The sequence below is a fragment of the Paenibacillus pinihumi DSM 23905 = JCM 16419 genome (assembly GCF_000422505.1).
Lineage (GTDB): Bacteria > Bacillota > Bacilli > Paenibacillales > Paenibacillaceae > Paenibacillus_D > Paenibacillus_D pinihumi.
Genome location: NZ_AULX01000006.1, coordinates 403,700 through 461,370, shown reverse-complemented (window position 1 = coordinate 461,370; position 57,671 = coordinate 403,700). Strand labels below are relative to the sequence as shown.

At 44.6% G+C, this 57,671-nt stretch carries 45 protein-coding genes and 1 pseudogene (2 of these 46 running past the window's edge); 37 read left to right on the top strand and 9 right to left on the bottom strand.

Annotated features, from left to right (window positions below; translation table 11 throughout):
• From H583_RS0101840 to glmS, 13 genes are all read left to right on the top strand, one after another.
• Positions 1 to 275, top strand: the final stretch of a protein-coding gene (locus tag H583_RS0101840) for a glycerol-3-phosphate responsive antiterminator (RefSeq protein ID WP_028558985.1). It extends 292 nt beyond the left edge of the window; 275 of the gene's 567 nt are visible here — the last part of the coding sequence; the start codon falls outside the window, past its left edge; it ends in the stop codon at positions 273 to 275.
• A 21-nt stretch (positions 276 to 296) separates the two neighbouring features.
• Positions 297 to 1,067, top strand: coding sequence for an MgtC/SapB family protein (locus tag H583_RS31575; protein WP_051235851.1), 771 nt, complete (start codon positions 297 to 299; stop codon positions 1,065 to 1,067).
• 506 nt (positions 1,068 to 1,573) lie between these two features.
• A complete protein-coding gene (locus H583_RS0101830) occupies positions 1,574 to 3,868 on the top strand; it encodes an ABC transporter ATP-binding protein (protein ID WP_028558984.1) in 2,295 nt (764 codons plus the stop codon).
• The gene (locus H583_RS0101825; protein WP_245585817.1) at positions 3,865 to 4,443 is read left to right on the top strand and encodes a DUF1854 domain-containing protein; all 579 of its coding nucleotides are present in this window, start codon (positions 3,865 to 3,867) and stop codon (positions 4,441 to 4,443) included. The genes H583_RS0101830 and H583_RS0101825 overlap by 4 nt, the downstream gene beginning before the upstream one ends.
• Before the next feature lie 187 nt (positions 4,444 to 4,630).
• Positions 4,631 to 6,847 carry an ABC transporter ATP-binding protein gene (locus H583_RS0101820; protein WP_028558982.1) on the top strand — a complete coding sequence of 739 codons (2,217 nt, stop codon included), beginning with the start codon at positions 4,631 to 4,633 and terminating at the stop codon, positions 6,845 to 6,847.
• Between the two features lie 77 nt (positions 6,848 to 6,924).
• Positions 6,925 to 7,125: a hypothetical protein gene (locus H583_RS0101815; RefSeq protein ID WP_028558981.1), complete on the top strand. Its 201-nt coding sequence runs from the start codon at positions 6,925 to 6,927 to the stop codon at positions 7,123 to 7,125.
• Between the two features lie 51 nt (positions 7,126 to 7,176).
• The gene (gene ppc / locus H583_RS0101810; RefSeq protein ID WP_028558980.1) at positions 7,177 to 9,984 is read left to right on the top strand and encodes a phosphoenolpyruvate carboxylase; all 2,808 of its coding nucleotides are present in this window, start codon (positions 7,177 to 7,179) and stop codon (positions 9,982 to 9,984) included.
• A 207-nt stretch (positions 9,985 to 10,191) separates the two neighbouring features.
• Complete coding sequence (sigW, locus tag H583_RS0101805) at positions 10,192 to 10,758, top strand: RNA polymerase sigma factor SigW (RefSeq protein ID WP_028558979.1); 567 nt, start codon at positions 10,192 to 10,194, stop codon at positions 10,756 to 10,758.
• A gap of 219 nt (positions 10,759 to 10,977) precedes the next feature.
• On the top strand, positions 10,978 to 11,634 hold the full coding sequence (locus tag H583_RS0101800) for a zf-HC2 domain-containing protein (RefSeq protein WP_028558978.1): 657 nt from the start codon (positions 10,978 to 10,980) through the stop codon (positions 11,632 to 11,634).
• Between the two features lie 141 nt (positions 11,635 to 11,775).
• On the top strand, positions 11,776 to 12,612 hold the full coding sequence (gene cdaA, locus H583_RS0101795; RefSeq protein ID WP_028558977.1) for a diadenylate cyclase CdaA: 837 nt from the start codon (positions 11,776 to 11,778) through the stop codon (positions 12,610 to 12,612).
• Positions 12,605 to 14,035, top strand: a complete 1,431-nt coding sequence (locus H583_RS0101790) for a CdaR family protein (RefSeq protein ID WP_028558976.1) — start codon at positions 12,605 to 12,607, stop codon at positions 14,033 to 14,035. Before cdaA ends, H583_RS0101790 begins: the two co-directional genes overlap by 8 nt.
• A 227-nt stretch (positions 14,036 to 14,262) precedes the next feature.
• The gene (glmM, locus tag H583_RS0101785; RefSeq protein WP_028558975.1) at positions 14,263 to 15,603 is read left to right on the top strand and encodes a phosphoglucosamine mutase; all 1,341 of its coding nucleotides are present in this window, start codon (positions 14,263 to 14,265) and stop codon (positions 15,601 to 15,603) included.
• 940 nt (positions 15,604 to 16,543) lie between these two features.
• Positions 16,544 to 18,376 (top strand): glutamine--fructose-6-phosphate transaminase (isomerizing), encoded by a 1,833-nt coding sequence (gene glmS, locus H583_RS0101780; protein WP_028558974.1) that lies wholly within the window; start codon positions 16,544 to 16,546, stop codon positions 18,374 to 18,376.
• Between the two features lie 155 nt (positions 18,377 to 18,531).
• Here glmS and H583_RS0101775 read toward each other — a convergent pair whose 3' ends face one another.
• Entirely contained in the window at positions 18,532 to 19,602 is a 1,071-nt protein-coding gene (locus H583_RS0101775) for a serine hydrolase domain-containing protein (RefSeq protein ID WP_028558973.1), read from the bottom strand.
• Positions 19,603 to 19,868: 266 nt separating this feature from the next.
• A complete protein-coding gene (locus H583_RS0101770; protein WP_028558972.1) occupies positions 19,869 to 20,948 on the bottom strand; it encodes a YrpD family protein in 1,080 nt (359 codons plus the stop codon).
• Between the two features lie 719 nt (positions 20,949 to 21,667).
• Between H583_RS0101770 and H583_RS0101760 the strand changes: the two genes are divergently transcribed.
• From H583_RS0101760 to H583_RS0101715, 12 genes and pseudogenes are all read left to right on the top strand, one after another.
• Complete coding sequence (locus tag H583_RS0101760; RefSeq protein ID WP_028558971.1) at positions 21,668 to 22,750, top strand: NAD(P)H-dependent flavin oxidoreductase; 1,083 nt, start codon at positions 21,668 to 21,670, stop codon at positions 22,748 to 22,750.
• Positions 22,751 to 23,479: 729 nt separating this feature from the next.
• A pseudogene (locus H583_RS38045) lies at positions 23,480 to 23,623 on the top strand (DDE-type integrase/transposase/recombinase); the annotation flags it as partial.
• A 23-nt stretch (positions 23,624 to 23,646) separates the two neighbouring features.
• On the top strand, positions 23,647 to 23,829 hold the full coding sequence (locus H583_RS38040) for an IS3 family transposase (RefSeq protein WP_154665771.1): 183 nt from the start codon (positions 23,647 to 23,649) through the stop codon (positions 23,827 to 23,829).
• A 535-nt stretch (positions 23,830 to 24,364) separates the two neighbouring features.
• Positions 24,365 to 25,675: an EF-P 5-aminopentanol modification-associated protein YfmF gene (yfmF, locus tag H583_RS31570; RefSeq protein ID WP_051235849.1), complete on the top strand. Its 1,311-nt coding sequence runs from the start codon at positions 24,365 to 24,367 to the stop codon at positions 25,673 to 25,675.
• Positions 25,644 to 26,927, top strand: a complete 1,284-nt coding sequence (gene yfmH / locus H583_RS0101750) for an EF-P 5-aminopentanol modification-associated protein YfmH (RefSeq protein ID WP_028558970.1) — start codon at positions 25,644 to 25,646, stop codon at positions 26,925 to 26,927. Before yfmF ends, yfmH begins: the two co-directional genes overlap by 32 nt.
• A gap of 831 nt (positions 26,928 to 27,758) precedes the next feature.
• Positions 27,759 to 28,610 carry an ABC transporter ATP-binding protein gene (locus H583_RS0101745; RefSeq protein ID WP_028558969.1) on the top strand — a complete coding sequence of 284 codons (852 nt, stop codon included), beginning with the start codon at positions 27,759 to 27,761 and terminating at the stop codon, positions 28,608 to 28,610.
• The gene (locus H583_RS0101740; RefSeq protein ID WP_028558968.1) at positions 28,611 to 29,264 is read left to right on the top strand and encodes an ABC-2 transporter permease; all 654 of its coding nucleotides are present in this window, start codon (positions 28,611 to 28,613) and stop codon (positions 29,262 to 29,264) included.
• Between the two features lie 94 nt (positions 29,265 to 29,358).
• Positions 29,359 to 31,977, top strand: coding sequence for a class III lanthionine synthetase LanKC (gene lanKC / locus H583_RS0101735; RefSeq protein WP_028558967.1), 2,619 nt, complete (start codon positions 29,359 to 29,361; stop codon positions 31,975 to 31,977).
• Positions 31,978 to 32,059: 82 nt separating this feature from the next.
• Positions 32,060 to 32,188 carry a class III lanthipeptide gene (locus H583_RS37320; RefSeq protein WP_211228304.1) on the top strand — a complete coding sequence of 43 codons (129 nt, stop codon included), beginning with the start codon at positions 32,060 to 32,062 and terminating at the stop codon, positions 32,186 to 32,188.
• A gap of 35 nt (positions 32,189 to 32,223) precedes the next feature.
• A complete protein-coding gene (locus H583_RS37315) occupies positions 32,224 to 32,352 on the top strand; it encodes a class III lanthipeptide (RefSeq protein WP_211228302.1) in 129 nt (42 codons plus the stop codon).
• Between the two features lie 142 nt (positions 32,353 to 32,494).
• Complete coding sequence (locus H583_RS31565) at positions 32,495 to 33,328, top strand: class I SAM-dependent methyltransferase (RefSeq protein WP_051235848.1); 834 nt, start codon at positions 32,495 to 32,497, stop codon at positions 33,326 to 33,328.
• A gap of 967 nt (positions 33,329 to 34,295) precedes the next feature.
• Positions 34,296 to 35,342 carry a hypothetical protein gene (locus tag H583_RS0101715; protein ID WP_028558966.1) on the top strand — a complete coding sequence of 349 codons (1,047 nt, stop codon included), beginning with the start codon at positions 34,296 to 34,298 and terminating at the stop codon, positions 35,340 to 35,342.
• 127 nt (positions 35,343 to 35,469) lie between these two features.
• On the opposite strand, the gene H583_RS0101710 is transcribed toward H583_RS0101715, so the two are convergent.
• The 3 genes from H583_RS0101710 to H583_RS35860 all read right to left on the bottom strand — a co-directional run bounded on the left by H583_RS0101710 (position 35,470) and on the right by H583_RS35860 (position 39,554).
• The gene (locus H583_RS0101710) at positions 35,470 to 36,477 is read right to left on the bottom strand and encodes a FecCD family ABC transporter permease (RefSeq protein WP_028558965.1); all 1,008 of its coding nucleotides are present in this window, start codon (positions 36,475 to 36,477) and stop codon (positions 35,470 to 35,472) included.
• Positions 36,470 to 37,477, bottom strand: a complete 1,008-nt coding sequence (locus H583_RS0101705; RefSeq protein ID WP_154665785.1) for a FecCD family ABC transporter permease — start codon at positions 37,475 to 37,477, stop codon at positions 36,470 to 36,472. Before H583_RS0101705 ends, H583_RS0101710 begins: the two co-directional genes overlap by 8 nt.
• A gap of 91 nt (positions 37,478 to 37,568) precedes the next feature.
• Complete coding sequence (locus H583_RS35860; protein WP_028558963.1) at positions 37,569 to 39,554, bottom strand: AraC family transcriptional regulator; 1,986 nt, start codon at positions 39,552 to 39,554, stop codon at positions 37,569 to 37,571.
• Between the two features lie 505 nt (positions 39,555 to 40,059).
• Here H583_RS35860 and H583_RS0101695 point away from each other — a divergent pair.
• The 5 genes from H583_RS0101695 (at position 40,060) to H583_RS31555 (ending at position 46,958) form a co-directional block, all read left to right on the top strand.
• A complete protein-coding gene (locus H583_RS0101695; RefSeq protein ID WP_028558962.1) occupies positions 40,060 to 40,959 on the top strand; it encodes a 2-hydroxyacid dehydrogenase in 900 nt (299 codons plus the stop codon).
• 66 nt (positions 40,960 to 41,025) lie between these two features.
• Positions 41,026 to 42,024 (top strand): phosphotransferase, encoded by a 999-nt coding sequence (locus H583_RS0101690; RefSeq protein WP_028558961.1) that lies wholly within the window; start codon positions 41,026 to 41,028, stop codon positions 42,022 to 42,024.
• A 161-nt stretch (positions 42,025 to 42,185) separates the two neighbouring features.
• Positions 42,186 to 42,521, top strand: a complete 336-nt coding sequence (locus H583_RS0101685) for an ArsR/SmtB family transcription factor (RefSeq protein ID WP_028558960.1) — start codon at positions 42,186 to 42,188, stop codon at positions 42,519 to 42,521.
• Between the two features lie 239 nt (positions 42,522 to 42,760).
• Positions 42,761 to 43,762 (top strand): NADP-dependent oxidoreductase, encoded by a 1,002-nt coding sequence (locus H583_RS0101680; protein ID WP_028558959.1) that lies wholly within the window; start codon positions 42,761 to 42,763, stop codon positions 43,760 to 43,762.
• 82 nt (positions 43,763 to 43,844) lie between these two features.
• The gene (locus H583_RS31555; RefSeq protein WP_051235847.1) at positions 43,845 to 46,958 is read left to right on the top strand and encodes an MMPL family transporter; all 3,114 of its coding nucleotides are present in this window, start codon (positions 43,845 to 43,847) and stop codon (positions 46,956 to 46,958) included.
• A 181-nt stretch (positions 46,959 to 47,139) separates the two neighbouring features.
• Here the strand turns inward: H583_RS31555 and H583_RS0101670 are convergent, their stop codons facing one another.
• On the bottom strand, positions 47,140 to 47,913 hold the full coding sequence (locus H583_RS0101670) for a pirin family protein (protein ID WP_028558958.1): 774 nt from the start codon (positions 47,911 to 47,913) through the stop codon (positions 47,140 to 47,142).
• 330 nt (positions 47,914 to 48,243) lie between these two features.
• Here H583_RS0101670 and H583_RS0101665 point away from each other — a divergent pair, with 330 nt between their 5' ends.
• The 4 genes from H583_RS0101665 (at position 48,244) to H583_RS0101650 (ending at position 51,746) form a co-directional block, all read left to right on the top strand.
• Complete coding sequence (locus tag H583_RS0101665; protein ID WP_028558957.1) at positions 48,244 to 48,471, top strand: glycine zipper domain-containing protein; 228 nt, start codon at positions 48,244 to 48,246, stop codon at positions 48,469 to 48,471.
• A 285-nt stretch (positions 48,472 to 48,756) separates the two neighbouring features.
• On the top strand, positions 48,757 to 49,524 hold the full coding sequence (locus tag H583_RS0101660; RefSeq protein WP_245585816.1) for an SDR family oxidoreductase: 768 nt from the start codon (positions 48,757 to 48,759) through the stop codon (positions 49,522 to 49,524).
• A 278-nt stretch (positions 49,525 to 49,802) separates the two neighbouring features.
• The gene (locus H583_RS0101655; RefSeq protein ID WP_051235845.1) at positions 49,803 to 50,339 is read left to right on the top strand and encodes a GNAT family N-acetyltransferase; all 537 of its coding nucleotides are present in this window, start codon (positions 49,803 to 49,805) and stop codon (positions 50,337 to 50,339) included.
• Positions 50,340 to 50,459: 120 nt separating this feature from the next.
• Positions 50,460 to 51,746, top strand: coding sequence for an aspartate aminotransferase type Ic (locus H583_RS0101650; RefSeq protein ID WP_028558954.1), 1,287 nt, complete (start codon positions 50,460 to 50,462; stop codon positions 51,744 to 51,746).
• A 132-nt stretch (positions 51,747 to 51,878) separates the two neighbouring features.
• On the opposite strand, the gene H583_RS0101645 is transcribed toward H583_RS0101650, so the two are convergent.
• Both H583_RS0101645 and ytxJ read right to left on the bottom strand, forming a co-directional pair.
• Positions 51,879 to 52,550 (bottom strand): ArsR/SmtB family transcription factor, encoded by a 672-nt coding sequence (locus tag H583_RS0101645; protein ID WP_028558953.1) that lies wholly within the window; start codon positions 52,548 to 52,550, stop codon positions 51,879 to 51,881.
• Positions 52,551 to 52,625: 75 nt separating this feature from the next.
• Complete coding sequence (ytxJ, locus tag H583_RS0101640; protein ID WP_028558952.1) at positions 52,626 to 52,964, bottom strand: bacillithiol system redox-active protein YtxJ; 339 nt, start codon at positions 52,962 to 52,964, stop codon at positions 52,626 to 52,628.
• Positions 52,965 to 53,291: 327 nt separating this feature from the next.
• Here ytxJ and H583_RS0101635 point away from each other — a divergent pair, with 327 nt between their 5' ends.
• Positions 53,292 to 54,572, top strand: coding sequence for an MFS transporter (locus H583_RS0101635; RefSeq protein ID WP_028558951.1), 1,281 nt, complete (start codon positions 53,292 to 53,294; stop codon positions 54,570 to 54,572).
• A gap of 120 nt (positions 54,573 to 54,692) precedes the next feature.
• Complete coding sequence (locus H583_RS0101630; protein ID WP_028558950.1) at positions 54,693 to 55,682, top strand: aldo/keto reductase family protein; 990 nt, start codon at positions 54,693 to 54,695, stop codon at positions 55,680 to 55,682.
• An 8-nt stretch (positions 55,683 to 55,690) separates the two neighbouring features.
• Here H583_RS0101630 and H583_RS0101625 read toward each other — a convergent pair whose 3' ends face one another.
• Entirely contained in the window at positions 55,691 to 56,590 is a 900-nt protein-coding gene (locus H583_RS0101625) for a LysR substrate-binding domain-containing protein (protein ID WP_028558949.1), read from the bottom strand.
• A gap of 145 nt (positions 56,591 to 56,735) precedes the next feature.
• Between H583_RS0101625 and H583_RS0101620 the strand changes: the two genes are divergently transcribed.
• Positions 56,736 to 57,671: the 5' portion of a UTP--glucose-1-phosphate uridylyltransferase gene (locus H583_RS0101620; RefSeq protein WP_051235843.1), read on the top strand. The gene runs 417 nt beyond the window's last position; only the first 936 of its 1,353 coding nucleotides appear in the window; its start codon is at positions 56,736 to 56,738; the stop codon falls past the right edge of the window.

The following is a 57,671-nucleotide window of genomic DNA, read 5'->3' as shown; positions in this document are numbered from 1 at the left end:
AGGAAATGAAGCTGATGACCATTCAGCGAGTTTTCCTGATTGACAGCAGCGCATTGGGTAGAGGCATCAAGTCTGCTGAATCCTGCAAGCCGGATGCTATTGAGGCAATGCCTGGCATTATGCCGCGCGTTATTGCAGAGATGACAACAATGACCGACCTTCCGATCGTAGCCGGAGGGCTCATCAGCAACCAGCAGGAGATTGATGCGACGCTGAGGGCCGGAGCACTGGCGGTATCTGTCGGTACACCAAGACTATGGAACAACTCATACTAGTGAAAAAAGGAGGCTGAACAGGTGGCAAGTGTATGGCATATATCAGAGTGGGATTTGACGCTCCGGATATTGATATCCGCCGCGTTGGGCGGTCTCATCGGATTGGAGCGGGAATGGAGCAATCACGCAGCGGGCTTGAGAACGCACATCCTCGTATGCATCGGGGCTACAGTTATTATGCTGCTGTCTGCTTACGGATTCACGGCATTTGTAGAAGAGGCTAATGTGCGAATGGACCCGGCCCGTCTGGCGGCACAGGTTGTCAGCGGGATCGGATTTTTGGGCGCGGGAGCGATTCTTCGAACGGGCTCTACGATATCCGGACTGACGACAGCGGCCTCGATCTGGGTCGTGGCTGCAATCGGCTTATGTGTAGGAGCCGGATTTTTGTTTACATCCGTTCTGGCAACCGTAATTGTACTCGTGAGCTTATTCTTGCTCAACAAAATTGAGACGCAAATGCTGCGTCATCGCAGACATCACGAGGTGATGGTCAAGATTGTCGATAAGCCGGGTGTGACAAGTGCGATCTTCGCAGAGCTCGAGCAGGAGAAGATTCAGGTCGTGCATGTGAAGTTCAGCTCGGAGAAAGAGCTGAAGCAGGACCAGCCAGCCGTGACAATTACCGAGATGAAGCTCAATGTCAAGACGAGAAATCAAAAAGGGCTTAGCAGAGCGATTGAGCAAATAACCGCTATGGATCAGGTTCTATGCACGAAAACCGGCTTCCTCAAGGTCACCGGAGATTCCAGGGATATGCGTCTGGACAAGGAAAACGCACTGGAGCAATAGTTGTAGAATTGGGAGCGTTCAGCACCGTGAACGATTGCAATTGATTGGGTTGCGCAGTGGATCTCCGGATATCTGTAATCATGAAAATATATCATTGTGGCAGAGAGCAGCTTAAGGCTGCTCTTTGTGTGTTTGAGGACTTTAAGGCAGACTTTTAGACATTCCATTTTGGGAAACAGACTAAGAAATTTCAGGGATGAATATGGATGCTGCTAAATATAAATACCTAAGTGCCGCAATCGGTTATTCAATTAGCCGCCTTGCAAAATCAATTTTTACTGAAAATCATCTATGTATATGAACATGGAAGTAGATGAACATGGAAAATTACCGTCGTTTCTTCCTGCACAGAAGCATGGTTTCGACACGGAGAGGCATAAACAATTTAAAGCATTTTTTACAAAAGGCAAAGGTTGACAAAAAAGGTAAACGGAAATAAGATTCAATTACTGCTAAAAAAGAGTGACCAGTACGTTGTGCATTAATAGTTACAATCTATGGAGTTGATGATTATTCATTCTAAAGAGAAATTAACGGTGCTGCAGCAGCAGGGATGGTCGGAGAAGGATATCCTGTTCGAGATGACATGCGATCGTACGACGGACGGGCATTTTCTCGATACATATCTTGTCTTGACCCGCCACGAGCTGCTTATTGCCACAAGTCTCAAAGAGCCGGATGAGGAAAAGACCTATAAGGGTTATGCGCTTCCTGTCAAAAACAATGGCAGGCAGGATGAGCAAGCGGGAGAATGGTCGGTTCAGACGATGAAAATCGGAGAAATTGAATCCGTTTTCATAGTAAACCTGGTCGCGTCCGGCATGCTGGTGATGAAAGCTCCCGAGGAGAGAATTATTGCGGCGTTTACCAATGGGCTGATGACCAAGGCATCCAGGCTGGCGGCAATCTTTACGAAGCTGAAGCAGCAGGAGGAACTGGACAGCGAGCTGCTGGAGGATGAGGGAGAGGGCGCCTCCTGCCCCAAATGCGGGAGGATTTACCCGGAAGAAGGCCGGGAGATTTGCCCAAAATGTATGAAGAAAAGCGCGTTGTTCGTCAGGCTGCTGTCATTCGCCAAGCCGTATAAAGTCTCCGTGCTTGTCGTGATTGTGCTGATGCTGCTGAACTCTGCGACCGGACTCGTCATTCCTTATTTGACGGGCACAGCTTTATTTGACCAGGCGCTTAAAGGCGAAGGATATTTTGCGGGACAGATTGGGCTGGTCATCTTATTGGTCATTGTTTTTCGGACTTTATCGCTATTATTTGGCGTCTTATTTGGGATCATCAATGCAAAAATGGCCGCCAATATTGTGTTTGATTTGAAATCGGTCATCTTCACTGCGATGCAGCGCCTGTCGCTGAACTTTTTTCAGCGGAAGCAGACCGGGCAACTGATGACAAGAGTCAATAACGACTCGGCAGAGCTGCAGATGTTTTTCATTGACGGGTTGTCCTACTTTATTGTGAATGCGATGAATATTATCGGAATTACCGTCATTTTGCTGGTGCTGGACTGGAAGCTTACGCTGATGTGTCTTTTGCCGCTGCCGATTGTCGTGGTTCTCGTGCGTAAAGTGTTCCCCAAGCTGTGGCGGCTGTCATGGCGCAGGCACCGCCGGGTGTCCGCTATGAACTCCATCATTAGCGATTCCATTAAAGGGGTTCGGGTCGTCAAGGCATTTGGCATGGAGCAGAAGGAGATGGAGCGGTTCCAGCGGGCTAACGTGAACTTCTCCGGCTCGGAGCAAAATTACAACCGCTTGAGCGGAACGATCTTTCCTGTGCTCAATGTGCTGACGCAAATGGGCGGCATGCTCATCTGGGCGTTCGGGGGCTGGATGATTCTCGGGGGTGAAATTTCGTTCGGGCTTGTACTGACCTTTGTCAATTATATGTATATGTTATATGGCCCTGTGGAGTTTATGAACAATATCGTCGGCTGGTGGTCACACTGTATGACGGCTTCGCAGCGGATTTTTGAAATTCAGGATGCCAACCCTGATGTGAAGGAGAAGGAGGACGCAATCCGGATTCCGGTCATGAAGGGTGAGATCCAGGTATCGAATGTCGTATTTGGCTATGAGCCGAACAAATCGATCTTGAAGGACGTTACCTTGCAGGTGAAAGCAGGACAAATGCTGGGCGTCGTCGGACATTCCGGAGCGGGCAAATCTACACTCGTCAACCTGATTTCCCGGCTGTACGATGTGAATGAAGGGGCGATCTCAATCGACGGCATAAATGTAAAGGATCTGGCCGCTGAGTCGTTGCGCTCCAATATTGGAATCGTATCACAGGATGTATACGTCTTCTCGGGCAGTATTGCGGAAAATATCGCGTACGCCAACCCGGATTGCAGAGTCATGGATATCGTTCATGCCGCTAAGATCGCCAATGCCCATGATTTTATCGAGAAGCTGCCGGACGGCTACGATACGCTCGTCGGAACAGCCGGATATAATCTGTCAGGCGGTGAAAAGCAGCGGCTGTCCATTGCACGGGCGATTTTGCATAACCCGAAAATACTGATTCTTGATGAAGCGACAGCATCTCTGGATACGGAGACCGAGCTGCAAATCCAGGAGGCGCTGGATAAGCTCATTAAGGGACGTACAACGATTGCCATCGCGCACCGTCTCTCCACACTTCGCAATGCCGACTATCTGGTCGTGATGGATCAGGGCAAGGTCGTGGAAGAAGGAACGCATGAAACGCTGATGAGTGCCGAGGGCGCTTATTATAAATTAGTGAAAAAGCATGATGAAGCTTTAAAGATGAGCGAGGTGATTTCAGCATGATTTCGTCCACAACTGAAAAGGAAACGGCTGCAGCCAAAGCAATGGAACTGCTGGAGGAGGAGGTCGCTGCGGGTTCGCTGTCCGATGCGGCCGACATCCATTATCTGACCAAGGATAATGCAAGATTTCATAAAACGGAAGGCAAAATGCTGGCCGTAACGGTCGGGGAAGAGACGCATCCGGTCGTCTATGTGCACTGCTCCTTCCCGCATACGAATAAACCCATGTATTTGTCAGTCCGGACGGTTGAAAATAAGGAAATCGGCATGATCCATAGTTTGGAGGATTTTCCGGAAGAAACGGCGCAGTTGCTGGAGGAGCAGCTGCAAATCCGCTATTTTACCCCGGAGATCAGCAAGGTGGTTACCGTGAAGGAGGAGTTCGGCTACTCCTACTGGGAGGCGGAGACGACCGCAGGACTATGCCGGTTCACGGTCAGAAGCGGTGGCGGCAATGCCAAGCTGGTAACTCCGGTCCGGCTGCTCGTGACCGATGTAGACGGCAACCGGTTCGTGATCCCGGATATGAACAAGCTGACGGACAAGGAATACCGGATGGTAGAGTTGTGCATGTAAGGAAGTAAAGCGTTCAGAATGCCTGCTCATTTGAGAGTGTGGAAAGACAGACTGATCGTTGCAGGGGTTGAGGCTGTACGCTTTAACTACGCTGCTTGCCAGTGTGTTGTGCCTGTCAGAAACAAGAGGCAGGCAGGTCGTCTGTGCTGTGCGAACAGAGCGGGCATGAAGGAGATGGTAAAGGCCGATGAATTTGAATTTTTCGCTTGCAGAGCAGGACAGGAGCGCTGCTGTGCAGGCTGTCGGAACAGAAATTGAATATTGTGTCCCGGCTAACCTGTCGCTGCTTGGCTACCGTGCAGCAGGCTATCTGGTTGTCGGGCAACATAAGTGGGCTTACATTGAGAACGGGGAAGCGAAGGAATCCGGGGTCATTGCTGATTCATGGGAATACAAGGTCATTCCGCTCATCGGGAATGTTGTCCTGGAGACCGAGGATGAGCAGGGAAAGCGTGTCCTCGTCCGCTCAACGATGGAGCATGCCGCCCGCTTCGGCTATATTGCGCAGGTGCTGAATGATAAATCAGCAGCCCGCAAAATTAGAATTTTTAATAATGAAGAGGAAGCTGCCTGTGTGAAGTGCGGCGGGCGGCTGGTGGCAGGAACCCGCGTATGCCCAAGGTGCATGAGCAAGGCCGCGGCGTTCAAAAAACTGTTTGGTGTCTCGAAGCTGCATTGGAAGGCGCTTGCTACAGGGCTGATTGTCATGATTGCTGCTTCCGTTATTGCACTTGCAGGGCCGTATTTTCAGGAAATTCTGATTAACGGCGCCTTGCAGCCGCCTGACGGACAGAGTCCAAGCATGAAGCTGTTTTATATCGCGCTTGCGGCTATGATTGGCGGTCTTGTGATCGGTGAACTGCTGTCGATTGTCCGGGCACGCGTCATGGCGAATGTAAGCTCCAATATTGCCGCCGATCTGCGCAGGATGGTGTACGAGAAGGCGCAAAGCCTGTCGCTCGGCTTCATGACCTCGCAACGGGCGGGAGATATTATGAACCGGGTAACGGCGGATACGGACCGGATCCGGCAATTGATTCAGGAGCTGTGCACAACCGCAATCTATCAACTGATCATGCTGATTGCGGCCAGCGCTTTGCTCTTCAGCGCTGACTGGCGCCTTGCGTGCATCGTACTGCTGCCTGCTCCGATCGTCGCTTATATGAACATGTATATCTGGAAGCGTGTATTGTGGAAGCTGTTCCACAAGCAGTGGAGAATCTATGACCGGGCAAACTCTTTTCTGCATGATGTGCTGAGCGGCATCCGGGTCGTCAAGGCGTTCGGAAAGGAAGCGCGCGAGATCAAAAGATTTCGCACCTACAACAGTGAATTTGCTGCCGCTACGATTAAAAGCGAGACCGTGTTCAATGTGCTGGCCCCGATTACGAACTATTTGATCCAGCTTGGCCAATATTTTGTGCTGCTGCTTGGCTGCAACATGATTTTGAACAATCAGATGAATGTCGGTGAGCTGATCAAGTTCACCATGTATGCATCGATGGTGTTTGGTCCGATTGCCTGGATGATGTTCATGCCGAGATGGGTCGCTAATGCGCTGATTTCGATTGACCGCGTATTTTCGGTCATTGATGAGCAGCCGGAGGTGCTCGAGGCCGAGAAGGCAGTGAGACATACGATTCGCGGCGAGGTTTCGTTCCGCGGGGTGTACTTTGGCTATAAGTCCTATGAGCCGGTGCTGAAGGATGTTTCCTTTACGATTCGCGAGGGGGAAATGATTGGTCTGGTTGGTCATTCGGGATCAGGCAAGTCAACCCTGATCAATCTCGTTTCCCGTTTCTATGATGTGAATGAAGGCCAAATTACAATTGATGGTGTAGACATTCGGGATATCCAGCAGGATGACATGCGCTCCCGGATCGGTGTCGTGCTTCAGGAGACCTTCCTGTTCACAGGGACGATTCTCGATAATATCCGTTACTCCAAGCCGGACGCGACACAGGAAGAAGTGATCCGGGCGGCCAGGGTCGCTAATGCGCACTCCTTTATTATTAATCTGCCGGACGGATATGACACGCTGCTTGAGGAGAACGGGAACAATATATCCGGCGGCGAGCGCCAGCGTCTGGCGATTGCAAGAGCGATTCTGAATGATCCGCCGCTGCTTATTCTGGATGAAGCAACCTCTGCGCTCGATATTGAGACGGAAAGTGTAATTCAGGAGGCGCTTCAGCGGGTAATGAAAGGAAGGACGACGATTGCGATTGCCCACAGGCTGTCGACTCTCCGCAATGCCGACCGGCTGGTCGTACTGGAGAAGGGCAAAATTGCTGAAATCGGCTCCCATGCCGAGCTGGTGGAGAAGAAGGGCATTTACTATAAGCTGATTACGGCACAAAGGCAAATGTCGAAGAAAGAGCAAAAGGAAGAGCTTGCCGGTTGATTACTTCAGTTTGTTTTCTGTTGGCTAATGGGTGAAAATTCATTAAGACGGTTAAATATGCACCGGGATTTTCGCGGATGCTGCTGAAGGGAATTTCAAGAAAGCGTTTTTTTGAAAATCATGATTTTCCTTTGTCCTGCCTGGCTATTGGCCCTTATAAGGAGCTGCTTCGTGCTGATTTTGCACGGCAGCTTCTTTTGATGCACACGCCTCATCCAAATTCTTATTCATTTAGTTCTAAAGGAAATACTTCAACAAGATTTCATTTTATAGTATGATAGAAAAAGTGAAAACGCGTCGGTGCAAGTGATGCATACAGGAGGAACGTTATGTCGGAACAAAACACAGTAACGGCAAACCGGCCGCAGCCTAGCAATCTGCTGCGACGGGATGTTCGCTTTTTAGGAAACATTCTGGGTGAAGTGCTAGTCCACCAGGGCGGCAAGGAGCTTCTTGAGATCGTAGAAAAGATCCGGGAAATGAGCAAAACGCTGCGCGCTGAATTTCTCCCTGAGCTTTACGACGAGTTCAAGAAAGTAACTGAAGGCTTGAGTCCTGAGATTCGCCACCAGGTTATACGGGCATTCGCGATTTATTTCCAATTGGTTAATATTGCAGAGCAGAACCACCGGGTTCGCCGCAAGCGTGATTATGAGCGTTCGGCAGGGGAAGCGGTTCAGCCGGGTTCAATTGAGAGCGCAATCCAAAAGCTGAAGGAGCAGGACGTTGCTGTAGAGGCTGTCGAGGAAATGCTGTCCGGCATCTCCCTTGAGCTTGTCATGACAGCACATCCTACAGAAGCTACGCGCCGCGCTGTTATGGACATTCATAAGCGGATGGCAGCGGATGTCATGGAACTGGATAATCCGACTCTGACGTACCGTGAACGTGAGAAGCTTCGCGAGAAGCTGATGAATGAGGTTTTGACGCTCTGGCAGACGGACGAGCTGCGTGACCGCAAGCCTACAGTTCTGGATGAAGTCCGCAACGGCATGTACTACTTTGAAGAAACCTTGTTCGAAGTGCTGCCTAACGTGTATGAAGAGCTGGAGCGCAATCTGGAGAAATACTATCCGGGCCGCGACTGGCATGTACCAACCTATCTCCGTTTCGGATCGTGGATCGGCGGCGACCGTGACGGCAACCCTTCAGTAACTGCCAATGTAACCTGGGAAACGCTGACGATGCAGCGCCAACTGGTGTTAAACAAATATGAGTCCATTCTCAAGGAATTAATGAATGTGCTCAGCTTCAGCACCAATATTGTCAATATTCCGGAAGAGCTGCTGGAGTCCATCCGCAAGGATGAAGAGGCGATCGGCACTGTATCTTGTGTCGAGATCCGCCGCAACGCAAAAGAGCCTTACCGCACTAAAATTTCCTACATGATTGAAAAACTGTTCAATACGCGTGATGAGTCTCTTAAAGGGACGGACAAGCGCTACAACTCTCCGGAGGAATTGAAGCAGGACCTGTACATTATTGACCGCAGCCTGCGTCACCACTTTGCCGATTATGTAGCGGATACCCATATCCGCAAAATAATCCGCCAGGTAGAGCTGTTCGGCTTCCATCTGTCGGCACTGGATATCCGCCAGCACAGCAAGGAACATGAGAACGCGATGACTGAAATCTTGTCCAAAATGCACATCGTAGAGGATTACTCAGCGTTGTCTGAGGAAGATAAAATCGAACTGCTGCATAATTTGTTGAAGGACCCTCGTCCTCTGACTTCCGGCTACCTGACCTACTCCGAGAGCACGCGCGAGTGCCTGGATGTCTATCAGACCGTATTCCGTGCACAGCAGGAATTTGGCGAAAACTGTATTGCCAGCTACCTGATCAGCATGACGCAGGGAGCGAGCGATCTGCTGGAGGTTATGGTATTCGCGAAGGAAGTCGGCCTGTTCCGCCAGGAAGCGGATGGCACTACGATCTGTACGCTGCAATCGGTTCCGTTGTTCGAGACGATTGACGACCTGCATGCGGCGCCTGCAATTATGTCACGTTTGTTCGAGCTGCCTGTATACCGCAGCGCAGTAGCAGCAAGAGGCGATCTGCAGGAAATCATGCTGGGCTATTCCGACAGCAACAAGGACGGCGGAGTGGTTACGGCAAACTGGGAGCTGCGTGTAGCGCTGAAAGAAATTACAGCAGCAGCGAAGGCCTATGATGTCATGCTGAAGTTCTTCCATGGACGCGGTGGTGCGCTTGGACGCGGCGGTATGCCGTTGAACCGCAGCATTTTGGCCCAGCCGCCTCATACGGTTGGCGGCGGAATCAAAATTACGGAGCAGGGCGAGGTTCTCTCTTCCCGCTATTCCATGCAAGGGATTGCTTACCGCAGTCTGGAGCAGGCCACCTGGGCACTGATTACTTCCGCCCGTCTGGCGAAATTCCCGCCGCAAAATCTGGAAGACGGAACGAAGGAGCAGTGGGAGGAAATCGCCAAGACGATCTCCGAGACTGCACAGAATAAGTATCAGGATCTTATTTTCCGTGATCCGGGCTTCCTGGAATTCTTCCGCGAGTCTACGCCGCTGGCCGAGATTGGCGAGCTGAACATCGGTTCCCGCCCTTCGAAGCGCAAGAACAGCGACCGCTTTGAAGATTTGCGTGCAATTCCATGGGTATTCGCATGGACACAAAGCCGCTATCTGCTTCCGGCATGGTATGCCGCGGGTACGGCATTAAACGAATATGTGGACGGCAGCGAGCAAAAACTGGCGACATTGAAGCAGATGTATGAGAACTTCCCGTTCTTCCGTTCTCTGATCGACAACCTGCAAATGGCGCTTGCCAAAGCAGATTTGATTATTGCCAGAGAATATGCTTCAATGATTAAAGATGAGGAAATCCGCACACGGATTTTCGGCCTGATCGAGCAGGAATACAAGCTGACCTCTGAAATGATTCTGAAGATTTCCGGGCAGCAGGAAATTCTGGACAATGTACCGGTTATTCAGGAGTCAATTCGCCTCCGCAATCCGTATGTTGATCCGCTTAGCTACCTTCAGGTACAGCTGGTCCAGGAGCTGCGCGAGCTTCGTTCCAAAGATGAGGATGATACCGAGCTGCTGCGCGAGGTGCTTCTCACGATTAACGGAATTGCAGCCGGCCTCCGGAATACAGGATAGAAGCCGCTACATGCCGGCTGCTCGGGCAACCGGACAACCAGGTGGGCGGGAACGGCTTAGTTTTGGTCATAAAGCAGTAGGATGGAATAACAGGCTGGGCACGAATGACGAACGTCATTTTGCGCCCAGCCTTGTCCTGTAACAAAAAGGTTTCCCAAAAAAACTGAAACACGCTCCGGCCAAACTGGCTCGTTTGGAGGAATATTCGTGATATCTATTGAAGCGCACTTAGCGCGTTTATCTCTGAAAGGCGACCAGCAGGCTTTTGCTGAAATTGTCGGCCTTTATCAGGAGAAGCTTTACCACATGGCTTACCGGATGCTCGGTAACCGCCAGGAAGCGGAAGATGTCGTGCAGGAAGCTTTTTTGCGCGTACATAACAATCTTGACCGATATGACGAGAAACTGAAATTTTCAACCTGGATCTATCGTATTGCGACCAACCTGTGTATCGACCGGCTGCGCAAGCGCAAGCCAAGCTACTCGCTGGATGCCCAGCCGACCGACCACGATGGTCTTGACGGCTACTCGATGATTCCAAGTGATAACCGTACACCGGAGAGCGAGGTGCTGCTCTCGGAGACGCAGCAAATTATCCATCAGGCAATGGCTACGCTGCCTGTTAAATATAAGACGGTCATGGTGCTGCGCTACCTTCAGGAAATGTCGCTGCAGGAGATCGGTGATGTGCTTGGAATGCCCGTCACGACGGTCAAAACCCGCGTTCATAGAGGCCGGGAGTTTTTGAGAAAGAAACTAGAGCGAGTGCTTTAATATATAATTTTTAGCGGGTTAATTTTAAAAAAGTGAAACCTTATTTCTCGCTGACACGTATCCTATAGCATGCATGTTGAGCTAGAAATATAAGATGAGGATCGTTGCAACAGCTTTCCCCAGGCTTATGTTTTTGCGCGGAACGAAGCTGCTTGGTCAAGGACGGCGAAGAAAGATTTACGCTTGCTTTGAGCAATTTTACAGAAAGGATTGGCTGCCATGGAATGCAACGTCGCCATCGTCATGATGCACGATTATTTAGACGACGAACTGCCAAGGGAAGATAAGATTAAGCTGAAAGAGCATATGAAAATCTGCCCAAGCTGCCAACAGCGGTTTGACCAGTTACAGCGGACGGAAGCATTCACGCACAGTGCTATGATTAGTGGTCTCTCAGAGAGCCGCATGGAGAGCAGCTGGCGTTCGGAACAGGCTGTAAGTGCGCTGACAAGTAGTATTATGCAGCAGATGCCGCTGGTTCGAAGAAGAAAGCATGGTTTTGTAGATTGGGTGCGCAGGCATCCCGGACTTACGGCAGCAGCTGTTTTTTTGTTCGTCATGCTGACAAGCTTTTTTGCAATGTGGGATCAAGGAACCGAATTGATTGTCAAGGGCGCGGGGGAAGACCTGCAGCGGATTATTATTGATGGCGATACCGTCATTGTGCCGCGTGGAGTCCAAATTCACGGCGATTTGACGATCGAAAATGGAACGGCAGATATCCAAGGCGAAGTAATGGGCAATCTCACCGTTATTGACGGCTCTCTGAAGATGGCGTCCACGGCGAAGATTGTAGGAGAAAACCGCGAAATTAATCAAGCGTTGGATTGGCTATGGTACAAAGTGTCGAAGACAGTCAGCGGCTTGGCCTACTAATGACAACAGCCTCCCTGGTGACAGGGAGGTTTTTTTCTGAAAATAGAGGGTTTACAGACCTCCATATAGAAGATAATAAGGTTAGGATGAATCTGCGATAAAATTTGGAGCGGCTCTACAGGGTCGATAGGAGTTGGCTTTATGAGCTATTTTACTGAGCTGACCTGGATAGACTGGATCAAAGATCTGATCGATGTGGGTATCGTCAGTTTTATTATATATAAACTATTTCTGCTTGTACGCGGTACCCGTGCCGTCCAGCTGCTAAAAGGTATTTTTGTATTGGCGGCAACCTGGGCTGTCAGCACGTGGTTTAATTTGTATACATTAAAATGGCTCATGAGCCAGATGTTCACCTTCGGTATTATTACGGTCATTCTCATTCTGTTCCAGCCGGAAGTCAGGCGGGCGCTGGAGCAGCTGGGGCGAGGGAAACTGTTCGGACGCTCTAATGGCGCCGATCCCCAAATTCATGAACGCATTAACCAGTTGATTAAATCATTGAATTATTTATCGGAGCGCAAGATTGGCGCTTTAATCGTATTTGAACGGCAAACAGGGCTCAATGAATACATAGAGTCTGGTATACGGATGGAATCCAGCATCAGCTCGGAGCTGCTCATCAATCTGTTTATCCCGAATACACCGCTGCATGACGGGGCGGTCATTATTCGCGGCAGCCAGATTATGGCGGCGGCCTGTTATTTGCCTTTGTCGGAAAATCCGTTCATCAGCAAAGAGCTTGGTACGCGCCACAGGGCGGCAATCGGAATCAGTGAAGTCTGTGATGCGATCTCAGTTGTCGTGTCTGAGGAGACCGGGCAGATTTCACTTGCTGCAGGCGGCATGGTCGTCAGAGACATCAAGCAGGAATCGCTGATTTCCAAGCTGTTCGAGGAGCTGTCTCCGAAATCGAATCCGGACAAGGAAAAGTTGAAGGTTGCCTTCTGGAAGAGAAAGGGGGGGCAAGATGGATAAGTGGCTTAATAATCCCAACATTCTCAAGGTCGTTTCGGTTTTGCTTGCGGTTTTGTTATGGGCAACGGTTCATTTTGACCCTCAGACACCTGGTGCAGTCACGTCCACGATGGATACGAAGGAATACGGGGCGATCAAGGTGCAGGTGGAAGGGCTGGATGCATCGAAGCATGATTTGCGATTACTTGAGCCAAGCGTTGTGCGTATTATGGCAAAAGGATCGTTTTCGGATTTATTAGCGGCCTCGGAGGATGACTACAAGGTCTATGTCGACGTAAGCGGGATCAAGGATGGCCATCATATTTTGCCGCTCCGGGTAAAGGGGCCGAAACGGGTCGAAATTATAGAGCTGTCGCCAGCGAGAGTGTCTGTGCAACTGGAGCCGCTGGAAACCAGAGCATTTGATGTTCAGGTGACGACCACCGGGACACCAGCCAATGACTACAAGGCAGGACCGCCTGTTGTCAGACCGGGCAGCCGGGTTCAGGTTACGCTTCCTACAGACTATATGGAACAGGTTGGATCTGTGAGGGCCGCGGTCTCGATTGATAAAGAGGAGAACACGGTCACGGAGAAGAGAGTGAGGCTTGTCGTCTACGACAAGTCCGGCGCGGAAATCCCAAAAGCGGTTGTAGAGCCGTCAACTGTTGAGATTGAGGTTCCAATCAATAAGCCTGCGAAGCAGCTGCCGCTAAGGATCAGTTATACCGGTTCACTGCCAAGCGGACTCAGTCTGGTATCGGTACAGCCGCAGGTGGATAAGGTGACGGTCTACGGGCCGCAGACAGAATTGAATAAGTATGATTATTTTGATAATGTTGTCGTTAACCTGTCTTCGATTAAGGAGAGCGGCGCCCTGACCCTGGAGCTTAAGCCGATGAACGGGCTGGCTGCCGTCAGTCCGGATAAAATCACGCTGAATATTGAAGTGACACCATATGAGACCCGGACGTTGCCGCAAATTCCGATTGAAGTTACAGGGCTGTCTGAAGGGCTGGAGAGCAAGTTCATCACACCGGAAGGCGGCCGGCTGGACATTCAGGTACGGGGCGCACCGAGCAATCTGGCCGAGATTGGAGCCAAGGATTTCAAGCTTACAGCTGATCTGAGCGGTCTGGCTCCAGGGAAGCACACGATTTCAATTGAAGCCAGTCTGCCGTCGTTTGTCGAGCTTGCTGATTCCAAGCTTACTGCTGTTGTGGAGATCATCGACAGCAAGGAGACGAATGCTCCGGTCACTGATGATGAAGAGGAGCCGCCAACTGATCATTCTGGTGATCCTAAGGGTAACGGCAGCAATAACGGCAGCAATAACGGTTCCGGTACACATCCGGGCAACCAGGGCAATCATGAAGGAAATGACACCGATACCGGCTCTAATTCTAATAGCCTGGATAACGGCAGGAAGCATTCCGGCGGTTAAGTGATGTGATTAGCCATATAGAGAGAAAAGGCTGATGGCAGGAATCCGGCTTGCTTGTGAATGCTTGGATTGTGTTGCTGAGCTGCGATATGCCGGGCTAGCAGAGACTGCTGTTTGCAGCAGCATGTTTGTCTGGGGGGACATATTGGGAGCAAGTTGCAAGGAATGTTTGGGAGGGAACAGCGAGAGCGTTCTATATTACTGAAGATTAAAGGGGATAGTAACACATGGGGAAGTATTTTGGAACTGATGGTGTCAGAGGAGTAGCCAACCGTGAGCTTACACCGGAGCTGGCCTATAAAATTGGACGCTGCGGCGGATATGTGCTTGCCGGGCAAGCAGAGAAGCCGAAAGTTGTCATCGGATTGGATACACGGGTTTCCGGCCCAATGCTGGAGGCGTCACTGATCGCTGGACTGCTATCCATTGGGGCAAGCGTTATTCGTCTTGGAGTCGTATCGACACCTGCGGTTGCTTATTTGACACGTACACTGGGCGCAGATGCCGGAGTCATGATTTCCGCTTCGCACAACCCGGTTGAAGATAACGGAATCAAATTTTTCGGCGGAGACGGCTTCAAGCTGTCCGATGATACAGAGCTTGAGATTGAGCGTCTGATGGATGCAGCACAGGATGAGCTGCCGCGGCCTGAAGGAAGCGGAATCGGGACGGTTGCGGTGCTGGAGGACGCGAAGGAGCGTTACATCAGCTTCTTGAAGACAACGGTCAAAAATAGCTTCTCCGGGTTAAAAGTTGTGCTGGATTGTGCGCATGGGGCAGCTTATGAACTGGCGCCTGCCGTATTCCGCGAGCTTGGTGCAGAGGTTATTACAGTGGGAGCAGAGCCTAACGGCTTAAACATAAATGATGGTGTCGGATCGACACATCCGGAATATTTGCGCGAGCAGGTGCTTGCCCATAAAGCGCATCTTGGTTTGTCTTTTGACGGTGATGCGGACCGCCTGATCGCTGTTGATGAAGCAGGAGAAGAGGTTGACGGCGACTTTATTTTGACGATTTGCGGCGATGCCATGAAACGTGCCGGCACATTGAAGGACGATACGATTGTAACAACCGTTATGGCCAATATCGGATTCTTCAAGGGAGCAGAAAAGATTGGTCTGAAGACAGCACAGACTGCAGTAGGCGACCGTTATGTTATGGAGGAAATGCGACGCGGCGGCTACAATCTGGGCGGAGAGCAATCCGGGCATGTTATTTTCCTCGACTACAATACAACCGGAGACGGCATTCTGACGGCATTGCAGCTGGCAGACACACTTGCAGCGTCTGGGAGCAAGCTCGCTCAGGCAAAGCAGCTGATGAGAAAGTTCCCTCAGGTGCTGGTCAACGTCCGTGTAGCAGATAAGAGCCTGTATGCCGGAAATGAAGCCATTGGTGCTGCTGTAGCGGCGGTCGAGCAGGAGCTGGGCGACAATGGCCGTGTATTGGTGCGTCCGTCCGGTACAGAGTCCCTAATCCGTGTTATGGCTGAGGGGCCGGATAAGGATCTTGTACAGCGTTATGTCGACCAGATCGTTGAAGTCGTAAAGGCTGAGCTGGGTTAATAAGCTGACTGGAACAGGTCCGAATGAGAATCTTTGAGCTTGGTGCCGGTTCACGTCCAATCTCAAATTATAGATGATCCGTCCTTTAACATGCCCAGCCGGAGCAAAGCGGCATCATGTGCTGGGACTGCTGAGGGCTTTGGCTGGGCGGGACGGACAGAGATCGACAGTGCAGGCAGACATTTAATACGGTGAACAATCCTCTATGGCAGACGACATTAGCTCGCTTAAGAATGAAATTTCTGGGACATTTGAGTAGTTTTGGGGATTGAATTTGAGTTTTTGGTTGCAACCCGGCATGAAAATGAATATGATAGGTAGTATGATTCAAGAAGGAAAGGCAGGATAGAGGTCAGACAGCAATACAAGCGCCAGAGCTTGCGAGGAAATCGCCACGGAAAAGCAACGGGATTTCAGGCAAGCTGACGAGGTGAGGGTGTTCGGATTCATTCGGCGGGGACCCTTCGGTTATTCATCCAAACCGTAAGCCGAAACGCAAAACGGCCGGGCAACTGGTCGGACAAAGGTTCGGCAGGATGCTTAAACTGAACTTATTTAACTTGACTATATATATGAATTAAATATTGAATGCTTCAAACATGCAGGAGCGTCCGTTCTCTTAGGAAGAGGTCTGTTTGCTCATGAATTTTTATTCTGTGGGGGAAGACTATATCCAAGGACGGATTCGAAGTATCTATTCCTTATCCATAGGGTCGGTGTAAGCTTTTTTAAGCTTGTACTGTTATTTGGTTTACTGATTTTTCTAATATCGCATGGACTGATCTTCCGGCGGGGAAGACAGGTGCGGGCTTATGCGTTCACGATGCCGATTTCATCGGCTAATGGGGACGTGACAATTGAATACTGCCTCTGGCCGCATGAGCTCAGGCATTCGTAGACGTTTTGGACAAAAATAAACGTTACGGAGGTCTATATAAATATGTGTGGAATTGTTGGATATATCGGGATGAGAGATTCACAGGGGATTTTGGTGGAAGGTTTGAAGAAGCTGGAGTACCGTGGCTATGACTCGGCAGGGATTGCTGTATTTACAGATAAAGGTCTGGAGATTAGCAAGTCCAAGGGCCGTCTGGCTATTCTGGAGGAGAAGCTGCAGGAGCAGCCGCTGCATGGTTCTGTCGGAATCGGGCATACACGTTGGGCAACTCATGGCAAGCCATCGGATGTGAACTCCCACCCGCATACGGATAATTCAACGAAATTTTCTGTTGTGCATAACGGGATTATTGAGAACTACCTGGAGCTGCGCGAGGAACTGAGCCTGGAGGGACGGAATTTTGTATCCGAGACCGATACAGAGGTTATCTCTCACCTCATTGCTTCCGAGTATGACGGGGATATAGTCAAAGCTGTCCAACGTGCTGTAAAAAGAATGCGCGGCGCATTTGCATTAGGCGTGCTCACTGAATATGAGCCCGATCGTCTTGTTGCAGTCCGCTATGCAAGCCCGCTTGTTATCGGACTTGGCGAAGGCGAGAACTTTATTGGATCGGATATTCCGGCAATCCTGGAGCATACGCGCAATGTATATATTCTGGATGACGGCGAAATGGCGATTTTGACACGCGGTGGTGTTGAATTGCTGTCGATTCAGGGCGAAAGTATTTCCAAGGAAATATTTCATGTCGATTGGGATTTGATTACGGCAGAAAAAGCCGGATTTGACCACTTTATGCTGAAAGAAATCTACGAGCAGCCAAAGGCTTACCGCGAGACAATGCTTGGACGCATCTCCGAGGATGGCAAGTCTGTTCAACTGAAAGAAATCGGCATGACGGTAGATCAGCTTAAAGCGATTCGCAAGATTCACATTGTGGCCTGCGGAACAGCCTTCCATGCAGGTCTGATCGGCAAGACCGTTATTGAGCAGCTCGCACGTATTCCGGTGGAAACGGATGTAGCCTCTGAGTACCGTTACCGCAACCCTATTATTACAGAAGATACGCTCGTAATTGTTGTGAGTCAATCCGGCGAGACAGCAGATACACTCGCTGCATTGCGTGAAGCGAAACGCTGCGGCGCAAGAGTATGGGCGATTACGAATGTCGTGGGCAGCTCGGTGGCCCGTGAAGCGGATGATGTGATCACTACTTGGGCAGGGCCTGAGATTGCAGTAGCTTCTACAAAGGCATATTCTTCGCAGCTGATTGCTTTCTACATGGTTGGATTGTATCTGGCACAATCGCTGGAGACAAGAGATCAGGCGTTTATCAGCAACATTGCGCAAGAAATGCTGACCTTGCCGGAGAAGGTAGAGACTTTACTTGAGCAGGCACAGGCTGTGAAGCAACTTGCGGAGTCGATTGCCAAGCACAGCAACTTGTTTTTCATTGGACGCGGACTGGATTTTGCAGTAGCGCAGGAAGGCTCGTTGAAATTAAAGGAAATTTCTTACATTCACTCAGAGGCTTATGCAGCTGGTGAGCTGAAACATGGTACGCTGGCTCTGATTGAGGAGGGTACGCCTGTCATTGCTCTGGTTACGCAGGAAGAGTTGTATGAGAAGACGCTCAGCAATATTAAAGAAGTGAAGGCGCGCGGCGCACGTGTGCTGGGTGTAACCAATAACAGCAATGCGGAAGAGGTAGCGAAGTCGGTCGACGAGCTGTTCTCAATTCCGAACACGCTGCCGCTGCTGACACCAGCTCTGTCCGTGATCCCGCTGCAATTGCTGTCTTACTATGCTTCCCTGGCTCTTGGCCACGATGTCGATAAGCCAAGGAACTTGGCGAAGAGTGTGACGGTGGAGTAGGGGATTGGGGGATATGAAGTAGTTGTCAGAAGAAAATAAAGTGTTAGACTGAGAATTATCAAGACCTAAACTTAAGGAAATCAAATAAAATAAAGGGTTCTACATATTATGCATGACTAATATGTGGAACCCTTATGTATAACTATCGTGTTCCGTTAGCTTAATGACTTTTTTCTACATATAATTGCTTCAAATATTTTTTTACCTATAGAGTCTATCATAGTTCCTTGAGAAGGCTCTTTTTTAGTAATCAATTTCATTAATTGAGCAAAATAATAATCCATAAGAGAATTTGAGAAAAAAGAATAATTTGATAGTAATACAATTCCTGCACTAAGTTCCTTATTCAAAGCTAGATAACTATTAAAGCCAGAAGTGCCCCCGTTATGCCAGAGGATACATTTATCTAGAAGTTTATCCTCACCCCAGCCAAAATAACGGTTTGAATTTCCGATCCATATAGGGAGATGACTTTTTTGTAGTGTAGAGGCTATCGGATTATCATCATTTAGATTGGCTTGGACAAATAAACTCAAATCGCTAACAGATGACTTAATCCCCCCAGCTCCTTCATATATAGAAAGATCCCAATGAGGGACTCTTTTCCCAGTTGAAGCATGTCCATTCAAAAACCTGTCATTTTGTTCTGAATCAAGCATAACGGCTGTCTCATTCATCTTTAATGGACTCGTTATATATTTTTTTAACAGTTCTTCATACTTACTTCCTGACACCTTACATAAAATATTTCCCAGTAAGCCCACACCGATATTGGAATATTCAAACGAACCAATGCTATCAGTGTAATCAGCATTAGCTAAAAAAGCAGTTAAATCTTCTTCGGTATAAGTTGAATAAGGATTCGATCTATTTTTAGACAAAACGTGATTTGTTGCCAATATAGGTAATCCTGAGGTATGAGTAGCAAGACTTTTCAAGGTAATCTTATTCAAATAATCGTTTTCAACGTTTTGCACGTACTTACCGACAATGTCATCCGAGAAAACCAGTTTTTCCCGTTCCATTTCTAATAAAAGTATTGATGTAAATACTTTGGTTATGGAGCCGATTTCAAACAACATATTTTCAGGAGGGATCATACTTTTCTTTTTATTATTACAAAACGAAAAGTATTCAATATCTCCCTCCCTAATAATCCCGATAACAAGATGTAAATGTTTCTTATCTTTCGTATAATCTGAAACAAAACTTTGTAAATCCTTCATAGTAAAAGTTACTCCTTTTAGTTTTATGATGCTTCCATTACTCGAATGTTGAAATCACGTTAATCAACCTATTTCGGGAATCTAAATTATGTATTCGTTTTCATTTCCCAACATTCCTGCCCGTTACGGGATTAGGTGGTATGGAGATCTGTCTGTTGGAACTCCCTGGCTTATGAATGCCAATGGAAAATGTGAAAAAGCGATGCGGGGATAAATTCCCGCCATCGCTTTTTCCACATTTATCGATTGTACGGATTAAAGCTCAGTTAGCTTGTCTTCTTAACATTTATTGTCACATTATTAGAAGTTCGGGATATTGTGGCGTAATCTTCTTCTGGAGTTTGGAAGTTCGCACTAGGCACTGCGACAAAATCAATAACTATATTATTAAAAGTGGTTGAATAAGTAGCGGTACCTTCCGTTTGTCCTGATAGCACAGCAACCGTAGCTAAAACTTTCCAACTACTTATACTAGTGACTGCCATCGTATATTCAACAATGGTTGTAAGGTAGTAGTTTCCTGTATTTGTGCAAACATAATCGCTGCAAATTGCATAACCAAATGTTGTAAGTCTTACTTTTCCTGTATTGTTATAATTTCTGTAAGCTTGAAAACCAACGGTAGTCCCTTGCTTATAACCGTTTTTGTAGGAAACTTGATCATTTGGAGCTACTTGAGAGCCATAAACTCCGCCTGAAAGGCGCATGTATGGTACCCAAGCCGGTTGATTTTGAGCAGGTCCACGATTCATAGCATATTGAAGTCCCATATCTGACTCTTTACTACCAGAGAATCCAACATAAATGTAAGGAACACCATTACCTGCTTTGGTTACTGAGGAAGGCAGATTAACACTGGTAGTCAAGACAGAACCAGAACTGGTTATTCTTTGTCTTCCGCCCCAACCATCTGGTAGATTAACAGCTGCTAGAGGTGTGATGTTGTTTATAGATTGAATTGGAGCGTTTTCCTGATTTTCGCCCACTAATATTTTGGCTTCTCTTCCATCTGTGTATGACTCATATAAATAAGTAAAGTTTTCATCCGTTGAGATATAGTTGAATACCTCATTGTTTTCACTAGCTACGTCCGACCCGTCAAGATTCTTAGCTACATTTGATTTACTCGACAAATTCGATTCTTGTTGAATAGCATTCAGTGCGTTTCGTTCAAAATCTATCAACTTCTGACTCGCAACTTCCGAGCTACTGATGCCATCTTCAAAACTCACCGTCGCCTGTAAAGAATTTTCTGGTGTTGTTCCCTTTGCCCCCGCTGCACCTACAGGGCCAAGTAACGAAGTGAGAACAACTGCTGACAAGATCAAACTGCTTAATTTTTTCATAATAATACCTCCTATTCTAATTAATAGAATTCAACAACGAGTCTACTATACAATAAAATGATCTAAATGTATATAATTAACTTTTAAGGAAAATGAAAATAATTTTAACTAAACCTCTTTGCATAGGATACGTTCATAGAGTATTGGAGTTTATTTGAGCTTGCCCGAAGCAGACAAATTTCAAGCGGGCTCATAATTGTAAGTATAGAATTTAAGAGTAATATATGGTTCTCAAACATTCGAAAAGTCTTGAAATTACATTTCTTATTTTCCCATACGATAGGGAACCCGTATCAGAATTGTGATTACTGTGTTCCCTGCATCATTCGTCGTGCATCTGTTCATCAGATAAGTGTGGAGATTGGGGCAGTGGAAAAATCTAGTTTGATGCGGATTTATGTAGCATGGTAAAAAAATATGGTAATGAGGAATTAAATAATGAATGGGATGATTATGAGATAAGGCTGTCTGAATATATTCAAAGTAATCATTCGATGTATGAAATTGAGAAAAATTTCAACCCAATATCAAAATGGATTGGATAAACACATCATTATAGGGTGACTATAGTCGGGTCACGAAAGGGATCAGCGTTTAGCTTTATTTAGGCCAACGCTTGGATATAGAATAAGATAAGCACTCGGCAACCGGAAAGCGTTTGGTTGCATGTCGCGATAGAGATACTACTGTTGTATGGCACTAAAGGGAGGAAGAGAAGAATGAAGCTAGATACCGCGCTTTGTCGCCTGTTTCATATTCGTTACCCTATTTTTCTGGCCGGGATGGCCGGAGGGCCCGGGACGGTCAGCTTGGCTGCTGCCGTATCTAATGCAGGGGGCCTTGGAACGCTGGGAGCCGCCTATATGGCACCCGAAGTGCTTCGCGCTGCGATACGGGAGATTCGTGAACTAACGAACGCCCCCTTTGGAGTGAATTTGTTCTCGATCCGAGCTGTCGATGATAATTCGAGAACCGAAGAAGTTCAGCGAGAATTAAACGAAATGCGAAAGCAACTGGGCATTGTACCAGTTTCGGGAGAAGCTGTGCAGTCACCCGATTATTTCGAGCAACAATTTGCCGTTTTGATGGAGGAACAAGTACCGGTGATTAGCACAGCTTTCGGCGTTCTTCCCACGCATATGATGAAGCAAGCGAAAGATCATGGCATTCGAATCGTTACTATGGCGACCACGGTGCAGGAAGCTCTTCTGGCCGAGCAAGCGGGTAGTGATGCGATTGTGGCCCAAGGGAGCGAAGCCGGGGGGCACCGCGGAACTTTCGACATCTCAAGCCGGCCCATGGGCGCCAATATCGGAACGATGGCGTTAGTACCACAAATGGCAGACCGCGTTCGTGTACCGGTTATCGCGGCGGGAGGGATCATGGACGGACGAGGGCTTGTAGCCGCGCTTGCGCTAGGGGCCCAAGGAGTGCAAATGGGCACTCGTTTTTTGACCTCGTTCGAATCTGGTGCTCATGAAGCCTATCAGAAGATATTGCTCTCCGGCAATGAGGAAAGCACGGTCATCACGAAGGCTTTTTCCGGTCGTCCTGCCAGAGGAGTGAAGAACTCTTTTATTGAGATGTGGGATAAGAGCGGCATCGAGCCGCTTCAGTTTCCGACGCAGAATACGGCGACAAGGGATATTCGAAACGCGTCGTCAAGGCAAAATAACCCGGATTTTATGTCATTGTGGGCTGGACAAGGGTTGAGAATGTTGACTTCCGGACAAAGCGCTGCAAGAATCGTGGAAGAAACCATTCATCAAGCTCAATCGATTCTTCTTAATATCAATCATTAGTCGTTGCCAGTTATCAAGAACGTTTAAAAGCACCCAATCCCGGATGACCGGAGAAAAATGAATGTGACTTTAACGGCTGAAGGGCGCAACAACTTTGGTCATATTTTCACTAAGAAATAAATATTGAGCTATCGGTAGCTGAACTTTGAAAGTAAGAAGCAGATGGTCGTATATTATCAAAGGTTTCCAACTTTTTTGTCATGATGATTTTTAGTAGTTCCAGACTTTCTTTTTTTCGTCTTTATCACGTGCCGCGGCAAACCCAATAAAATCAACAAAATTGGTTTCACACTTTTTTATTACCCAATAGTAGTGTCCGGTGATTAAAAAGTGTGGAACCATGCAAGATGAGTGATTTTCAGTATCTAGAAGGGAGCCCGAGAGATTGATTCTAGGCTCCCTTTTAAAATGCTAAAAAAACATTATACATACTTCATAACTGGTGGTGAAAATATTGAATGACATTTGCACATAATTCTTTCAGACCTGAACCCCTTTTTTTGAATCTCACTACGGTATTTTTGTTTTCAGTTAAGCAATAGACCATGCCAGAGATCGCAGGGGATCTAAACCAGAACTTGGAGACGACAGCACCAAACAAAGTCTGGGTAAACGATATTACGTTTATCCCTTGCAGTGAAGGCCGTATGTATCTCTGGCCAGCGTCCTTAATGTATACACACGCAAGATAGTGGGTTGGAAGCCTGCTGATCGAATGACGACAGATATTGTACTGCAGCGCTAGATCAAGCGTACGAAGCACAGCGGTCAAAGAAAAAGCTAATCCAGCATTCGGACCAAGGCTCGCAGTATGCTTCGGAGGACTATCGTAATCGATTAAAGACATACAAAATGAAAGCAAGCATGAGCCGCAAAGGGAATTGCTACGATAACGCTTGTATCGAGTCGTTCCACAGTGTACTGAAGAAAGAGTTCATTACTGCACGAAATTCAAGACAAAAGTTCAGGCACAGCAAGAGTTGTTCGAGTATTTTTACAACCGGAAACGAATTCATAGTTCGTTGGGTTATTTATCACCCAATCAATTTGAGTTGAATTATTACAAAAAAGCAAACTGATACACGATAGAAGTGTCTACTTTCTTGACAGAGGTCCAGTGAGCAAGTGCTTGGACTCCGATCCATGATGAGGCTGGGTGGTTCTTCGCGCCAGTAATCTGCAAGCGGAGAGAAACAATGAAAAACTCTTGAAAAGTGGAAACTGGATCATTCATTTGGAGTAAGAATATAAGGATATATGGATACTATAAAACAATATTTTAAAGATAGAGACGTGAAGGATAGACAATTTTTTAATTATTTTTAATTGACTAATCTTATTTAATTAAGGTATTGTAAGTGTATAATTACAAATTTTATTAAATTTATAGTGATAAATGGATTCAATGTGCTTTTCTTTATTGAATTGATAATTACATACTGCAAACCATCGATTTTTAAACGAATCAATTCCTCAACTACTTATATTTGATAGGGCATCCAGAAAGCTTGACGTGAGTTACAACATAAATAGGACCTGTTACCATTTTATTTTTATAATTGCATAAGTTGAAAAAATAATAGCTTTAAAATTATTGAGAATAGGGGTTGAATTATGGAAGATGTACATATAAGCTCCAGTGAACATAATGGGTTACAACTTCACCTGTGTAGCACGAACAAATTTAAGACGATTAGTATAATGCTGATGATAAAAGTACCTCTTCAAGAGGATTTAACAACTGCAAGGGCATTAATTCCTCACATTTTGAATAGTGGGACAATAAATTATCCAAATCGTAAATTAATCAAGGAGAAACTTGGCGAGATGTACGGAGCAACACTTTCAGCAGATGTACAAAAAAAGGGAGATCATCAAATTATTATGTTTAGAATGGAGATTCCCGCAGATCAATTTCTTAGTATACCTCATTCTTTGCTAAAATTATCTCTTGATTTACTGCACGAGGTTGTTTACAATCCATTGCTTGAAAATGGAAAATTTAATTCATCAATTGTCGAACAGGAGAAACGTTCCTTAAAGCAACGACTTTCTTCCATGTATGATGAGAAAATTTTATACGCCAATGTTCGTTTAATAGAAGAAATGTTTAAAGGTGAGGCATATCAGTTTCCTGCATCCGGAAGAGAAGAAGATATCGTTTCTCTAGATGCTCTATCTATTCACCAAGTATATAAAAATTTGCTTGAAAACGGTTTCTTTGATCTATTCATCGTTGGTGCCTTTAACGAGAATGAAGTTAAATCAATGGTACAGGATATTTTTTCTGAACAACATAATAACAATCCTATTAAGGAAATCTCTTCAGAGCGAAAAGTTGGAAATCCTGTTAAGGTAATTCAAGATAGAATGGATGTAAATCAAGGCAAACTACTACTGGGATATCGAACCTTTTCTACAATACAAGATGAGGATTATGAAGCGGCACGCGTGGCAAATGCGATTTTTGGAAGGTTTCCATCTTCAAAATTATTCATTAATGTACGTGAAAAGGAAAGCCTTGCGTATTTTGCTCATTCACAGATAGAAAGCAACAAAGGGTTGCTAATAGTGATGGCCGGAATTGATTTTGATAATTATGAACGTACAGTTGAAATTATAAGAGAGCAAGAGTATGCCATGAAGAAGGGCGACTTTACGGAGTCTGAAGTTGCACAAGGTAAAGCGATGCTGATTAGTCTGCTGTTAGAAGCGTATGATACCCCGCTGGGAATTATGGAGGTGTCAATTCAAGCGATTGATAGTGGACTATCTAATAATTTAAATGATGAGATTAAAAGAATTAGTAGGGTATCAAAAAGTGATGTTGTTCGTGCTGTTAATAAATGGAATCTTGATACAATCTATTTCTTGAACAGAGAGGAGTATATCAATGAATGCAGTAATTTACAAAAAGTTAGGTGAGACAATATATCATGAAAAGCTCGTCAATGGTCTTGAAATTTTTATACTCCCTAAGAAAGGCTTTCATAAAACATTTGCGACCTTCACAACAAAGTATGGTTCGATAGATAATAAATTCTTGTTACCTGAAAAAAAATGTATCACTCAAGTTCCGGATGGAATAGCCCATTTTTTAGAACATAAAATGTTTGAAAGTGAAAAAGGCGATGTCTATCATACGTTTGCAAAGCAAGGAGCTTTTGCTAATGCATTCACAAGTTTCAGCCGTACAGCATATACATTGTCAGCTACATTTAATATAAATGAGAATCTCACAACCCTTCTAAATTTTGTTCAAGATCCATATTTTTCAGATGAAACGGTAGAAAAGGAAAAGGGAATCATTGAACAGGAAATAAAAATGTATGACGATAATCCAGACTGGCGTGCTCGTTTTGGAATTTTAGCAAACATGTATAAGAGTCATCCTGTAAAAATTGATATAGCAGGAACAGTAAATTCTATTAATCAAATCACTAAAGAGGATTTATACGCTTGTTATAATACTTTCTATCATCCTAATAATATGTTATTTTTTGTTGTTGGCCCTGTCGAACCTGAAGAAATCATAAAGCTCATTAGAAATAATCAAGAGCAAAAAACATTTAGCAAACCCGAAGAAATTCACCGTATTTTTCCCGATGAGGATGCCAAAGTGAATAGAAGATCAAGTGTTATGAATTTGCCGGTTCAAACACCTAAAGTTTTTGTTGGCTATAAAGAATCTAACCCTGGAAGACAAGGTCAGGAGCTGCTTAAATATGAGCTGTCTCTAAATGTTTTACTTGAGCTAATGTTCGGTAATAGCTCTGAAGCATACGAAAAAATGTATAATGGTGGTTATCTGGATAAGCCGCTTACTTTTGATTATACAAATGAAAAAGGCTTTGGTTTTTCGGTAATTGGCGGTGACAGCAGGGAGCCTGAAGAAATTATAAATATTGTAGATGAAACTGTTTTTAAGTTTAAAAAGGAATCCATAAAGAAAGAGGATGCACAACGCATAATTAAGAAAGAGATTGGCAGCTTCTTAAGTGCAATTAACTCGCCTCAATTTATCGCTAACCAATTTACGCGTTATCGATTTAATGATATGGATTTATTTGATGTCCTACCTACACTTGAAAATTTAACTGAAAAAGACCTTGAACAGGTACTGCATTTACACTTTTCTGAAGAATCAAAAACAACATTAACTGTAATTGGAAAGTAGTTAATTCACTTATAATATCTATGGTTATAAGTCGATGTCGAAATGTAAGAAAAGTCTTATTTAACTATGTCTTCATTTTTTAAGTAGAAGGTTGAGCATGGCTCTTCTTTAGAGTTTAGTTAAATAAATTGAAGTAAATATTTGATTATATAAAAATTGTAAAAAATGTTGAAATGAAGTCAAATTTGTTGTATAATTATGCTAAATATGGATTTAAAATATTGTTTTTTGACATAAAATTTTATTTACAAGTTATCATTGGTTTTTTTGCTTTATAGTGTATATTTCAATAATGATTTAAGGCTTTAATTCTTTCTATGATTCCCCCTACTAGCACCGACCGGCCATAAATGAAACACAGAAAAATCGAAAAAATCAAACTTACCCTCCTTCATGAACTGGACATTTTGGAACTCAAAATTATAACTACTACAGCAAGCATTTTGTAGCAAACCAAATCCATCATGAGCAATTCATCCACATCTTTTACAGCTTCACAACAAGTGGTATCCTCAATTTTTTACGCGATCTTTCAATTTCAACTTTCGCCCTCTTGGATTACTCATTAGAATTTGTTCTCTTATACAATAAGAAAATTGGATAAACTATAAATTTTTACTTTATAGATTTACCATGATAAAGCGATGGTGCTAAGCTTTAAAGGAACTGGTTCATAATAGAAACAACGGCAACTTTTTTTAAAAAGAGATAAGTACACGCTTTCTTTTATTAATTAATTACAACGGTTGGACAAATATATAATACCAGAATTATAAAGGGGTAGAAATAAATAAAACTTCTTTCTATTAACTACTATATGGGAGTGAAATGATGGCAAATCTTTTAGAGATCAAAAATATCGGCAAATCGTTCGGAGACAAAGTTGTTTTAAAAGATGTTTCATTCAATGTGCCGTCCGGCTCAATTGTTGGATTCATTGGTGATAACGGGGCAGGAAAATCAACAACATTTAAAATAGTATTAGGGTTAACTTCCAAGGATACTGGTACAGTAAAGATATTTGATGAAGAAGATATTAATAAACATGTGAAACTCAAGGAGAGAATTGGAGTCGTATTTGATGCTGCAAATCTGCCGGCTCATCTTACAATAAAGCAACTAAATACAGTATTTAAAAAAATGTTTGACTCATGGGATCAAACCAAATTTTATCAATTAGTACAGTCTTTTTCTTTACCTATCGATAAAAAAGTAAATAAGTTATCACGTGGGATGTCCATGAAATTGTCGGCAGCTGTCGCCTTGTCGCACCATGCAAAATTATTAATGCTGGATGAAGCGACAGGAGGGCTTGATCCCTCATCAAGGGAGGAATTGTTAGATGAATTGAGTGAATTTGTAAGAGATGGAAAAGGTGCGATATTACTTTCCTCTCACATAATGAGTGATGTGGATAGAATAGCTAGCCACCTTGTCTTTATAAAAAATGGTGAAATTCTGTTAAATGAAGAAAAAAATAAGGTTTTTAAAAGTTATGCAATTGTAGATATTGATGAGAAACAATTAACCTTAATCAACAAAGATATAGTTGTAGCTAAAAGAAACTATGGTTCATATTTTAGTGTACTTGTATCAGATAAAGAAGAGTTGCCCAATAAAATTATGCCTAAACCCATATCCATGGAGGAAATTAGTGTTTTATTGGCAAGGAGTGAGAAATAGATGAGTGGGCTATTATTGACAAGCTATTACCTCGTTTATCGAAGTTTTTTTGCGTACACAGGAATAGCATTGATAGCATCTGGATTATTGTTTTATTTTGGAGGTACTTCAATGAACCGTCTGGTTTCCATGTTAAGTATCTTGCTTGTAGTGATGCCAGCGCTTGACGTTATCAAATACGAGGGCAAGTCTGGCTATGATAAGTATGTACTGACTTTACCAGTTAATAGAAGACATATTGTGCAAAGCCACTACCTTTTCTATTTTTTAACTGTAATTTACGGAGCATTATTATCATATGCCATCTTTTATATATATGGCCTGGTTTCAAATACACCAGTTGATGGCATACTTCAAATTATCAATTTTGGAACTTTCATCGTCCTCCTTACCGGTGCAATAAATTATCCACTCTACTATATTTTTGGACCAGAAAAAGCTGATTCTAATGCAATTGGGAGTGTAGGTGGGGGAATTTTTGTTACTTTTTCTACACAAGGTTTGATTGCTTATTTATCAGAACAATTAGTATCATCAAATTTAAATATAGACCCATCTTTGTACGTCCCAATTATCTACATGCTTTTCGGCCTAATCGTGTATATGATTTCCTTTTTTATTTCTGTATTTATATATTTAAAAAAAGAATTTTAGTATATACAAAATGCTATTGATTGTAGTGATTTATTATTTACTGGATGTGAGTAGATAAAAATGAATACAATTTGAAACAAATGGAGGGGTTAAAATGGAAGGTAATATGCTCTACTATCAATATTTGAAACCTAATTCGGAATATTATGGGAAACCTGATAAGAATGGAAGGACACACGTATATGAATTGAATGAAATTCCGGATACATACGCTGTTATATCAGCAGGAGAGTCAGTTTGGAAGTACTATCACGTTAAGGACTTAATACTCCCGGACCAAGGTTGGAAAATTCATGTGACTTCGTCATTAGAAGACTCACAGAATCTTCTAGAGAGAGTTGCACGGTTATGTATAGATAAAAAGATTGAGTTCAAGCATCTAAAGGATAAAGAGAGTTTTATTGAGGTGAATTCGAAAAACGCTAATCGAGCCTCTTCTGGCAAATTTATAACGATATATCCTATAAATAACGAAGCCTTTGTTGATTTATTGGAAGAAATATCCTTTAAAATTCAAGAATTCAAAAAAGGACCTTATATACTTAGTGATAAGAGATGGAAAGATAGTAATGTGTTTTATAGGTATGGAGGATTTACAAGTGTATACAATGAAAATGGCGAACATTGTATTAGAGATGAGGAAGGTAATTTAATTCAGGATCAAAGAACTCCTTTTTACCAGGTCCCTGAATTTGTAAAAGATTTTGACAATTATCTTAATTCTATTAATAATTCCGGTGACTTAGAAAACAAAGAGAAGAGCAACTTAGAGCAATATATAATTGAAACTGCCTTGAGCTGCAGTAACGCTGGTGGGGTTTACCTTGCTACCCGAAAGAAAGACAATTTAAAAGTAATTATTAAAGAAGCTAGACCAAATGCCGGGTTAGATGGGGCAGTCCAAGATGCCTTAACAAGGCAAAAAAACGAATATGATGCTTTAAAGAAACTGCAAAATGTATCCGGTGTTGTTAATTTGGTTGAGTATTTCCAAGAGTGGGAGCATTATTTTTTAGTAGAGGAATTCATTGAAGGGAGAGATATAAGGCAGTGGATTGCGCAAGATTTTCCGTTTTTTAGGGGAATGGATATAATTAGTCATGTTAAAAATGTTAAAAAGATATTGATACAACTTTTTTCTCTAATAGATCAAATGCATAATCATGGGATTGCTATGGGTGATTTGCAACCAGCCAATATCATGATAACCGGGGACCTAACCGTTAGGATAATTGATTTTGAAACTGCTATGCCTGTTACTTCAAAAGACAAGCCTAATATGGCTACACTTGGATTTGTTTCGCAAGAAATGAAGGTTAGTGGTGCAAGGGATTGGTTTGCATTAAAGAGATTGATCAGGTATTTAGCACTTCCGGTTATATCTTCCGAAGATTTAGATGGGTATCTGCAATATAACCACCTGAATTGGATTAAAGAAAATTATGAAAATACATTTTATAGTTTTATTATGGATTTACAAGCAGAATGCGATAAAAGGATAAAAGTTTACCAGGATTATAGTCCTACAGAAATTAACCTTAGTGATTATTCAAGTGACTTTGACTTATCTTCTATAATTAATAACTTAATAAGAGGTATTGAAAATCATTTAACAAATGATGAAAGGCTCATTAATGGTGACATTCGTCAATTTGAGATGAAAGGGGGGGATTTTAATTTTTTAACTGGAGGTAGTGGTGCTGCTTTTACACTTCACAAAAAAAATTCTAGTCATTTAGAAGTAGATAACTGGATTCAAAGTTTTTTATTAGACAGTATATCCCGGATTGAAGACAATGGATTGTTTACTGGAAAAACAGGGATATTGGCTTTGCTTTATGATAAAGGCTATAAGGAGATTTTCTTCAATGAATTGAAGAGTTTAAAAGATAATATTAACGAAACGAATATTACGTTACGCTCGGGTCTTTCAGGAATAGGGCTATTCGTAATTAGTTTATATCTTGAGACAGAAAATAGGGAGTATTTAGGATTTGCAGAAGAAATAGAACAATCCATTCGATTTAATAAAGGTAAGGATGGATCGTTAAGAGTTAATGACTGGATGGCGGTAGATATAGGTTTAATTGATGGATTATCCGGTGTAGCATTGTTTTATTCCGCACTTTATTCAGCTACCAATAATATAAAATATTTAGAAAAGGCCGAGTTACTAATAAAGGAAGACTTGGAAAAGACAAAAAAAGATGACATAACCGGTGTATTACAAACATTGGATAAGCGTAATCGTCTGCTGCCATACCTATCTGGAGGTTCTATTGGAATTGGGATTTCAATTTGGTTCTTAAACCATGTGAGTGGACAAGACCTTTATAGGGAAGAAATGGATGCAATTTTAAAATTATCAATGACACGATCCACAATTAGTGGGAGCTTATTTGATGGTGCAGGAAGCCTTCTGTTGCTTCCTTCAATGGAAACTTGTAATGAAAAACGTGAAAAAATCATTATTGAGGTATTGGATTTACTTAATGTCTTTTTAATTAAAAAAAATGATTATTATGTATACTCAGGGCAATTTTCTTATCGATTATCAGATGATATTTATACAGGCAGCTCAGGAATCATATTGGCTTTAATGGGCGTAATTAAGAATAATCCTCTCTATTGGCTACCATTGGTCAATTCGGATGAATTTCTAGCAAGAACAAAAGCCAAGGTTCTATCAGTAACTAGTGAACGAATTTCATAAAATACTTATCTGTCATTTAATACTAAATAAGTAATCATTGTTGAATGAAAGTCTCAATGATTAAGTAAAGGAGGTGAAATCAATGAACAACGTATTGGAACTGCAAAAATTAGCTCATGACGCAAAGGGCAAAGGCCAGGCAGCGGAAGCTACAGTAACAACGTGGACAGTAACCATTTTTCTTTCCACAATAAGTGTGAACAATTGCTAGATGGACGTTCTTAATAAAATAAAGGAGGTGATAAGATGAACGCCGTATTAGAATTGCAAAAATTGGCTCATGACGCAGAGGGCAAAGGCCAGGCAGCGGAAGCTACAGTAACAACGTGGACAGTAACCATTTTTCTTTCCACAATAAGTGTGAACAATTGCTAAATGAATGATCCTTATTTATATGAGTTACTTGATGTTTCAATACAAAGTCATGTTCAATTGTTGCTTAGCTGATTTTTAGCTAAGCAACAATATTATTCTAGGTAACTAAATATCATCAAAAAATCAATGGAGGGTGACCAAAATGGAAAAGCTATTAGAAATAGCACAAAATCCTGAGCCGTTTGAGGAAGGGACACAAGAAATTTGGCTTGATCCAGATAGAGCAGATCTTGTTTTAAAATCTCATTTTGATGAAAATATACCTGGGGGGAGCAGGGGAAGCAATTTTGTTCATGAAACGGTTCATTTTATTAGTGAAGTCGCACCAGTAGAGAAGTATAAAAAAGTTATTGACTTAGGTTGCGGGCCAGGGCTTTATTCTCAAAATTTAGCCTTGAAGGGATACGAAGTTGTTGGTGTGGATTTTAACAAGAAATCAATTGAATACGCAATTAATGAAGCGAAAAAAAATGATTTATCAATAGATTATAGAGATGAGGATATTACTAAAATTGAAATTGAAAATGAATTTGATTTAGCTTTACTCATTTATCAAATTTATAGTGTCTTTAGTCCAGAGAATAGAAAGCAAATACTTCGCAATATCCATCGTGGTTTAAAACCTGGGGGGTTAGTTCTATTAGATGTATTATCAGAAGCTAGCTATGAAAACTTCCAACAAAATTTAATGTGGGGTCTTTCTAGAAAAGACAACCCATTTTCGGATAGGAAACATTTAACTTTATACGCTACAATGAAGTACCCTGATAAAGTAACTTTGGCGAAAAACGTTCTGGTTTTTGGTGATGGTAAAATTGTGAATTATAATTATTGGAATCAGCATTTCACTATTGAAAGTTTAGAAAAAGAAGTGAATGAAGCCGGATTTATCCTCGAGAAGGTTTATGCAGATGTTAATGGTGGAGATTATATAAATAATAGTGAGTACTTTGCAGCAGTTTTGAAGAAAAAGTAAATATTTATATTTTTAGATGAATTAAGCATGAAGATAGGTATTTTGTCTTAGTTTAAATTACTTGAAATGAGTCTTTTAAAATGGCTAAGATTCATTAGAATTCAGTGTTAGCATAATAGATGAATTTCCACCTTCTATGGCTAACACTGAATTCTAAAGCAAATAGATTATAAGACTACATTAGGATTTGACAATATGTAAAGCCCTGATTTTCGATCGGATCTGAAAAATAGATTTATATTATGCGGTTAGCCAGCTTAATCTGGTTGACCTCATTTTCATTTAAAAGGCCTAAGACAGAAATCACACCAGTAGATTCACTAATCGCCAAGCCCAATCCGCCAAGCAATAAAGAAAGGAGTGTTATGGAGAAAAAGCCAATCACAATAACACTATTCTGTTCGTATTTTTCAGACAATGGCCCGAAGTTTAAACAGCAAGGTATAACGAAGAGATCACCGCAAAGAGGATGATTACAGAAAAAGTGGATTCTTAACAGGTATCGATTCTCAGTAGCTATTTATTAGCCTCAATAATTGATGATGTTAAGCTTTAGAATGAAGTAGTAGGGATATTCTGGTTGGAATCAGGAACTTTGTTTGGAAAGCGCTAAATATTGATAATACAGGTCTGGAGTGAATACCCAAACCAGTTTTGCATGCGTCTTGTTCCTGTTTTTTAGAAAATTGTTTTAGTAGACCAGGTTCAGAGGCAATCTGGTTTGATTATCGACTGATTAAATTTTAATTAAAGAGGATATTCAACCTAATATGGAGAAAATTGTATATATAATATTGCAATCAAACAGGTATCTTTAGTAGAAGGCTCCTAAAATGTGATCTCTATGTGAATGTCGGCAAGGAATTTGAAGTTCTCAGATAAAGCTTAATTTGGGGAACTAAATTAATGTTGAATAGGTAATAATTTATATTAAGATTTTACCAACACATAATGAGGGGGTCATCTAATGAAAATAGTATTACCTTTAGTAAAACCAAAAATTAGATATGTACAATATCATGCGTATCCCTTGTCAATTGCAGGGAATCATTCGTTTTTTGATGAATGGTTTTTTAATCATTATATTAATTTGTATACGTGTACACTACCTAATAAACTGAGGTTAGATTTTCTGAATCCTCCTTTCTTAGAACAATTCCGTCCACTTATAGTAAAGCAGATACCCAGGGAAATAATCGCAATATATAATTCATCTGTTGTAGATTTTATTAAAAATTGTATTGCTCAAAATTATTATATTTATGTTCATCTCAATGAATCATGCATAACGAATTCTAAATCATTTGGTACGAATGTAGTATGTCATGATATTTTGATAAATGGATTTGACGATGAAAAATCGACTTTTAACGTTTCAGGATATGATAAGGATAAAAATTTTTCGAATTACTTAGCAACTTATAATGAAATTTCAGAGGGTTACGAGAGGGTTAGCTTTGATGAAGAAAAACTTTCGCAAAATCTGGAGGATATTTACTTAATAAAATTGAACATTTTAAACAATCCTGACAATGATAAGTTTATTAATTTGAAAGTAATTAAGAATCATTTAAAAGAATATGTTAATGGAAGTAATTGTGGCCAATCAGAAAAAATGAAATTTGGGATAGACGTCTATAAAGATATTATCTCATATTTGTTTGATGATAAGGTTTCAATAAAAAATTTTCATGCCTTATTAGAACACAAAATGATAATGAGAATGAGAGTGGAGTACTTAATGGAAAAAAATTATATAAGTACTTCTGAACATTTAATCAACAATTTCAAATTACTCGAAAATCATGCTCTCTTAATAAAGGGGGTTTTTATGAAAGCGCAATATACTGGGAAAAAACGAATGGAAACTCTCGAAAGTGTATTGACAAAAATGATTGAGTTGGAAAAAGAATCCATTAATCAACTATTGGAGATTATTCCAGAAGGAGATTCTGTTCTGATAACTGGTAATTTTCCAAGCCGAACTTCCGGTTCAATTGCGCAATATTTATAGAGTCCAAAACATAACTACGTTATTGTACTTAGCAATTTTTAGGCCTATTGTATCTGAAATTTCATACAGAATGGGCGGAATATCTACTCCGCCCCTAACTATATAAATTCTCCCTTATCCCACAAAACTACCCCCGCAATCCCCCACGCCTCTTCCGAAACAGCAAATACAAAAAGAACGGCGTACCGACCCCCGCCGTAAACACCCCGGCGGGGATATCCAGCGGCTGGAACAGCATTCTTCCGGCCAGGTCGGCCAGCAGCAGAATGATGGCTCCCGCGGCGGCGGAAGCCGGCAGCAGCAGCCGGTAGGAATGACCTACCAGTGCTCTTACCATATGGGGAGCCAGCAGTCCGATAAATGATAGTGCTCCAGCCACACCCACAGCCACACCCGCGAGGGAGACGCTGAACAACAGCGCGAAAAACCTGCTGAGCTGCAATCTGCTGCCAAGTCCGACCGCTGTCTCTTCCCCGAGCGCCTGCACATTCAGCTCACGGGCACATAGCAGCGACAATGGGATAAGCAGCGCAACCCAGGGCCAAAGCATGCTTACATAAGACCAATTGGTGCCATACAGGCTTCCAGTTGTCCAATTAAGCACCTGTGCCGCCAGGTAGGCGGGACCGCTTATTAATAGCAGTGTTGTCATAGCGCCCGCTGCTGTAGAAATCCCGATTCCAATAATAATCATGCGGTAGGGAGACACGCCTTTTCTCCATGCGAGAATATAGACGAGCGATCCGGTCGCCATGGCTCCCGCTACTGCGATGAAAGGCACCCAATGGATGCTCAAGCCTGTCGTCAGTGTCATGAACGCTACCACACTGACCGAAGCGCCGCCCGTTACGCCGAGCACATCCGGAGAAGCCAACGGATTGCGAAGCACGCCCTGCAGCAGCGCCCCGGCTACTGCGAGCGAAGCGCCTACAAGCATCGCGGCAATGACCCGCGGCAAGCGGAATCCCGTCACAATCATGCCGGACTCGCCCCCGCCATTAGTGAGCAGGGCAGTCAGCACTTCGGGCAGCGGGACTGATACGGAACCTATGGACAAGGATATAAATGCCACTGCCAGTGCAAGGAGAACAAGAAGAACAACAATTGCCGTCTGTTTTCGTTTTGCATTAAGCATCCTTCTTCCTCCTAGCTACCCGGATCAGAAAGGGCACACCGATAATTGCGGTTGCTATGCCGACGGGAATTTCCTTGCCCGGAACGATAAAGCGCGAGAGGGTGTCGGCCGTGACCAGCAGAATAGCTCCGGCTACAGCACAGTAGGGCAGCAGCCATCGATGATCGTTGCCTGTGACCGCCCGGCACAGGTGCGGCACTACGAGGCCGACAAAAGCAATCGGTCCGGCTACGGACACTGCACTGCCAGCCAGCAGGATGACAGCGGCTGCCGATACCATTTGCACATATTTCATCCGCATGCCGAGCCCCATCGCATTTTCCTCACCAAGCGCCATCACATTCAGCGCTCTCGCTACGAGCATGCAACATAGCATGCCTGTCCCGATATAGGGCAGCACCAGCTCCAGATGCTCCAGGCTGCGGCCGGACACCGAGCCGATCATCCAGAACAGCGCATCATCCAGCGATTGCTTGTTAACCAGAATAAGACCGGACGTCATCGATGTGCCGAAGGCAGCGATAGAAGCTCCAGCCAGCGCGAGCCGTGACGGCTCGATACGGCTGCCGCTGCTGCCAAGCGCAAAGACCAGTACTGCTGCCGCAGCCGCACCGATAAAAGCAAACCAGATCAGCTGCTTTAGCGCAAAGGCGCCGCCGCCCATGACCAGCGCGGCAACGACAAATAAGGATGCGCCTGAATTAATGCCGAATAGGGAAGGGGAGGCCAGACCATTTTTGGTCAATACTTGCATAATTGCGCCAGCCATAGCCAGGCTTGCCCCTACGATAGCCGCGATCAGCGTGCGCGGCACACGCGTATTCGTTAATATGAGATGTTCTGTGGAACCGTCAAATGCGCTATATGCCTGCCATAAATCACGAAGCCCGAATATGCGCAGGCCATACAAAATGCTCGCCAGCATGCTGACCAACAGCAAAAATGCCCCTGCGATGAGCATGGTCAGCATCCGGCCTTTTCTTGCCGATTGCTCTGCCATCATGGTATCTCCTTGTCATCCTTCTGACGCAAGCAAACAAGCCGACGCCGTTGGTACGAACGTCAGCCTGTTGCCGCCAAAACTGCCTGTACTATTTTTCCGCTTCGAAATAAGCAACGATTTCATCAAGCAGCAGATTAGCAGCCTTGTAACCGCCGGCCGTATTCCAAATCGCTTCATCTACCTGCACGACCTTGTTGTTTTTGACCACATTCAAGGTTTGGAACAACGGATCCTTCATCCATTCTTCCGCAGCCTTGGATGCATCCGTCGAGCCTGCCGCTTCCGTGACAAAGTAGAAGAGTACATCGCCGTCCATGCTCGGAATGGTCTCCTTGGACATGACTTCAATGAAGCTGTCTTTATCTTGTGATTCCGGTCTGGCAAAGCCCAGTTGATTCAAGAGCACGCCAGAGAATGTCTGCTTTTGGTAGATGCGTACTTGAGAGGCGGAGAAGCGTGCCACCGATACCTTCGTATCCAGCTTGTCTGTCAGCTTCGCTTTCGCTTCTTCCACACGCTTGTCAAATTCGGCCATCAGGCTCTTTCCTTCCTCCTGCTTGCCGAGCGCCTCCATATAGAGGGTGAAATTGATTTTCCAGTCTCCGGCCAGATCGTCAGAGAACACAGTAGGGGCAATTTGCTTCAACTGCTCGTACACTTTTTCCTGACGGACCTTGTTACCGATAATGAGATCCGGCTTCAGGCTGGCGATCAGCTCGATATTCGGCTGCAGCTCATCCCCGACGACCTCAACACCTTCCATGTTTGATGCAATATGCTCATACCACGGATCTCCGACCCAGGATTGCACAGCGCCGACCGGCTTTACCCCTACAGACAACAGTGCCTCCGTACCTTCATTCGTCAAAATAACAATACGTTCAGGTGTACCGACAATCGTCTCTTCTCCCATCGCATGCTTTATGGTGCGGGTTGCAGGCGCATTTTCTTGTTTATCTGTTGTTGCCTGCGTATTTGCTGAATTGTTAACAGCAGGAGTGCTGCTGTTATTCCCCTTCGCTGAATTCGTATTGACCGCTCCTCCTCCGCATGCGCTGAGCAGCATTGCCATACAAATAACAAGAATAGCCAAAGACTTTCTGGACTTACCGTACATATTAAGCTCCCTTTCCAACTTGTATTGATAATGATTATTAATGTCTCCATCAATATACCGTTGAAGCTTGTTTCCTACAATGGATAATGTCGACAACGCAGATGGATCATATGGCACAATTTTGCCGCTAATAACAAGTGCCCTGTATTCGGCCGGGGGAACGCCGGCATTCTTTTTGAACAGACGGCTGAAATAATAGTGGTCTGTATATCCCGTGCTCTCCGCAATTTCCCTGATAGGGAGGCGGGTGCGGGACAGCAGCTGCTTGGCCTGCTCCATTCTGACCTGGATGAGATAATCAATAGGGGATGTCTGAAATTGGGCTTTAAACTTCCTCAGCAGCATCCGGGAGCTGCAATCCAGCAGTTCGCTCAGCCTTTCCAGCGTAATCGGCTCGCTGTAATGCTCCTCGATGTAACGCACGGCCTGAAGCGCCAGATCCGGCACAGCGGCATGTACGCCTTGCTCCTCCAGCTGAGAGAGCAGTTCATGGACAAACTGATAAAAGCTGGAGCGGGCAAGCAGCTTGGAACGCGCACCCGGCCTGTTCCACTGCTCCTCCATCTCCAGCAGTTTATTCACCATATACAGAGGCTGATTTACCGTTAAGCTGTAGCGTTCATAGAACGGGTTGCCTGACTCGACGAGACGAAGCCATTCGCGGTGGGCAAGTTTGGGGAGGACTGCTTTATACAGAATGATATAATAATGAAGCTCGTCAACCGCTGTGATCGCGAGCCGGAGCCCTTTGCCTCCATGCAGCAACAGATGCGATCTGGCTGAAATATGCTCTTCATCCCATTCAATATGTGCTTGTCCATGCAGTACGTAGAGGAAAGCGCTGGAGGGAAGAAGGTAGCTCTGCAAACAATCCCCAGCGTTCATTACCGAACGGCGAATATCGAAAATATGGATATGAGACAGGTTCCACAGCCTGATTCGGGCTTCCAGATTCACGCCAGTCTCTCCTTTGCTCCATCCTTTTATAGGGCTAGTCATACATTCAACAACGGATTTCCGTTCAGAGCGCTCTTGTACAAAGACGCTTCTGTGTGCCGCTGTTCAATCGTGTTTCATATGTATCTTAAATATAATGATAATGAGGATCATTGTCAATGAAATGCAATGATAGACAAGATGCATATATTCTGCCTGATTACCGCGGCTGCTAAGAAGTTCGATACGGCGTGCTGAGCGGACAAGAAATGGCTGTTTATAACTGAGAAGCCTATTTCACATTATGACAAAAAGAACACGGTATGAGAATGTACATGCTGCAGTATGAAGACCTATAATTACAATTAGATCATTATTTATTAATTTAAGAAAGATGCTAAAGGGACAGTATTGCATATCGCTTCCCTTTTTCTCAGCCTTAAGCCAGACCTTAACAGCATCGATCTCTGTATTGAATCTTTCGGAAGCTGATTGTATCCAAGACCAGAAGGGGGCCGATATAAATATGAATGTAACACCAAAACGATATTGTCTGCTCGACTCTGCAATTGTATTGTCAAAAGAGGCCCAAGCCCGCTTAAATGAAGGGTATAATGTTGAAGTGTTTTCTCCCTATAATCCGAAGGAGGAGCAACTAAGGAATTGTGATGCGATGCTGCTGCATAGCCGCCTGTCACGAGAGTCGCTTTTGAAATTATCTAAATGCAAGTACATAGGGATACGTGCCCACAACACGGATTATATTGATCGCCAATTGGCTGAGGAAATGGGAATAACCGTCAAAGGCATTCCTCAAGTAAGTCAAGTTTCAGTCGCGGAGCATACATTTGCCCTGATATTTGCGGTCACGAAGCAGTTAAAATCCTCACATAACAGCATCATCGCGGGAAATTGGAGAGGGGAGTTAAAGCCGAATTACGAGCTTTCAGGAAAAAAGCTAGGGGTAATCGGATACGGTCAAATTGGCCGGCAGGTGGGATCGATAGGACGGGCGCTTGGCATGGAAGTTCTCATCGCAGGCAAAACTGGAGAAGAGAAGGACGGGGAAATGCCGCTTTTGCAAGTCATCGGGGAATCCGATATCCTTACCCTGCACTTATCCAATAAAGACAATAAAGTATTTTTCGATAAGGAAAAAATCAATCTGATGAAGCCGAATGCCATTCTGATTAATACATCCAGAGGCAGCTTGTTGGACTACGAGTCTTTGAAAGAAAGCTTGCTTGCAGGGCGCTTATTTGGGGCAGGGCTGGACGTGTTTCCGGAAGAGCCGTTAACCGACATTTCTCTATGTGAATTGGCGAATGTCATCTGTAGCCCGCATACTGCGTTTTATACAGAAGAAACGCTATCCGCTATGGGCGAATCTTTAATAAGAAATCTTGAAATATTTTATCAATCTTAAATCAGACTTCCGAATGTGCGGAGAGGCTGAATCAAATTATTCGTGGAAAGGGTATGGTGTCATCCCATGGCTAATGAAACGGAATCGTACTGGGCAGATGAAATTGCGGTTCATCTTAAGAATCGGTTTGGAATATCCGTGAAAGAGGCAACGACAATCGACAAGGGCTGGCTCAACGTCAAGTGGAAGATAGATACGGATAACGGGTCTCTCTTTATAAAGTATTATCATCCGGACCGGTACAGGATGCATACAAATCCTGAGAGAAGAAGGGCAATCGAGAAAACACTGCAACTGCAACAAGGGTTGAACGCAGCCGGAATACCGTGCCCTGGAGTATATACATATAAGGACCAGTACATACAGGAAACTCCCTCAGGTCTGTTATATACAGTGCTGGACTGGGTGGATGGACACAGCGCTCAAGCCGGATACTTGAGTAAGAAGCAAATGTTCGAATTGGGTACGGCAGTTGGCCGAATGCATAAGTGGCTTCAAGCGGTGCCGCCGCTCAGCAAGCCGGCCTGGGAACCGGATAAGGAGGCCTATTTACGGGATTGGCAGATCAATTGGGACAAAGCGAAAGAAGCTGAAGATACGATTGTCATGGAGTGGCTGGAGCGGTCACGGGACATCGTTCATTCCTTGGATTTTCGCCTGTTTGAAGCTTGTCCGTCGGGCTGGCTGCATTGGGATTTGTGGGTCGATAATATCCTGGTTCACGGGCAGGGGCTGGCTGGCATTGTGGACTTTGACCGAATGACGATGGCATATCCGGAAATCGATGTGGCCCGTGCAATTTTGTCAGGGTCTTTGCAGAATGGACAACTGCGGATGGAAACAGTCCAAGCATTTATGGAAGGTTACCGTGGCTATTACGAAGCACCGCATGGTATGCTTTCCCGCGCGATAAAAATGCTGTATATCATCGAATCCATCTGGTGGCTTCGTACAGAGGTCCGGGTTGATAGCGGGCTGCGCACATTGCTTGGCCGTTTTGTGGAAGAAATGCATTGGATTGAAGATCAATGGCCGACGCTGGCAGACCGGTTGGATGATGTGTAAGGGGGAATAGAAGCGTGGACGTAACCTGAGCTAAAGCTTGGGGACGTCCTTTTTTATTGGACTGTCGAAGCAGTATAGGCAAGCTCGCACTTGATTTTAAAAACAACTTGGTTATAATTAGGTTTACGTACTTAAACGAATAAACGGAAGGGGTGGCGTATATGAGTCAGCAAACCGAGCAGATTCTACAACAATTTAAAGAGAGTATACCTTTGCTGGATGTGCTGACTGATGAAAACCGTCAAGCTATTATTATGCTGCTTGCACAGCATAAATCGGGACTTAATGTTAATACGATAGCGGAGCAAATCAATTTGTCCAGGCCGGCCGTCTCCCATCATTTAAAGGTGTTGAAGCAGTCTGGCTTTGTTAATTTTGAAAAAAAGAGTGTAGAAAATTATTATATACTGACTGTCCGCAAACCGCTTGAACAACTCAAATCATTAATTGCGGCGATTGAAGCACAATGTATCAATCCTGATCAACAAACAATTTAAATGGAATAGGCTTTTTTATACAATTGGTTCATATGTTTAAACCTATAATCATATATAGAACAGGATGAATGAAAACTTAAATGCTAATACTAAATTTGATTCTCTCCAATCAGTTTCAAATTATTGAATTCAGAAAATGAAAATTCCTGGTCAGCAAAAGACGAATGGAGTAAATCAGGGAATTTTTTTATTTAATATGTTTATATGTTTAAACCAATAACCATAATGGAGTGATTGAAATGAAAGCTATGATTATTGAGAAATTCGGAAAAGATGTGCCATTATTGATGGCTGAGAAACCAATGCCTGAGATCGGGGAAATGGATGTACTGGTGGAAATTAACGCTGCCAGCTTAAATCCTATCGATTTTAAAGTAAAGGAAGGAAAGGCAAAATTCCTGCTCAAGTATGATATGCCTTTAATCCTTGGAAATGATTTTTCTGGAATTGTCATTAAAGTTGGCAGCCGGGTGAAAGGATTTATATCCGGAGATGAAGTTTATGGTAGACCACGCAAAGGCCGGATCGGGACATTGGCCGAATATATTGCTGTTCATCAGGATGACATCTCACTAAAGCCGCGGAACCTGAGCTTTGAAGAAGCGGCGTCGATACCGCTGGTCGGACTCACAACTTATCAAGCCTTTCACGATATTTTGAAGCTCCAAAAGGGCCAAAAAATTCTGATTCATGCCGGCTCAGGCGGCGTAGGCACCTTCGCCATTCAGTTGGCTAAATTAATGGGTGCTTATGTCGCAACTACTGCAAGTGATAAAGGTTATGAATTGGTCAAATCACTGGGTGCAGATCAAATCATTAACTATAGAAAAGAGAATTTTGAAGAGCTGCTTACGGGATATGATGCGGTTTATGATACTTTAGGCGGCGAAGTCTTGAAAAAATCATTTCAGGTGCTGAAGCCAAATGGAAAAATAGTATCCGTCTCCGGCTTGCCAAACGCAAGATTTGGTAAAGAAGCACAATTAGGCTGGTTGAAGACAACTCTTTTATCTATCGTGAGCCATAAACTCACAGCACTTGAGAAGAAAACCCGGACAAGCTACCACTTCCTGTTCATGAAACCGAGCGGAGCCCAATTAAAGATAATTAAGGGCTTTATTGAGGAAGGGCACATTAAGCCAGTCATTGATAAGGTGTTTAGATTTGAAGATGCACCACAAGCACTCAAATACCTTGAAGGCGGGGGTGCCAAAGGGAAGGTAGTCGTTAAAATAAAGTAATTCCATGGGCTTAGAAACTGCTTACAACCGATGAAGACCTTTAATTAAATCCATAAATGTTTTTGGGATGAGGAGACGTATTATGAAACTTATTTTGAAATGGAAATGGCCCATTGTTGCTTTATGGGTTGCTGCGGCAGTATTACTGATTAGCTTTATGCCTGATATGGGTCAGTTGATTCGGGAAAAAGGGCAGGCTGGTGTTCCAGAAAAATATTCTTCCAAACAAGCGGACCGGCTGCTTAGAGAAATGAATCAATCTGTTAATGAAAATGAAATGCCGGTCATCGTTGTGTTTCATAATCGGGATAAGCTGGATGACCGGCAAATGGATGAGATTAAAAACGCCGTCCGCGAGTTGGAGCAGCAAAAATCTGGCTTGAAAATTGTTTCAGTGATGTCTCATATTAATAACGAGGATATGCAAGAACAGATGCTCTCTAAAGATGGAACTACAGCACTGGTCCTGGTTACAGTTGATATGGGCACCCATTCCAAAGAAGAGATAGGTAATCTCCTGACAGAGAGATTAAACAATGTCCAGGTTGATCATTATCTTACCGGATCTGAGCTGATTATGGAGGATTTCGTAAAGACGACTCAAGCAGGCATTAAGAAGACAGAAGGTGTTGCTGTCGCCTTTATCATTATCGTCCTGATTTTGATTTTCCGCTCGCCGGTTACACCTGTTATTTCACTGATTACTGTAGTTTTAACTTTTTTGATTTCCCTGGGTACGGTTACCCAACTGGTTGATAAATTTGACTTTCCTTTCTCCGGATTTACACAAATCTTTTTAGTTCTGGTCTTGTTCGGAATTGGGACCGATTATATGATCCTGTTGTTTATGCGGTTCAAAGAAGAATTAATCCGGCAGGAATCTACATTGGAAGCTATTATTCAAACCTATAAAACTGCTGGCAAGACGGTATTGTATAGCGGAATCGCGGTATTAATCGGTTTTAGCAGTTTGGGACTTGCTGAGTTTCAGTTATTCAAATCAGCATCAGCTGTCGGCATCGGCGTCGGGTTTTTGCTCTTGGCGTTGTTCACCATCGTACCCATATTTATGGGGCTTCTCGGCCGCATAAGCTTTTGGCCTTCCAAAGCGGCTGCTGATCATAATGGGAACAAGGTGATCTCTGCGATCACAGGCTTTGCTGTAAAGCGTCCTATTTGGGGAATCATCATTACTTTGATCGTTGCAACACCGATTTCCTTATTCTATTCAGGGCATCTGAGTTACAATTCTCTGGAGGAAATTCAAGATTCATATCCGTCAGTCAAAGGCATTCATATTGTCTATGATCATTTTCCAGCCGGGCAGGCTTCGCCTACAACGCTCGTAATAAAAGCAGAAGAGCCACTGGATACGTCAGTGAATTTGACTTTTATCGATACGCTGACCAGGCAATTAATTGCTATTGATGGGGTAGATAAGGTGTTTAGTGCAACCCAGCCTCGTGGAGAGAAAATTCAAGAGCTATATACCCGTGATCAGTCCTCAAGGTTGAGTGAAGGAATCGGCAAGGCGAATGATGGGGTCAATACAATTAAGGACGGATTATCTGCTTCAGTTGACAGGATTGCTACAGTTCCGCTGCATGAATTTAATAGAGTTAATGAATTGGTATCGGGTACAAAAAGAGTACAAGAGGGGATCGGACAGTCCATTGAGGCTTTGAGCAAGATTTCTGTTGGTCTAGGCAAAGGAACTGCAGGAGCAGATGAATTGAAAAAGGGTTTGCACAGTCTGAACGGAAATTTGGCAAAGCTCAAAGATTCAACTGCTACAATTAGCACGAGTCTGCCCAAAATTACAGGAGGCTATCAAACCCTTTACGCTCAATATGACAATATTGAGCGCTCACTGGATGCTATTTTATCCGTTTCCCAAAACATGAATGATGCGGTCGTCCGTCTGGAGCAATCAAATGAGGAACTGAAATCCAATCCGGATTTTGTACAAACAAAGAGAGCATCAGCTGCGCTTCATGAGCAATTGGCAAGGCTAAGTGCAGGAATTACGAAATTAAACGAACAGTTTAATGTGGTAAACGGACAGCTGGTTCGTATGCAGGAGGGAATGCAGCAAATTCAGCTTGCTCAGGAAAAGCTCAGTAAAGGCTCTGAGCAATTGGCGACAGGAGCAACCCAGCTCCATGAAGGTCTTGTCCAAGGCACTCAGGGACAGGGGCAGGTTACAAGCAGGATGCCAGCTTTAATTGAGGGACTGAAAACAATCGAGCAGGGGCAAACTGAGCTGAATAAAGGCTTGAACAGTTTGGCAAGCAGCCTTCCGCAACTGGAAAACGGACTAGGGGACAGTGTTAACGGTTTGCAGGAGATTTCTGATGGTTTGAAGAGTACAACAGATTATTTAAATGAAGTTGTGAGAACGAGTCCATCCGAGACCTTCTTTATCCCGGAAGAAATACGTACGGGCGAAGCTTTTTCCAAATCATTGAATATGTACATGTCCAAGGACAGACATGAAGCAAAATGGATGATTATTTTAAAGGATGATCCTTATTCCTCTCAGGCGATGGAGACGGTGAAACAAATTCAGGACAGATATACACAACTAATCCAGCAATCCAAATTTGCCGGGGCTGAGTACGGCATTGGGGGCATATCATCTCAAAACCAAGATCTCAATACGATGTCTACTGGAGATTTCATAAAGACAGCAATCATTATGCTATTAGGGATATTGATATTCCTGATTGTGATTACCCGCTCTTTGTGGATTTCGTTTGGAGCAATTGTATCCTTGGTATTGGCTTACCTTACCGCACTGGCAGCAACGGAATGGATTTTCAACACATTTACAAACTATGAACATCTGACATGGACGATTCCATTCTTCTCATTTATTATGATCATTGCTCTAGGTGTAGATTATAGTATCTTTTTAATAATGAGGTATCTTGAATATAAGGATTTGAATCCTCGTCAAGCTATCTATGAAGCGATGAAGCATACAGGGGGAGTCATTGTCTCGGCAGTCTTGATTCTTGCAGGTACGTTTGCCGCGATGATTCCATCGGGAGTATTAACATTGCTGCAGCTTGCAACGGCTGTCATTATAGCTTTGATCTTACTGGCTGTATTGTTTTTACCCTTGTTTTTACCAGCATTTATTAGTGTTTCTAAGCTTCGGGTTTTTGAAGAAAAAGCCGACCGGTTCTTCTAAGAGACTGCATTTAAAGCAAGTATAATTCTTAAACGGTATTATACTGAAAAAAACCATCCCGATCTTTTCAGCGGGATGGTTTTTATATCGCAGTACATTGAGAATTCAAGCGAGGTTAATTTTTGTTCCCCAAAAAATGCTGAATGAACGATGCCCAATGCCCAATGCTAGCAGCAAATACTTAACGTTTAGGATAAAGCGGATAATCAACCGCTGTTGGGACGTCAATAAGAATTAAGCGTAAAGGCTCATCGGCTGCCTGAATGATGGCTTCAAAGTTGTTATCCGCGCGGACGACGATGAAATCCCGGTGCTTAAATGAAGAAGCGGACGTGTTCGCTTCGCTATTTGCCCATGTACCGCTGCCACGAATAGCAAGTGCTGTAATGGTGCGGCCTGCGGCAACCTGATGGTGGTATTGTTTGCCCGGCTCAATTGTAACGTCCCATACCCGGGCATCCGCTGTAATAGAAATTGGAGCTCCTTCACCGATAACTGTCTTTTTCACTACACCATTCTCTTCGAAAATCGGGAACTGCTCATGCTCGTATTGATTGTAAGTCGGTTGAACCTTGAGAGCTTCCTGGATATGCGGTTCAAACCAGATCTGGAATCCTTCCATATCGGGTCCAATGAAACGTTCCTCATGGCTGACACCGGAGCCGGTTTGCATAACCTGCGCGCCGCCAGCGCCGACTGTGCTGCGTGTGCCGAGGGTATCGCCATGCTCGGCACTTCCTTGAACCATATAGGTCATAATTTCAAAACCCTGATGCGGATGCAGCGGAATGTGGCCATCATTCTCTGATGTTGCCCATACCCAGTAAAACAGAGGGCCGACCCTTTTCACGACCGAGCCTTCCCCAGGGAAGCCGATCGGTTTTTGCTCCTTGATTTTACCGCCATCAAAAGCGCCTGTTGCTTGCAGTGTTGGACCGTAGATTAAAGTTTGCATCATGTATTCCTCCTCGAATAGGATCAATCGTAGTGATCGGAATGAACCGGAAAAGATTGATATCTTAAAATTAAGATAAATTAGCATAGGTATTTCATTTGTTATTGCAAAACGATGGTTCAACTGTAAATTATCTTTATTTCGAATATCTTAATTTAAAGATAAATTATTTCGGAATAAATGTCAAGCATGAATCCGGATGTCTATCTGGTCGAAAAATGTGTAAACAATAAGGAATTTATTTCAATGACTTGGGGCAGAATACCTGAAGGCTTCGCTGGGGATTAAAGCCTGGCGTTGTCCGAAGAGAATACGAGGAGTTGAAAGCAGATGGCAAAAGACCACAGACATAATCATGATGAGGCAGAAGAAAGACATACGACAAATGCCGCTGATACAGGTGCAGGTGAAACTGCAGGCACTGTAAGTGGAGGCGTTGTTGGTGCAGTTGTAGGTTCTGCTTTGGGACCGCTCGGAACAGTTGCAGGCGGTATCGCCGGAGCAGCGCTAGGCAACAAAATTGCTGAGAGCGCTGAAGACGAGGATACTGTCGACTAAGAATATAATAAGATGTATGCAGAAAGGGTCCGGGGAATCCCGGGCTCTTAATTATTTTTCATACGAACAAATACTGGATAAATATATTTCTTTACTGATCGTTCCCGTAATGATATGATGTCTGTGGCAGGAATAAAACAGAGTTTTAAGCAATGAAGTTTAGCAGTTTAAATTTCAAATAAACAACTTCATGCAAATTTTTTCACCTTAATTAGAATGATCATTCCCGAAACGTGATGGCTTTCTAATTCCTACCTCGACAATAAAATTTAAAGGAGAAGATCAATGATGACAACAACACAAAATCTTACGGGTAAAGTTGCTTTTGTTACTGGAGCTACACGCGGCATTGGCGTGGAAACCGTGCGCGGTCTGGCCCGGCTGGGGGCAGAGGTAATTATCGGCGCCCGCGATGCCGAAAAGGGAGTTCAAGTAGCCGAACAATTGAAACAAGAAGGGCTCAAAGCAGTGAGTATCAAAATTGATGTCAATTCGACCGAAGATCATGCTGCGGCTTATAGCTATATTCATGAGCATTACGGGAAGCTTGATATCTTAATTAATAATGCGGGCATTCTAAGGGATGAAGAGAGTGTATCCGTGCCTATTGTAAACAGAACAAGCACGTTGCCGGAAAAAGACTTGCGGGAGACGTTCGATGTGAATTTCTTTGCCCCGATTCTATTGACGCGGGCACTGCTGCCGCTCATTCGGAAGTCGGATGCCGGACGTATTGTTAACTTGTCGAGTGTGCTCGGCTCTCTGACTTTGCATGCTGACCCTGCGTCACCTATTTATTCCATAAAAACATTTGCTTATAACGCTTCCAAGACAGCGCTGAATGCTTTCACCATCCACTTGGCGCATGAGCTTAAAGATACGTCCATTAAGGTGAACTCCATTCACCCGGGATGGATTCGTACAGAGCTTGGCGGCAACAAAGCGGATCTGGATGAGGTGGAAGGCAGCCGCACAAGCATTCTTATGGCAACTTTGCCGGATGATGGTCCAACCGGCGGCTTCTATCACTTGGATAGCCCTCTGCCTTGGTAATGCTGTGTGTTTTTGCGGCTCTCCAAGCTTAGCCTAATGGCTTCCTCATACATTTGCAATGAGCTGACTTTGCGGCATATTCGATGCTGTGAAGTCAGTTTTTTTCAATTTAGCCTTTAAATCACCCTCTGCTAAATGATTCACATGATAAAATAAAGGAAAGGATTTTATTTCTCACGATGCCATCTATTAAATTAAAAAGGCCATGTAAGAATAGCCATAGCACAACGAACAGGGCATTTGGAATAGATGTCGGAGAACACAAGGAGAATAAGATTATGAATGGCGACCAGCATATTTGCTTTTACAAAGGATTCACGATTCAGAGGCTTGGGCATCAGGAGGTTGCCGCCATGCAGCGGCTGCAGAAGGAAGTCGTTCTGGGCCTCCCCGACAATACCCTCTTCGTCTCGGATGGAGAAGACTATTTTCATACGCTGCTGGAAGAGGGCGGCGAAATATATGGGGCATATTTTGAGGGGAAACTCACTGCGTATTCCGTGCTTGCCCGGCCCGGGACAGGGGAGGGCAATTTGGGACGTGAATTCGGCGTAACCGAAGAGGAACTGCCCAAGGTCTGGGTGCTTGACTCCACAGTCGTTCATAAATCGGCACGAGGCCAGGGGCTGCAGCGGTATTTCAGCGATTTGCGGGAACAGCGCGCCAGACAATTAGGCGGCTTGTATCTCTATTCAACGGCTCATCCCGATAATGAAGCAAGTGTCCGCAATTTGCAGGCTGCCGGGCTTGAAGTGCAATTTACCCGGGTCATGTATGGAGGCGTATTAAGGCATTGCCTGGCTAAAAGGCTTTAATTGTACTTGGTATTTGACTAAATTACGGTATGTTTTTGAATGACAATTTCCAATCAATTATGGTATAGTTTCCTCAAATATCTGCATAGTTCAAGCAGGAAATAATAGGGGAGACACGCGATGGATTACTTCCAAATGAGTGAGCAAGAGCTTAGAGTTCATGAAGCAAGTCTGGCAGAACAATATGAGGCTTACAAGCAGCAGAAGCTGAAACTGGATATGTCCAGAGGCAAGCCTTGTCCGGAGCAGCTTGGGCTGTCCAAGGAAATGCTGGATACTGTGACCTCCGGGAGTCAGCTGCAAGCAAGAGACGGCTCAGATTATCTGAACTACGGAGGCATTGACGGCATACCGGAAGCGAAGGAATTGTTTGCTGATATTTTGGGCGTAAGCCCGAAGGAAGTCATCATAGGAGGCAATGCCAGCCTGAATATGATGCACGACACTATTTCCAGAGCGATGCTGCATGGTTTGCGCGGCAGCAAGGAGCCATGGGCGAAGCTTCCCAAAGTGAAATTCATTTGCCCAAGCCCCGGGTATGACCGGCATTTTGCAATCTGTGAGCTGTTTAATATCGAGATGATTGTGGTTGGCCTGACACCGGACGGTCCGGATATGGATGCGGTTGAGAAGCTGGTTCTTGAGGATGAATCGATTAAAGGAATCTGGTGCATGCCGAAGTACAGCAACCCGGAGGGCATTACGTATTCGGATGCGACCGTGGAGCGGCTTGCACGGATGACAACGAAAGCAACCGATTTCCGGCTCTTTTGGGATGATGCCTATAACGTTCATCATTTGACGGCAACTCCTGATCCATTAAAAAATATTCTCTCTGCCTGCAAGGAAGCAGGCAACCCTGACCGTGTCTTTATTTTCAGCTCTACATCCAAGATTACGTTTCCCGGAGCCGGGGTAGCTGTTATGGCCGCAAGCGAGGATAATCTGAATGCCATCCGAAAACAGCTCTCCGTACAGACGATTGGCCCGGATAAAATTAACCAGCTCCGGCATGTCCGCTTCCTGAAGAATCCGGAGCAAGTACAACTGCATATGGAAAAGCACGCCGCTATTATAAAACCTAAATTTGATCTGGTGCTGGACAAGTTTGAACATGAGTTTGGCGGGAGCCGGATTGCATCCTGGAGCAAACCAAACGGCGGTTATTTCATTAGCTTGAACACCCTGGACGGATGTGCCCGAAAGGTTGTCCAGATGGCATCAGAAGCTGGTGTCACCTTGACTGGTGCAGGTGCGACATTCCCCTATGGACAGGACCCAAGGGATTGTAATATTCGTATCGCGCCTACATATCCATCGCTTGCGGAATTGGAAGCCGCCATTGATGTGCTGTGTGTGTGCGTGAAATTGACAAGCATCAGGACCATTTTATCCAAGTCCGCTTGATCCCGCGCCGCGAGGGCAGCAGCCGTTGATCCGTTCTTTGTAGCATGCTCTAGAACGCATATGAGCCACTTGTTCATGTTGATGAACAAGTGGCTTTTTAATCATCTATAGCTAATTTTGACGATAGGGTAATCAATGCCTGATCTGAAAATGTCCTTCCCATTCATGAACACCTTCCTCAAGACGGTAGGCCTTGAACCCATGCGCTTTAAATTTCTCCGCCGCCAACGCCGACATGACACATAGCGGCCCCCGGCAATAAGCGATAATTTCCACGCCTTGAGGCATTTTCGCCATAAATTGCTCCAGATCATCCATCGGTACAGATACAGCCCCCGGGATATGTCCGGCTTCATACTCATCTGCAGGCCGCACATCGATGAACGTTATCTCATCCTGATTCAATTTTTCAATCACTTCATCCATCGTCAGCGTCTGGATATCGTCCAGATGATTTAAGAACTCATCTTTAATTTTACTGATATCCGGCAGCTGCTTTTCACTGATCCGCCACAAGGAGGACATGAAGTCGATAATCGAAGGATCAGCCAATGAATAAAAGACATAGGTACCTTTTTTTACGGATTTGACCAGCTTGGCATCATTTAAAATCTGGAGATGCCGCGATACGTTGGGAATATTCATTTCTGTAGCGTTTGCCAGCTTTTCTACCGATTTGGGACCCTGTGACAGCAAATTAAGAATTTCAAGCCGTTTATCACTCGACAGGCTTTTTCCGATTCTGGCCATTTGTTTATAAGTATCCTCTTTGAAGGCCTTCGCAGGATTCAGCAGATGCTCCATAGTTGTCACCCCCGATTCATTCCAGATTTGAAAAAATCGGCAATAGCCGCTTTCACGCCATTACCGATCCAAAAATTAGTCTAATACCGCTGTTATATGGGCTTTCGTAACCGACCAGTGGGAAGTGGTCCAATATTTAGCTTTATCCTTGACGAAAATAATTTGCGGTGATTCATGCTTCACGTTCAAGTCCTCAGCAATCTGATTCGACACGGGACGGGATTCAATCACCTTTACAAGTGTGTAGTCCACGTCTTGATTTGGTTCAGCCTGCAAATATTGTTCGAATTCATGAAGCGCGTTGGAGCTGACCGGACAAGTTGTACTATGCTTTAAAATAACCTGGCCGCGAGCGGCAGACTTTTCAACAATTTCATTCCACTCTTCAAGAGTCGTAATTTCTTTCCAGTTCATATGGACGTGCTCCCTTCGTTTTATGTTCGTCTAAGCATGTAAAGAAAATCAATTGATTGATTGAATTGTAATCATGTTTTTGTCCATAGTCAAGTCGCAAATTAAAGAGGCAAGTAATAGAGTGTCCAATGCTTTATCACCTATATTAACCAGCTAGGAGAATGCTTGTATTGCCAGTTTGGTTCAATCCCGAGCTATTTACTGGGTTGACGGGTCAAATTATATTCCATTATAATTCAATCAATTAATTGATTAATGAAATACTAATATCAGCCGATTTATGCCAATTGATTTAAATTGTAAGAGCTTAGGGGGATGGAAATGTAAATGGCACTAGTAAAGGATTTAGAGAAAGAACCGGGAGCTCTGCAGAGCTACATAGATTCACCCGAGAAGAAGCGGCAGCTTTACCGGAGAACGATGATTATTGTTATTCTCTCGCAAATTTTTGGCGGGGCAGGGCTTGCAGCAGGTGTGACGGTTGGCGCGCTCCTGGCCCAGAGTATGCTCGGTACGGACAGCTTTGCAGGTGTTCCGGCTGCTTTATTCACATTGGGGTCTGCCTTGGCTGCCTGGCTGGTTGGACGGTATTCACAGCGGTTTGGACGCCGGTTGGGCCTCGGGTTTGGTTTTCTGGTTGGTGGCGCGGGTGCAATTGGAGTCGTACTGTCTGCGATCAGCAATAACATCGTACTTCTATTATTTTCCTTATTCATTTATGGCTCGGGTACGGCAACGAATTTGCAGGCAAGATATGCAGGAACAGATTTGGCGACCTCCAAACAGCGGGCGACCGCGGTCAGTCTGGCTATGGTGTCGACTACCTTCGGAGCAGTGGCCGGGCCAAGCATGGTGGGCGTAACCGGCAATTTTGCAGCATCTCTCGGAATTCCGAGTCTGGCCGGGCCGTTTATGCTGGCGGCAGCGGCTTTTATTGTGGCGGGGATTGTGATTCTGATTTTGCTTCGTCCTGATCCGCTTCTTGTAGCGGGTGCGATTGCCAGCCATGAGAGCAAACAGCAGGGAGCAGATGCAAACAAAAGCAGTCACACGGCGGGAAGCCAGCGGGGAATTATTATCGGGGCTACCGTCATGATTCTGACGCAAATTGTGATGGTCTCCATTATGACCATGACCCCTATTCATATGAAGCATCATGGGCATGGGCTGCAACAAGTCGGGCTTGTAATCGGTTTTCATATAGCATCCATGTATTTGCCTTCACTGCTGACTGGTATTCTGGTGGATAAAATCGGCCGTAAAGCGATGGCTGTCGCTGCGGGGATCACCTTGCTGCTCTCTGGCATCATAGCTGCTACCGCTCCTGGAGACTCTATGCCAGCCCTGATTATTGCGCTATGTCTGCTCGGACTGGGCTGGAATTTTGGCCTGATTAGCGGAACAGCCCTGATTGTAGATGCTACGACCTTTCAGAACCGGGCCAAAACCCAGGGCTCCGTCGATGTGCTGGTCGCGCTGTCGGGCGCATCCGGCGGCATGCTCTCCGGCATTGTTGTCGCTCATTCCAGCTATGCTGCGCTTTCGATCGGAGGAAGCATTCTTTCACTTTTGCTGATCCCTGTTATGTTCTGGGCATCTAAGCGATAGCTTTCTTAGATTTTCATTGTTATAAATATCTTTTTTGAATGAATACAGAAGCAAATCGATATTTCACCAATGCCTGCCGTCCCGCTATAATCGAGGTACCTTAAGAGGAGGTAGTTGCAAATGAAATATCGAATATTGGGTACAAGCGGCCTATCTGTAAGCGAGATTGCGTATGGCAATTGGATTACACACGGTGCCCAAGTTGACAATGATATCGCTTATTCATGTGTTCAAGCTGCATTGGATGAGGGAATCACTACATTTGATACAGCAGATGTCTACTCGGACACAAAAGCGGAAGTCGTCCTGGGTCAAGCATTGAAAGGGATACGCCGGGAAAGCATTGAGCTGTGCACCAAGGTTTTCCACCCTACAGGAAAGGGAGTCAATGATCGGGGGCTTTCCCGAAAGCACATAATAGAAGGCTGCCATGCCTCATTGAACAGATTGCAGACGGACTACATTGATGTTTATTACGCCCATCGTTTTGATCCCGCCGTGCCGCTTGAAGAAACCTTTTTGGCTTTTTCAGATTTGGTTCGCCAGGGAAAAGTGTTATACATTGGAATAAGCGAGTGGAATGCGGAACAAATTGCGAGGGGTGCTGCATTGGCAAGGGAGTTGAAGGTGCCGCTGATCGCGAGCCAGCCCCAGTATTCAATGCTGTGGCGTATAATTGAAGCTGAGGTTGTCCCTGCTTGCGAACAAGAGGGAATAGGGCAGGTAGTCTGGTCACCGCTTGCCCAAGGAATATTATCCGGAAAATATAGTCCAGATAAAGCGCCACCGCAAGGATCACGCGCGTCGACTGCGGCGGGAGCTCCATTTTTTGATCGGTTGGCTGGCCAATGGATGCGACCGGAAGTTTTGCTTGCGGTATCGAAGCTCTCCACCCTTGCACAGGAAGCCGGATTAACGCTGCCGCAGCTTGCAATCGCATGGGTGCTGCAAAATCCGCAGGTATCCTCGTCCATCATTGGGGCATCTAAACCAGAGCAAATAAGAGAAAATGTGAAAGCTGCAGGCATTCGTCTTGATCTCGATTTGATGAAGCAAATTGATCAGACTCTGGATGGATGGATTGAGTATGATCCGGGGAAAACCGGATGATAACCGGGCTAATCATGATTACTTTCTGTTGAACAGATGACTTCCATGGACTCCACAAAGGCTGACAAGGCGGCATGATCACCGTCTGTTCTCCAAGCGGCATAGAGGTGAACAGATGGTGTCTTTTCCTCAAAGGGCAGAAAGACAACGCGGCTGCGGCTAAATGTTGAAACCGAAGATGGAACGATGGAAACGCCCAGATTAGCAGCCACCAAATTTACAATGGTATACATCTGAACGGCTTCCTGTACTACATCCGGATAAACGCCGTGTTGCGAGCAAAAGCCCATAATAAGGCTATGAAATGTATTCCCCAAATGGCGCGGAAACAGAACGAACGGCTCAGATTCCAATGAACGGACAGATACTGCATGTCGTGTGGATAACGGGTGTTGTTCAGGCAATACGGCAATCAGAGACTCCCTTGTGATGGTACGATACTCAATATGCCTGGCCGGCTCAATGGAGCGGAGGAAGCCAATATGAATGGTTCCGTCCAGCAAGGCCTGCTCTTGCTGCGCGGAAGTCATCTCGCGTAAAGTAAGCTGTATCTGCGGAAAGTGCTCCCGGAAATTTTTAAGAATATCAACCATGATCCCGCCAGCAGCCGAGTCCACGAATGCAATAACCAAGTGGCCGCTAATTCCTTGACTAGCCAGTTGTGTTGTTTTAATAGAGCGATCCAATTGCGCTAAGATCATTTTCGCCTCTTCTAAAAAAACTTTCCCCGCAGGTGTAAGATGAACCTGTCTTTTTGTGCGTTCCAGCAGTTTCACGCCAATTTCATTCTCCAGAGCTTGAATTTGCTGGCTAAGGGGAGGTTGTGTCATCCTCAATTTTTCAGCAGCACGGTTGAAATGAAGCTCTTCGGCTACTGCAATAAAGTATTTTAATTTTCGTATATCCATCCGTTCACCTCTCATCCCTATGTTTTCCTCTAATAAGTATACGAATCTCCAAACTGAAATGAAAGAAGCCAGGCAGGCTTATGATTCATAATGGAGTATGGTAATATAAGGTAGGCCATACAAGCAGGAAATGGGGGGGGATTCCATGCCGGATACGAAGTTGCATACCTTAAAAACGATAGTGGAGAAATATAAGCAAGACCACATATTAGAACACTATGATACATTGACAACTGCCCGGAAGGATAAGCTTCTTGAACAGATTCAGACGATTGATTTTGCAGGTCTGCACGAATTGTATACGCATAGCGGAGCAAATGAAGAAGTGAAAGCTTTAGACGTGGCTCCATTGTCCGTTCCGGGCTGGAATGAGCTGGCTGCTGACCGGGGAAGCTTGGAGAAGACAGGATGGGAACTGCTCCGGGAAGGCCGGGTAGCCGCTCTGCTTGTCGCAGGCGGACAGGGAAGCCGCCTGGGCCATAGCGGACCTAAGGGTACCTTTGATATTGGGCTGCCGTCGCATAAATCTCTCTTTCAACTGCAAGCCGAACGGCTGCTTAATCTTGGGAGGCGCGCAGGGACAGTCATCCCATGGTGCATCATGACGAGTCCGGGCAATCACGCGGATACGGTGAATTTTTTTGCACAACATAACTATTTTGGCTATGACCAGGACCAGCTCTTTTTCTTCAATCAAGCTGTCATTCCGGCTCTGGATCAGGATGGCAAAATGATTCTGGAGACGCCTTGGAGAATATGCAGCGTTCCAAATGGGACTGGAGGATGCATCCCGGCCTTGCGCAGTTCCGGCATTATGGACAAGCTTAAGGAGCGGGGCGTGGAGTGGTTTTTCTATTATAATGTCGACAATGCACTCATAAAAATTGCGGACCCGCAATTTATCGGGTTTGCTCATGCGGCGGGCCAGCCCATTGCGTGCAAAGTTGTTGAGAAGCGGGATGCGGATGAAAAAATCGGGGTTGTCTGCTTGCAGGATGGACGGCCGTCGGTTGTGGAGTATAGCGATTTTTCGGAACAGCTCAAGCAGCAGCGGGATTGCAAGACCGGGCAGCTGGTGTTT

What these genes read in the sequence shown, in the direction of transcription:
- H583_RS0101830 (WP_028558984.1), top strand. Translation starts at nt 1,574, where the DNA reads ATGATTATTCATTCTAAAGAGAAATTAACGGTGCTGCAGCAGCAGGGA.
- H583_RS0101825 (WP_245585817.1), top strand. Translation starts at nt 3,865, where the DNA reads ATGATTTCGTCCACAACTGAAAAGGAAACGGCTGCAGCCAAAGCAATG.
- H583_RS0101820 (WP_028558982.1), top strand. Translation starts at nt 4,631, where the DNA reads ATGAATTTGAATTTTTCGCTTGCAGAGCAGGACAGGAGCGCTGCTGTG.
- H583_RS0101815 (WP_028558981.1), top strand. Translation starts at nt 6,925, where the DNA reads ATGCTGCTGAAGGGAATTTCAAGAAAGCGTTTTTTTGAAAATCATGAT.
- ppc (WP_028558980.1), top strand. Translation starts at nt 7,177, where the DNA reads ATGTCGGAACAAAACACAGTAACGGCAAACCGGCCGCAGCCTAGCAAT.
- H583_RS0101800 (WP_028558978.1), top strand. Translation starts at nt 10,978, where the DNA reads ATGGAATGCAACGTCGCCATCGTCATGATGCACGATTATTTAGACGAC.
- cdaA (WP_028558977.1), top strand. Translation starts at nt 11,776, where the DNA reads ATGAGCTATTTTACTGAGCTGACCTGGATAGACTGGATCAAAGATCTG.
- H583_RS0101790 (WP_028558976.1), top strand. Translation starts at nt 12,605, where the DNA reads ATGGATAAGTGGCTTAATAATCCCAACATTCTCAAGGTCGTTTCGGTT.
- glmM (WP_028558975.1), top strand. Translation starts at nt 14,263, where the DNA reads ATGGGGAAGTATTTTGGAACTGATGGTGTCAGAGGAGTAGCCAACCGT.
- glmS (WP_028558974.1), top strand. Translation starts at nt 16,544, where the DNA reads ATGTGTGGAATTGTTGGATATATCGGGATGAGAGATTCACAGGGGATT.
- H583_RS0101775 (WP_028558973.1), bottom strand. Translation starts at nt 19,602, where the DNA reads ATGAAGGATTTACAAAGTTTTGTTTCAGATTATACGAAAGATAAGAAA.
- H583_RS0101770 (WP_028558972.1), bottom strand. Translation starts at nt 20,948, where the DNA reads ATGAAAAAATTAAGCAGTTTGATCTTGTCAGCAGTTGTTCTCACTTCG.
- H583_RS0101760 (WP_028558971.1), top strand. Translation starts at nt 21,668, where the DNA reads ATGAAGCTAGATACCGCGCTTTGTCGCCTGTTTCATATTCGTTACCCT.
- yfmF (WP_051235849.1), top strand. Translation starts at nt 24,365, where the DNA reads ATGGAAGATGTACATATAAGCTCCAGTGAACATAATGGGTTACAACTT.
- yfmH (WP_028558970.1), top strand. Translation starts at nt 25,644, where the DNA reads ATGAATGCAGTAATTTACAAAAAGTTAGGTGAGACAATATATCATGAA.
- H583_RS0101745 (WP_028558969.1), top strand. Translation starts at nt 27,759, where the DNA reads ATGGCAAATCTTTTAGAGATCAAAAATATCGGCAAATCGTTCGGAGAC.
- H583_RS0101740 (WP_028558968.1), top strand. Translation starts at nt 28,611, where the DNA reads ATGAGTGGGCTATTATTGACAAGCTATTACCTCGTTTATCGAAGTTTT.
- lanKC (WP_028558967.1), top strand. Translation starts at nt 29,359, where the DNA reads ATGGAAGGTAATATGCTCTACTATCAATATTTGAAACCTAATTCGGAA.
- H583_RS37320 (WP_211228304.1), top strand. Translation starts at nt 32,060, where the DNA reads ATGAACAACGTATTGGAACTGCAAAAATTAGCTCATGACGCAAAGGGC.
- H583_RS37315 (WP_211228302.1), top strand. Translation starts at nt 32,224, where the DNA reads ATGAACGCCGTATTAGAATTGCAAAAATTGGCTCATGACGCAGAGGGC.
- H583_RS31565 (WP_051235848.1), top strand. Translation starts at nt 32,495, where the DNA reads ATGGAAAAGCTATTAGAAATAGCACAAAATCCTGAGCCGTTTGAGGAA.
- H583_RS0101715 (WP_028558966.1), top strand. Translation starts at nt 34,296, where the DNA reads ATGAAAATAGTATTACCTTTAGTAAAACCAAAAATTAGATATGTACAA.
- H583_RS0101710 (WP_028558965.1), bottom strand. Translation starts at nt 36,477, where the DNA reads ATGCTTAATGCAAAACGAAAACAGACGGCAATTGTTGTTCTTCTTGTT.
- H583_RS0101705 (WP_154665785.1), bottom strand. Translation starts at nt 37,477, where the DNA reads ATGGCAGAGCAATCGGCAAGAAAAGGCCGGATGCTGACCATGCTCATC.
- H583_RS0101695 (WP_028558962.1), top strand. Translation starts at nt 40,060, where the DNA reads ATGAATGTAACACCAAAACGATATTGTCTGCTCGACTCTGCAATTGTA.
- H583_RS0101690 (WP_028558961.1), top strand. Translation starts at nt 41,026, where the DNA reads ATGGCTAATGAAACGGAATCGTACTGGGCAGATGAAATTGCGGTTCAT.
- H583_RS0101685 (WP_028558960.1), top strand. Translation starts at nt 42,186, where the DNA reads ATGAGTCAGCAAACCGAGCAGATTCTACAACAATTTAAAGAGAGTATA.
- H583_RS0101680 (WP_028558959.1), top strand. Translation starts at nt 42,761, where the DNA reads ATGAAAGCTATGATTATTGAGAAATTCGGAAAAGATGTGCCATTATTG.
- H583_RS31555 (WP_051235847.1), top strand. Translation starts at nt 43,845, where the DNA reads ATGAAACTTATTTTGAAATGGAAATGGCCCATTGTTGCTTTATGGGTT.
- H583_RS0101670 (WP_028558958.1), bottom strand. Translation starts at nt 47,913, where the DNA reads ATGCAAACTTTAATCTACGGTCCAACACTGCAAGCAACAGGCGCTTTT.
- H583_RS0101665 (WP_028558957.1), top strand. Translation starts at nt 48,244, where the DNA reads ATGGCAAAAGACCACAGACATAATCATGATGAGGCAGAAGAAAGACAT.
- H583_RS0101660 (WP_245585816.1), top strand. Translation starts at nt 48,757, where the DNA reads ATGATGACAACAACACAAAATCTTACGGGTAAAGTTGCTTTTGTTACT.
- H583_RS0101655 (WP_051235845.1), top strand. Translation starts at nt 49,803, where the DNA reads ATGAATGGCGACCAGCATATTTGCTTTTACAAAGGATTCACGATTCAG.
- H583_RS0101650 (WP_028558954.1), top strand. Translation starts at nt 50,460, where the DNA reads ATGGATTACTTCCAAATGAGTGAGCAAGAGCTTAGAGTTCATGAAGCA.
- H583_RS0101645 (WP_028558953.1), bottom strand. Translation starts at nt 52,550, where the DNA reads ATGGAGCATCTGCTGAATCCTGCGAAGGCCTTCAAAGAGGATACTTAT.
- ytxJ (WP_028558952.1), bottom strand. Translation starts at nt 52,964, where the DNA reads ATGAACTGGAAAGAAATTACGACTCTTGAAGAGTGGAATGAAATTGTT.
- H583_RS0101635 (WP_028558951.1), top strand. Translation starts at nt 53,292, where the DNA reads ATGGCACTAGTAAAGGATTTAGAGAAAGAACCGGGAGCTCTGCAGAGC.
- H583_RS0101630 (WP_028558950.1), top strand. Translation starts at nt 54,693, where the DNA reads ATGAAATATCGAATATTGGGTACAAGCGGCCTATCTGTAAGCGAGATT.
- H583_RS0101625 (WP_028558949.1), bottom strand. Translation starts at nt 56,590, where the DNA reads ATGGATATACGAAAATTAAAATACTTTATTGCAGTAGCCGAAGAGCTT.